Origin of the sequence: Carboxylicivirga taeanensis, assembly GCF_051851475.1 — a bacterium.
Lineage (GTDB): Bacteria > Bacteroidota > Bacteroidia > Bacteroidales > Marinilabiliaceae > Carboxylicivirga > Carboxylicivirga taeanensis.
This window is the reverse complement of the sequence record NZ_JBPUSJ010000003.1, coordinates 1-57,671: the sequence shown is the minus strand read 5'-3', so window position 1 is coordinate 57,671 and position 57,671 is coordinate 1. Positions and strand designations below refer to the sequence as shown.

Annotated in this window: 39 protein-coding genes and 2 tRNA genes (1 of these 41 running past the window's edge); 22 read left to right on the top strand and 19 right to left on the bottom strand. The window is 41.1% G+C overall.

Annotated elements, in window-relative coordinates; all coding sequences use genetic code 11:
- A protein-coding gene (locus tag ACSX1H_RS05600; RefSeq protein WP_439182807.1) for a PAS domain-containing hybrid sensor histidine kinase/response regulator crosses the window boundary here: on the top strand, positions 1 to 1,877 show its 3' portion. It extends 1,228 nt beyond the left edge of the window; the window shows 1,877 of its 3,105 coding nt (coding positions 1,229-3,105); the start codon falls outside the window, past its left edge; its stop codon occupies positions 1,875 to 1,877.
- Here the strand turns inward: ACSX1H_RS05600 and ACSX1H_RS05595 are convergent.
- The 5 genes from ACSX1H_RS05595 to ACSX1H_RS05575 all read right to left on the bottom strand — a co-directional run bounded on the left by ACSX1H_RS05595 (position 1,872) and on the right by ACSX1H_RS05575 (position 9,574).
- Positions 1,872 to 3,521: a carbamoyltransferase C-terminal domain-containing protein gene (locus tag ACSX1H_RS05595; protein ID WP_439182806.1), complete on the bottom strand. Its 1,650-nt coding sequence runs from the start codon at positions 3,519 to 3,521 to the stop codon at positions 1,872 to 1,874. The two genes, ACSX1H_RS05600 and ACSX1H_RS05595, sit on opposite strands and share 6 nt — an antisense overlap.
- Positions 3,522 to 3,527: 6 nt before the next feature.
- The gene (locus ACSX1H_RS05590; RefSeq protein ID WP_439182805.1) at positions 3,528 to 4,508 is read right to left on the bottom strand and encodes a hypothetical protein; all 981 of its coding nucleotides are present in this window, start codon (positions 4,506 to 4,508) and stop codon (positions 3,528 to 3,530) included.
- 5 nt (positions 4,509 to 4,513) lie between these two features.
- Positions 4,514 to 5,782: a phosphoribosylamine--glycine ligase gene (purD, locus tag ACSX1H_RS05585; RefSeq protein WP_439182804.1), complete on the bottom strand. Its 1,269-nt coding sequence runs from the start codon at positions 5,780 to 5,782 to the stop codon at positions 4,514 to 4,516.
- A 93-nt stretch (positions 5,783 to 5,875) separates the two neighbouring features.
- Positions 5,876 to 6,496: a polysaccharide deacetylase family protein gene (locus tag ACSX1H_RS05580; RefSeq protein WP_439182803.1), complete on the bottom strand. Its 621-nt coding sequence runs from the start codon at positions 6,494 to 6,496 to the stop codon at positions 5,876 to 5,878.
- A gap of 3 nt (positions 6,497 to 6,499) precedes the next feature.
- Positions 6,500 to 9,574 carry a protein O-mannosyl-transferase family gene (locus tag ACSX1H_RS05575; RefSeq protein ID WP_439182802.1) on the bottom strand — a complete coding sequence of 1,025 codons (3,075 nt, stop codon included), beginning with the start codon at positions 9,572 to 9,574 and terminating at the stop codon, positions 6,500 to 6,502.
- 172 nt (positions 9,575 to 9,746) lie between these two features.
- On the opposite strand from ACSX1H_RS05575, the gene ACSX1H_RS05570 reads away from it, so the two are divergent.
- Complete coding sequence (locus ACSX1H_RS05570) at positions 9,747 to 10,262, top strand: C40 family peptidase (RefSeq protein WP_439182801.1); 516 nt, start codon at positions 9,747 to 9,749, stop codon at positions 10,260 to 10,262.
- 31 nt (positions 10,263 to 10,293) lie between these two features.
- Here ACSX1H_RS05570 and ACSX1H_RS05565 read toward each other — a convergent pair whose 3' ends face one another.
- Together ACSX1H_RS05565 and ACSX1H_RS05560 are read right to left on the bottom strand one after the other, a co-directional pair.
- Positions 10,294 to 10,737 carry a nuclear transport factor 2 family protein gene (locus tag ACSX1H_RS05565; RefSeq protein WP_439182800.1) on the bottom strand — a complete coding sequence of 148 codons (444 nt, stop codon included), beginning with the start codon at positions 10,735 to 10,737 and terminating at the stop codon, positions 10,294 to 10,296.
- Between the two features lie 248 nt (positions 10,738 to 10,985).
- Positions 10,986 to 13,928 (bottom strand): protein O-mannosyl-transferase family, encoded by a 2,943-nt coding sequence (locus tag ACSX1H_RS05560; protein WP_439182799.1) that lies wholly within the window; start codon positions 13,926 to 13,928, stop codon positions 10,986 to 10,988.
- A gap of 248 nt (positions 13,929 to 14,176) precedes the next feature.
- Here ACSX1H_RS05560 and ACSX1H_RS05555 point away from each other — a divergent pair.
- The 3 genes from ACSX1H_RS05555 to ACSX1H_RS05545 all read left to right on the top strand — a co-directional run bounded on the left by ACSX1H_RS05555 (position 14,177) and on the right by ACSX1H_RS05545 (position 15,684).
- Positions 14,177 to 14,247 (top strand) — tRNA-Gln (locus ACSX1H_RS05555).
- Between the two features lie 42 nt (positions 14,248 to 14,289).
- Positions 14,290 to 14,360: transfer RNA gene (locus tag ACSX1H_RS05550), tRNA-Gln, on the top strand.
- A gap of 202 nt (positions 14,361 to 14,562) precedes the next feature.
- Positions 14,563 to 15,684 (top strand): methyl-accepting chemotaxis protein, encoded by a 1,122-nt coding sequence (locus ACSX1H_RS05545; protein ID WP_439182798.1) that lies wholly within the window; start codon positions 14,563 to 14,565, stop codon positions 15,682 to 15,684.
- Between the two features lie 183 nt (positions 15,685 to 15,867).
- Here the strand turns inward: ACSX1H_RS05545 and tsf are convergent, their stop codons facing one another.
- The 4 genes from tsf to rplM all read right to left on the bottom strand — a co-directional run bounded on the left by tsf (position 15,868) and on the right by rplM (position 18,515).
- Complete coding sequence (tsf, locus tag ACSX1H_RS05540; RefSeq protein ID WP_439182797.1) at positions 15,868 to 16,695, bottom strand: translation elongation factor Ts; 828 nt, start codon at positions 16,693 to 16,695, stop codon at positions 15,868 to 15,870.
- A gap of 39 nt (positions 16,696 to 16,734) precedes the next feature.
- The gene (rpsB, locus tag ACSX1H_RS05535) at positions 16,735 to 17,556 is read right to left on the bottom strand and encodes a 30S ribosomal protein S2 (RefSeq protein WP_439182796.1); all 822 of its coding nucleotides are present in this window, start codon (positions 17,554 to 17,556) and stop codon (positions 16,735 to 16,737) included.
- Positions 17,557 to 17,667: 111 nt separating this feature from the next.
- On the bottom strand, positions 17,668 to 18,054 hold the full coding sequence (gene rpsI / locus ACSX1H_RS05530) for a 30S ribosomal protein S9 (RefSeq protein WP_439182795.1): 387 nt from the start codon (positions 18,052 to 18,054) through the stop codon (positions 17,668 to 17,670).
- Positions 18,055 to 18,059: 5 nt separating this feature from the next.
- Positions 18,060 to 18,515 (bottom strand): 50S ribosomal protein L13, encoded by a 456-nt coding sequence (rplM, locus tag ACSX1H_RS05525; RefSeq protein WP_439182794.1) that lies wholly within the window; start codon positions 18,513 to 18,515, stop codon positions 18,060 to 18,062.
- Positions 18,516 to 18,799: 284 nt separating this feature from the next.
- Here rplM and ACSX1H_RS05520 point away from each other — a divergent pair, with 284 nt between their 5' ends.
- Positions 18,800 to 19,312: a DNA-3-methyladenine glycosylase gene (locus tag ACSX1H_RS05520; RefSeq protein WP_439182793.1), complete on the top strand. Its 513-nt coding sequence runs from the start codon at positions 18,800 to 18,802 to the stop codon at positions 19,310 to 19,312.
- A gap of 4 nt (positions 19,313 to 19,316) precedes the next feature.
- Here the strand turns inward: ACSX1H_RS05520 and ACSX1H_RS05515 are convergent, their stop codons facing one another.
- The 3 genes from ACSX1H_RS05515 to ACSX1H_RS05505 form a co-directional block, all read right to left on the bottom strand.
- The gene (locus tag ACSX1H_RS05515) at positions 19,317 to 20,447 is read right to left on the bottom strand and encodes a lipid A deacylase (protein WP_439182792.1); all 1,131 of its coding nucleotides are present in this window, start codon (positions 20,445 to 20,447) and stop codon (positions 19,317 to 19,319) included.
- A 119-nt stretch (positions 20,448 to 20,566) separates the two neighbouring features.
- Positions 20,567 to 21,322, bottom strand: coding sequence for a LytR/AlgR family response regulator transcription factor (locus tag ACSX1H_RS05510; protein ID WP_439182791.1), 756 nt, complete (start codon positions 21,320 to 21,322; stop codon positions 20,567 to 20,569).
- Positions 21,309 to 23,273, bottom strand: a complete 1,965-nt coding sequence (locus tag ACSX1H_RS05505) for a histidine kinase (protein ID WP_439182789.1) — start codon at positions 23,271 to 23,273, stop codon at positions 21,309 to 21,311. Before ACSX1H_RS05505 ends, ACSX1H_RS05510 begins: the two co-directional genes overlap by 14 nt.
- A gap of 168 nt (positions 23,274 to 23,441) precedes the next feature.
- Here ACSX1H_RS05505 and dusB point away from each other — a divergent pair, with 168 nt between their 5' ends.
- A complete protein-coding gene (dusB, locus tag ACSX1H_RS05500) occupies positions 23,442 to 24,440 on the top strand; it encodes a tRNA dihydrouridine synthase DusB (protein WP_439182787.1) in 999 nt (332 codons plus the stop codon).
- Here dusB and ACSX1H_RS05495 read toward each other — a convergent pair.
- The 3 genes from ACSX1H_RS05495 to rbfA are packed head-to-tail and all read right to left on the bottom strand — an operon-like array spanning position 24,416 to position 26,833.
- A complete protein-coding gene (locus tag ACSX1H_RS05495; RefSeq protein WP_439182786.1) occupies positions 24,416 to 25,657 on the bottom strand; it encodes an FtsX-like permease family protein in 1,242 nt (413 codons plus the stop codon). The two genes, dusB and ACSX1H_RS05495, sit on opposite strands and share 25 nt — an antisense overlap.
- A 7-nt stretch (positions 25,658 to 25,664) precedes the next feature.
- Positions 25,665 to 26,492 (bottom strand): class I SAM-dependent methyltransferase, encoded by an 828-nt coding sequence (locus ACSX1H_RS05490; protein ID WP_439182784.1) that lies wholly within the window; start codon positions 26,490 to 26,492, stop codon positions 25,665 to 25,667.
- 2 nt (positions 26,493 to 26,494) lie between these two features.
- Entirely contained in the window at positions 26,495 to 26,833 is a 339-nt protein-coding gene (rbfA, locus tag ACSX1H_RS05485) for a 30S ribosome-binding factor RbfA (RefSeq protein WP_439182783.1), read from the bottom strand.
- 778 nt (positions 26,834 to 27,611) lie between these two features.
- Here rbfA and ACSX1H_RS05480 point away from each other — a divergent pair.
- Entirely contained in the window at positions 27,612 to 29,531 is a 1,920-nt protein-coding gene (locus tag ACSX1H_RS05480; RefSeq protein WP_439182781.1) for a tetratricopeptide repeat protein, read from the top strand.
- Between the two features lie 904 nt (positions 29,532 to 30,435).
- On the opposite strand, the gene ACSX1H_RS05475 is transcribed toward ACSX1H_RS05480, so the two are convergent.
- A complete protein-coding gene (locus tag ACSX1H_RS05475; RefSeq protein WP_439182779.1) occupies positions 30,436 to 30,624 on the bottom strand; it encodes a hypothetical protein in 189 nt (62 codons plus the stop codon).
- Between the two features lie 489 nt (positions 30,625 to 31,113).
- Here ACSX1H_RS05475 and ACSX1H_RS05470 point away from each other — a divergent pair, with 489 nt between their 5' ends.
- The 14 genes from ACSX1H_RS05470 (at position 31,114) to ACSX1H_RS05405 (ending at position 57,353) form a co-directional block, all read left to right on the top strand.
- Positions 31,114 to 32,127: a glycoside hydrolase family 130 protein gene (locus tag ACSX1H_RS05470; RefSeq protein ID WP_439182777.1), complete on the top strand. Its 1,014-nt coding sequence runs from the start codon at positions 31,114 to 31,116 to the stop codon at positions 32,125 to 32,127.
- Between the two features lie 40 nt (positions 32,128 to 32,167).
- Positions 32,168 to 33,802 (top strand): sodium:solute symporter, encoded by a 1,635-nt coding sequence (locus ACSX1H_RS05465; RefSeq protein WP_439182776.1) that lies wholly within the window; start codon positions 32,168 to 32,170, stop codon positions 33,800 to 33,802.
- Positions 33,803 to 33,816: 14 nt separating this feature from the next.
- Positions 33,817 to 35,295: a sulfatase family protein gene (locus ACSX1H_RS05460; RefSeq protein ID WP_439182774.1), complete on the top strand. Its 1,479-nt coding sequence runs from the start codon at positions 33,817 to 33,819 to the stop codon at positions 35,293 to 35,295.
- A 62-nt stretch (positions 35,296 to 35,357) separates the two neighbouring features.
- Positions 35,358 to 36,347: an alpha/beta hydrolase fold domain-containing protein gene (locus ACSX1H_RS05455; RefSeq protein WP_439182772.1), complete on the top strand. Its 990-nt coding sequence runs from the start codon at positions 35,358 to 35,360 to the stop codon at positions 36,345 to 36,347.
- Between the two features lie 584 nt (positions 36,348 to 36,931).
- Positions 36,932 to 40,765, top strand: a complete 3,834-nt coding sequence (locus ACSX1H_RS05450) for an ATP-binding protein (protein WP_439182770.1) — start codon at positions 36,932 to 36,934, stop codon at positions 40,763 to 40,765.
- 334 nt (positions 40,766 to 41,099) lie between these two features.
- Complete coding sequence (locus ACSX1H_RS05445; protein ID WP_439182768.1) at positions 41,100 to 42,353, top strand: hypothetical protein; 1,254 nt, start codon at positions 41,100 to 41,102, stop codon at positions 42,351 to 42,353.
- 6 nt (positions 42,354 to 42,359) lie between these two features.
- Entirely contained in the window at positions 42,360 to 43,568 is a 1,209-nt protein-coding gene (locus tag ACSX1H_RS05440; protein WP_439182767.1) for a hypothetical protein, read from the top strand.
- A 13-nt stretch (positions 43,569 to 43,581) separates the two neighbouring features.
- Positions 43,582 to 45,993 (top strand): T9SS type A sorting domain-containing protein, encoded by a 2,412-nt coding sequence (locus ACSX1H_RS05435; protein WP_439182765.1) that lies wholly within the window; start codon positions 43,582 to 43,584, stop codon positions 45,991 to 45,993.
- Positions 45,994 to 46,008: 15 nt separating this feature from the next.
- Entirely contained in the window at positions 46,009 to 49,254 is a 3,246-nt protein-coding gene (locus ACSX1H_RS05430; protein WP_439182763.1) for a SusC/RagA family TonB-linked outer membrane protein, read from the top strand.
- A gap of 18 nt (positions 49,255 to 49,272) precedes the next feature.
- Entirely contained in the window at positions 49,273 to 50,862 is a 1,590-nt protein-coding gene (locus ACSX1H_RS05425; protein WP_439182761.1) for a RagB/SusD family nutrient uptake outer membrane protein, read from the top strand.
- Position 50,863: 1 nt separating this feature from the next.
- The gene (locus tag ACSX1H_RS05420; protein ID WP_439182760.1) at positions 50,864 to 52,717 is read left to right on the top strand and encodes a sulfatase family protein; all 1,854 of its coding nucleotides are present in this window, start codon (positions 50,864 to 50,866) and stop codon (positions 52,715 to 52,717) included.
- A gap of 58 nt (positions 52,718 to 52,775) precedes the next feature.
- Entirely contained in the window at positions 52,776 to 54,092 is a 1,317-nt protein-coding gene (locus tag ACSX1H_RS05415; RefSeq protein ID WP_439182758.1) for a sulfatase family protein, read from the top strand.
- A gap of 127 nt (positions 54,093 to 54,219) precedes the next feature.
- The gene (locus ACSX1H_RS05410) at positions 54,220 to 55,722 is read left to right on the top strand and encodes a T9SS type A sorting domain-containing protein (protein WP_439182757.1); all 1,503 of its coding nucleotides are present in this window, start codon (positions 54,220 to 54,222) and stop codon (positions 55,720 to 55,722) included.
- 65 nt (positions 55,723 to 55,787) lie between these two features.
- Positions 55,788 to 57,353: a sulfatase family protein gene (locus ACSX1H_RS05405; protein ID WP_439182755.1), complete on the top strand. Its 1,566-nt coding sequence runs from the start codon at positions 55,788 to 55,790 to the stop codon at positions 57,351 to 57,353.
- A gap of 101 nt (positions 57,354 to 57,454) precedes the next feature.
- On the opposite strand, the gene ACSX1H_RS05400 is transcribed toward ACSX1H_RS05405, so the two are convergent.
- On the bottom strand, positions 57,455 to 57,671 hold a 217-nt coding region (locus tag ACSX1H_RS05400; protein WP_439182754.1), incomplete at its 5' end, for a hypothetical protein.

Here is a 57,671-nt window from a genome sequence, read left to right as displayed (position 1 = left end):
GTGTAATGATTGTGGATAAGGATAAGCAGATTATCCAAATTAATAAAACGGCCTCTAAAATTATGGGCTTTGCTAATAGCGATGAAGCATTAAACCACCTGACCAATACATCTTACGATCAGCTGTTTTTTACCAGTAAGAGAGAAGAGTATAAGGATGAGCAAACGGGCGTGATAGTGGCCTCACTGGAAGAGCGTCTGGAGTTAAAAGAGAATAACATTTCCCGCGAGATTCTGAAGAATATTATCCCGATATCTCTGGATCAAAAAGAGGTATTTCTCGAAGCCTTTATGGATATTAGTGCTCAAAAAGAGATTCAAAAGAAAGAGGCCGAATCCAATAAAGCGAAATCTGAATTTCTGGCCAATATGAGTCATGAGATCAGGACTCCAATGAATGGCATTATTGGAGCGACAGAGCTATTGGGAAAAACCCGGATGAGTAAAGAGCAAAAGAATGTGGTATCAATAATTGGCCGCTCTTGCGATAACCTGCTCAATATCATCAATGATATTCTTGATTTCTCAAAGATTGAAGCCGGGAAGATGAAGATTGAGTCTTACGCTTTTAATCTGCGTTCAACGGTAGATTACCTGATGGATCAGATGTCGTTTCGCTCCTTAGAGAAAGGGATAGAAATATTGCACGATGTGGAAGATACGATTCCACCGGTATTGATTGGCGATGAAAGTCGTCTCATACAGGTGTTGGTAAACCTGATGGGGAATGCTGTTAAGTTTACAGCAGAGGGAGAAGTGGTGCTGAAGGTTGAAATAGAACAGCAAAAAGGTACCAACCTGATGCTGCATTTTTCGGTGGAAGACTCCGGCATTGGGATTCCGAAAAACAAGCTCGAAAAAATATTCGAGTCCTTTACGCAGGCTGATGGCTCCACAACCCGCAAGTTTGGAGGAACAGGGCTGGGGACCAGCATCTCAAAAATGTTGGTTGAACTAATGGGTGGAAAAATATGGGTAGAGAGCCCCAACCCAAATTTTATGTGGTCGAAAGAAAATCCGGGTTCGGTGTTTCACTTTACGCTGCCTTTTGTTATCGATAAGAACCACAAAAGCATGGATATTAACACGGATCAGTTTGACCATATCAATACGCTGATTGTTGATAACCATAAGACGAACCTGCTGTTGCTGAAGAAAACCCTTAATAACTGGCAAATAAAATCCGATACAGTTAACGACGAAAAATCGGCCTTGAGCATGCTGGAAGAGCATTCGGAGTTTAACTTGATGATCATTGACAGCCACGTATTCAGTAAGGCGGATGACAATTTTCTGAAGCTGGTAAAAAAGAAGCAAAAAGGCATTAAAATCATCCTCTTCTCATCCGAAAACAGGTGGAAAACTTCAGATGGCTTTAAAGGGGTTGATACGGTGCTGCAGAAACCGGTTAAGCATGCCGATTTGTTTAGTGCTATTGAAAAACTGTTGGTAGAAGGTAAGAATGAGATAAGTTCAGCCGAAGCCCAGGTTGCTGAGTTAAAAGAGCGCATCAAGAATAAGCAGATTTTGTTGGTAGAGGATAATATTATCAATCAAAAAATCGCTCAAAAGATGCTGTCGCGATTAGGCTTGCTGACCAGTATAGCCAACAACGGGCAGGAGGCAGTGGATATCCTAACCGGCCAGGAGAAGGGAAAAATTGACCTTGTATTTATGGATGTGCAAATGCCGGTGTTAAATGGTTTGGATGCTACGCGTAAGTTACGTGAAGAAAAGGTGGATTTGCCTATCATAGCCATGACGGCCAACGCTCTTAAAGGAGACCGCGAAGTATGCATTGAGGCAGGTATGAACGACTATATTGGAAAACCTGTAAAAATGGATGACCTGGAGAATATCATCGTCAAATGGTTATAACTCTACCAATTTTCCGTTTAGTACAACAGCGTCTAAATGCATGTTTTTAGCCGAGCGCATGGCACCTTTCGTTGTATGCACAATGGGTTCGCCTCGTACGTTAAATGACGTATTTATAAGGGCCTTTATGCCATATTTATCGTCCAGATGGCTGAGTAAGGCATGCATGTAGGCGTTGTCTTTTTCGCTGATGGTTTGAATTCTGGAAGTGCCATCCACATGAACAACGCCTTCGATCTCTTTTTGCTTATCGGGAGCAATTTTAAAGTCGAGCAGCATGTATTTGGCCAGATGATGCACGGATGAACGTTCCGTAAAATAGCTGGCATTTTTTTCGAGCATAACTGGCGCTACCGGGCGGTACCACTCTCTTTTTTTGTGGGTTATACTCACTTTGTCAGCCAGTTTTTTTGAGTTAGCCAATGCCAATATTGAACGGTTGCCTAAGGCTCTTGGGCCAATCTCAGCCGCATTGTTACATACGGCCACTACCTTGTTTTGCACAAGGGCCTGGGCACAAGCCTCAATATCTGCACGATTAAAATTGCATGCATTGCTTTCCAGCTGCCAGTTATTGAGGTAAGGCGAGTGGAAATTGATTTGCTTATGCTTATTCCACTCACAAAGAGCGGCGGCTCCCAGTGCGAGTCCACTGTCCTCGGTGCAGGGAGGAATAAACACGTCTTCAAATAATCCGCTATCGACGATTTGTGTGTTAGCTACAATGTTAAGGGCCGAACCTCCCGAATAATAGAGGTGCTTGTAGGCGCCTTGCTGCTGTAGCTGCTGAAGTTTGGTGAACAGTTCCCGCTGGAAAATGCCTTGCATGGTGGCTACAATGTCTTGTAAAAAGGAGTTGTGCTCACTCAGGTGTTGCAGGGAGATGTTGAAATCTGCTTTGGCGGCTTCGAAAAACCGTTTCTTCGAGTGCCAGATATCAGCAAAGTAATCATTGGTAACCAGCCAGCTTTCGAGATCTTTTTGATAGGTGCCGAATGCAGCCAGCCCCATCATTTTGCCGGGCACGCTGTTTTGCTCCTTAAATTTTGCACCAATAATGCCAAATACCAAAGCATTGGCGTTAAAAAGGCCCGATAGGTATCTGAAATTCCAATGGTGCTCAATTGGCTGCAGCTGATGGTTATGGTAAGAAAATGCAGAGAAATTACTCAGACTGCCACCACCATCAAAATGTACAAGTAGGCTATCGTTTTTATAGGCTCCATAAAAGGGCAGGCAGGCGCCCACGTGAGCCAGCTCGTGATTTATAGCATAGGCTTCCTTTTCTTTATCGAGCCACCAGCAGCGACCTTTTTCTGGATGAACGGCTAAGCCCTCGTTCAATGGCGCTTCGAATCGAAAGCGTCCACAACTGGATATAAAGCTTCGGCCCACCACATTGTCAACAAAAACCAAATCGTAGTCGGTGCTTTTTAATAAGCCGGCCTCTTTTAGCAGCTGGTAAAGTTGTTCGTGCAGCCTGTTATCGTGTTTCCGTCGTGTTAAACGCTCCAGTGTCAGGTGTTTCAGTACACGGCCCTCGCTCATTAGTGTTACAGCATGATCGTGCACATAAAATGGGGTGTCACTGTTAATGCGGTCTTGTATCCCGTATATGGCTAAAGTAGGCTTTGAGGCATTCATTAGTTGCTAAATAAGAAATTGACCGGCAATGGTAATGGCCACCAGTATAAAAAGAAATAACTCCTGTATAAAGCGTCTTTTTATCAGCGACAGAAAGCGCCCTACAACAATGGATGTACCAATGGCCCAAACAGGCATCACCTCCAAAGAGTAATAAGGAGTGATGGCGGCTACAACACACAGAACAATTAGCCAGATAAAAATTCGGAAGTGCTTGCGTGTGATGATTTTTATGGCAGGCAGGATGCGCACAACTGATAAAATAGATATAAACACCAGAAATATGACAAAGCCATTATAGATCTGAGAGTATATGGAGTGATCAAAAAAGGCAATGGGTGAAATGAAGTTTTCAAAAATTGTCTCCATAAACCAACCGGCCTTATTAAACCAAAAGTAATAGGCAAACGAAAACAGGTAAGGCAAGGCTACACCTAATAGCGACGCTATTAAACAGCGCATCGTCATTAAGCGAAGTATGAACATGATCATCCACAGAAAGGGCACAAAATAAATTCCCTTGGCATAGAATAAAGTCCCCAAGGATAAAAAGAAGGAGGCCTCAAAACACCAGGTCATGGCTTTTCGCTGTCCGGCAGCACTAAATAAACGCTCAATGGCCAGCATGAATAATGGTGTGAAAAACCATACGGGATGCAGCTTTTGAGCCATCAGGTAGCCACTTACCATCAGCATGTAGATAAACCCCGGCAGATTCGTTTGTCCGTTAAATAAACTATAGCGGTTAACAACCCGGTTGACACTAAAAATCATTATCAGTGCAATCAGCAGGCTGATAACCGATGCAAGCAAATGTTTGCTTTTTAGAACACTAATCACCAAATCCCATAGCGGCATTGGGTTATGGTCGTATGGAAAACTGGGTGACTGGTCAAACAAAAGGGAATTGACCCAAAAGCCAATGAGCAATAAAGGCATCAGGGCCAGGGCAACAATGTCGTTTCTGTTAAGCGTTCTAAAAAGCATAATAATTAAAGGTCAAATCCAATATCCGAACGGAAATATTTTCCTTCGTAATTGATGGTTTGTGCGTTTTTGAAAGATTGTTTTAAGGCTTCATCTTTGTTAGTTCCGTAGGCGGTAAGGGCAATCACCCGGCCTCCTGCTGTAACTACTTCGCCATCTTTTTGAGCTGTTCCGGCATGAAAAACCAGTCCTTCAGTAATGGCATCAAGGCCGCTGATTACTTTGCCTTTTTCATAAGAACCCGGGTAGCCACCAGACACACACATAACTGTTGTAGCACTGCGCTCATCCACCTCAATGGTTTTCTTGCGGAGCTCACCTGCTGCAACTGCTTCAAATAATTCGACTAAATCTGATTTGATACGTGGTACTACCACTTCGGTTTCAGGATCGCCCATGCGCACGTTGTATTCGATCACAAATGGTTCTCCTTCCACACTCATTAAGCCAATAAAAACAAAGCCTTTATACGGGATATTGTCTTTTTTCAGGCCTTCCACAGTTGGCAGCACAATGCGTTCATGAACCTTTTTCATAAATGTTTCATCGGCAAACGGAACTGGAGATACAGCTCCCATACCACCAGTATTAAGGCCTGTATCGCCTTCACCAATGCGCTTATAGTCTTTTGCCTCGGGCAATACTACATATCCATGGCCATCGGTCAATACAAATACCGACAGTTCTATACCACTTAAAAACTCTTCGATTACAACCGTGCTGGATGCATCACCAAATTTACCGCTTAGCATTTCTTTCAGTTCAGCTTCTGCTTCAGCCAAATCATCCAGAATTAACACCCCTTTACCAGCTGCCAGTCCGTCGGCTTTAAGTACATAAGGTGCTTTAAGTGTTTTGAGGAACGCGATGCCTTCATCAAGATTTGATTGCGTTACTGATAAATAGGCTGCTGTAGGGATGTTGTGACGCATCATAAACGCCTTGGCAAATTCTTTGCTGCCCTCCAATTGAGCACCTTCTTTACCCGGACCAATTACCGGCACATGTGCTATTTGTTGGTCGTTTAATACGAAATCTTTAATGCCCCTTACCAATGGTTCTTCGGGCCCTACCACAATCAAGTTAATGTTTTTGTCCATCACAAATGTTTTGATTGCCTCAAAATCATTTGGGTTGATGTTAACATTTGTTCCCACCAGGGCAGTGCCGGCGTTTCCTGGTGCAATAAAGAGTTGTGTTAATCTCTCACTTTGAGCCATTTTCCAAGCCAGCGCATGCTCACGTCCTCCAGAGCCTAAAAGTAAAATGTTCATGTTGCATTAATTAGTGTCAGAATATAGAAAACGGTTGTCCATACCCTGGTTATTGTGTTAATGTTTCTGTTAATCAAACAAGTTTCAAGCCTTCTACATTTCCAGCTTTTTAAAGCAATACCCTTCCTTTAACAGATGGTCCAAAGCAGCGGGTAACGCGTAATGGAGCCGTTTCCAGGCTTTTTTCGAATCGTGAAAAACCAGGATAGAGCCATTGCGAGTGTATTGTAGCACATTGTTGAGCACCTCTTGCGGTGACAGGCGGTTATCATAGTCCATCGATAAGACATCCCACATCACAATGTGCTTAAATTGCTGCTTCAGTTCTTTCATATACCAGGGATAGAGCTGTCCGTGTGGCGGACGAAATAGTTCCCCTGGAATATGTGGCCGAGCCTTCGCAATATTGTTAAAGTACGCCTCCCGTGAACATTTCCACGCCGGCAAATGGTTATAAGCATGGTTGCCCACGCTATGTCCTTTTTGGATGAGTTCCTGAAGCAACCCACTGTTTTTGTGTGCATTTTCACCCACACAAAAGAAGGTGGCTTCAATATTGTATTGCTCCAGCAGCTCCATCACCCAGTTGGTTTCTTTCTCTACCGGCCCATCGTCGAAGGTAAGGTAGAGCGTTTTATCCGTTCTTTGGCCCCGCCACAAGGTGTGGGGAAATAAGGCTCTGACAGCTGCTGGTGGCTGAACTTTCCAATTCATGGTCTATTCATTGAAGAAGCCCATACGTGTCAGGTTCTTCTCATAATCTTTTTCAAGGAGCTTCATCAAGTCCTCACGGTTATATTTCTGTGCCATTTTGACTAGCTCCATGTAGATGGCCATTGCTGTTTCCGGATCACGCCCTGCTGATGCGCGTTTATAGGCTGGCAGGGAATTAAAATATTCCATCTCTTTCAGGCGGTCGCTGGCCAGTTCTTTTAAAATGTCATCTCCTTTTGCATCTTCGCCAATACGGAAATAGCCTTCGGCCAGAAAAATACTGAAGTAGTTGTGTGGTACTCGTTCACCACTCAATACTTCCATGCTCTTATCAAGTACGTTGAGGGCCTTATCTTTCTTGCCTTCATCGATTAACGATGTGGCCAGGCGCGACAGGTTATTACGGATATTGGTAGCCATGCGCTGGTGGTTTTCATCCAGGTAAACATTAGGGTTATCAAAGCCTCCCCATTTAAAATCCTCCATTACGTGCTGGTACATTCGCTCGGTATCCACACGACCGTATTGTCCGTCGTTGGTTACCGTTTTTATAGGCACCACCTGGTAGGCAAACCCTTCCAGCTGGAAGTAATCTTCCAGACTCACGTAGTTATCTGCGCCTACAGTTACAGCAAAGTAAATAGGGCGTTCCCAATCGTTATTTGAAAGCAGATCCAGAATCATTAATTCATTTTTAAGGATCATGTCTTTTTGCAGATTGATATCCACTTTTTTCGTAATCAGGTGAGCGGCATCTTCCGATACAATGCCACGCTGAAGCACCTTTAAACTGTCAGCAGGCAGGCTAAACTGCTTAGAAGGCAGGTATTCGATGTACCCGGCATATTCAGGCACCTGCTTGGTTTTGGGATTATCACTGGCTACAAATTTGATGGCTTCTTTCAGGTCAACAGCTCCTTTTATTCTATCCAAAAGGTAGACCACATCGCGACTGCCTGTAACGTACTGGTCGTGATTCAAAGAGAAAGGCATTGGATCGGACTTGTAAGCTTTACGTTTCATCTGGTCGATGTACCAGTCTGTTTGCAGGTAGCTAAGGTTACATACCCGCACATCGGTGCGAATGCCTTCCACTTCCTGAGCGTACCACAGCGGGAATGTATCATTGTCGCCGTTGGTAAACAAAATGGCATTGGGCGCACAGCTGTTGAGGTAGTTGTGTGCCAAATCGCGCGCAATGTATCTCTCAGAGCGATCATGATCATCCCAGTTTTCGTTTGCCATGATGCCCGGCACCAATACTAAGGATAATCCGGTGGCTAAACTGGCTGCTACCGAGCCAGGCACAAAACGTTTAATCCCATCCACAATGGCCAGCACTCCTAAACCAATCCATATGGCGAAGGCGTAGAATGAGCCGGCATATGCATAGTCGCGCTCACGCGGTTGCAGAGGGGTTTGGTTCAGGTAAAGCACAATGGCTAATCCGGTTAAAAAGAACAGCAGTGATACAATCCAAAAACCTTGCTTGCCGTTTTTGCCGGCATTGAACTGAAAAAAGAGTCCGGCCAGTCCCAAAATGAGGGGCAGCATGTAGTATTTATTGCGGGCCGGGTTGTTTTTGTAGAGGTCGGGTAATAATTCTTCTTTACCCAAACGCGCTTCGTCCAAAACTTTGATGCCCGATATCCAGTTGCCTTTATGTATTTCTCCATTGCCCTGAATATCGTTCTGACGGCCTGCAAAGTTCCACATAAAGTAACGGACATACATATGGTTAACCTGGTAGTTCCAGAAAAACTTAAAATTCTCCCACATGGTAGGTACCATTAGAGTGCCTGGGCGTCCGGTTTCATCTTCTACGGTCACTCTTTTACCCTTCAGGTTTGTCCATTTCTTGTATTCGTTGACATGTCGTCCTTCGCGGCTATACATGCGTGGAAACATGGTAGTGGTGCGTGTATCAAACACATACTCCGGACGGTGATCAACGGTTTTGTATTCTCCGTCTTTTTTAATGCGCACAGGGGCACCTTCCTGATTGCGCATGGCTTCGCGGTCCAACGGTGAGTTGTAGTTCTGTCCGAAAAAGAGTGGGCGGTCACCATATTGCTCGCGGTTGAGGTAGGACATGAGTGAGAACACATCTTCCGGTGAGTTCTGGTCCATTGGCGGATTGGCAAACGAGCGGATTACAATCATTGCAAACGAAGAGTAACCAATCATTATAACTGTTACTGCCAGTATGATTGTATTGGCAATCACCATTCGCTTTTTATAGGTGATGAGAATGCCGGCAACCAGCACAACTACCAAGAGTATCATGTAGAAAATGGCTCCTGAGTTAAAGGGCAGCCCAAAACCATTCACAAATGCCAGTTCAAACCAGCTGGCTACTTTTACTACGCCAGGAATAATTCCGTAAAGAATGCCACCAAGAATTACCGCGGAAATCGCCAAGGCTTTGATGGTGTTTTTTCGGTTTACTTCAAACATATTGAAGTAGTATACCATTACTATAGCCGGGATGGCCAGTAGGTTTAGCAGGTGAACTCCAATTGATAAGCCCATCAGGTAGGCGATCAGTATTAACCAACGGTTGGAGTAGGCTTGTCCCGCTACATTTTCCCATTTAAGAATGGCCCAAAAAACTACCGCTGTAAATAGCGATGACATGGCATACACTTCGCCTTCGACTGCTGAAAACCAGAAGGTATCAGAGAAGGTGTAGGCCAAGGCGCCCACTAAACCGGCGCCCATTACCGACCAGGTGCGCCAGATTGGAGGTTCTTCTTCAGTAATAAATATCTTTTTAGCCAGATGGGTTATGGTCCAGAACAGGAACATAATAGTCAATGCACTGGCCAGTGCTGACATCATGTTTATCATAAAAGCAACCGACGAGGGATCAGGAGCAAACAGGGAGAAAAAGCGACCCATGATCATGAAAAAGGGAGCACCGGGAGGGTGACCTACCAGCAGTTTATAGGAGGTAGAAATGAATTCACCGCAGTCCCAGAATGAGGCTGTCGGCTCAATAGTCATTGTATAAACGGTGGCCGAGATAAAAAAAGTGAGCCAGCCGAGTATTAGGTTTAATCGCGTATATTGCTTCATAATTACTTAATTTCAGTAAGATAGAGTCTTTTGTTAGATCGCAAAATATGTCAGTTGCTCAGACAAGTTCCAAAAATACAATTTTTTGTTTGTTTGGCCTTTACAATATTGCAATAATGGTAATTGACAACACCTTAATAAATTATTATACCTTTAAGAAAAAACGCGAGTGATGAAGATTTCAATCAGTAAGCCCATTCTAACGCTCATATTTCTGTTTTTAAGTGTTTTAGGTGCGGAGTCACAAACGATTAAACAACAACTGAAAGCCTATCGCGAAGAAGGGGTGAAAAAGGAATTGGATATAAAAGGCGTGAACCCCGAAGCGGTTATTACCTCTGCTCGTTACTTTCTTGGGGTGAAGCACCGGTTGGGTGGATTGGATCACGAAGGGCTCGATTGTTCAGGGCTTGTTTATATCAGCTTTCAGAAACATGGTATTTCCATGCCTCGTTCTTCGTCAGAGCAAGGCCGGTATGGCAAGCAGATTCATGCGAGAAATAGTTTAGAGCGGGGCGATTTGGTGTTTTTTCATATGAGCTGGAGTAAAAAACTGGTTAATCACGTGGGGATTTATTTAGGTGATGATGAGTTCATTCATGTATCAAGTTCGAATGGCTGTATTATATCAAAGCTGTCGGATAAGGATTGGAAAAAGGGATTCTTGTTTGGCACCAGGGTTTGGTAAATAGCTGGCTCTCCAATTCTTTGATGCCAGGTCAAAAATGGCTTGTGTGTCCATGTAGAATCACCCATCCTCCCTTTTTATTTTCCATTACCAGAGTAGAAATCCAATTTGACTCAATGGGTGATTGATTTTTCATGGTAACTTTTTCGCGACCATTCCAGATGCAAATGGCTTTGTACTTGCCTATTTCCCGAACTTTCACATGGCTTTCGCTTATTTCACTGCTTTCAACACTGGCGAGAAATTCCTGGTACATTTCCTTAAATTGTGCATAAGTGAAGTGCTCGCCATCGGCAATGTAACTGAATGATGCAGAGTTATCCCAGTATGACAATGTTTTTTCCAGGTCCTTTGACAGAGAAGCCTGTATCATGTCGTTAATCGTTGCGTTGATTTCTTTTTCGGCGCTCTGCCCATATGTAACAGGGAGGTTCCAGCTCAGAAAAATGATGGCCAATAATACTGCTGTTTTCATGGCGGTAAATTTTAGGTGTGAAAGTGCAAAGGTATTTATGAACGGATAGTGATGTCAATACTTGCTTTTCCCAGCTCTATAACTGATTGCTGATGCAGTGTAAATTTGGCAGTTTGATGCTGTTTGGGGAGTTTGTAACAAACCACATGCATTCCCAAAGAGAGCACTGGGAATGCATGTGGTTTGTTGATATATGTTTTTGTCGTTGAACGGCCTGCAAAAGCATGCACACTGCCTATGGCAGGTGTTTAAAGTTCAATGCCTAATGTGTTATAAACATTTTTTAGTTGTTCGTCAAGAGCGGGGTCTTTAATGGTGTTCAAAACCATCTTTAAAACCTGGCCTTTCTCCATTTCCTGTTGAAAAGCGCTTTGTGCAAAGCGCTGCTTTTGGCGCGGCAAAGCAGCATACCACAGCAGGTTATTCAGGTGGCGCTGAAGCAGTAAATCCGTATATTCAATAGCTTCAGACTGCAGACCGCATTCATGTAATAGATGAAGCAGGGGCAGGTTGCCACTGGCATCTGGAGCAACACCAATTGGGAGTTCCTTGAGGCTCTTCAATACCACAGCTTTTGCTTCCTCTGGTCGCTGCTGTTCCAGCAGGTCAGCCGCCAAAAGGTTCCCTATTTGTCGGTATTTAATCACATCAAAAGTGCGTCGGCAGTAATGATCGTAATAGGCAGTGTTACCATCGCCTAATTTGATTTTGTTTAAATAGGTATCCAATAAATGCTCCCTGTTATAAAAGATGGGTGCATTTGGGGCCTTGCGTTGTGGTACGAGTTTATAAACCAGGCCATCGTACCTGAGGTGATCTTCGAGCCCGTTAAATATATCAGGATTGGCCCCAATGGTAAAATATATTGGTCGTTGCCAGTTGTTGCTGGCCAAAATATCGAAGAATGCGATGTCGTTCTTATAAAGCACACGCTTCGGACAATGCCATTTAAGCGTATCATTTTGGTCATAGGGGAGCAAAAAGCGGTTAACAGGCGAAAAGTCTATCTTTTCCCCATTTTGCATGGGCAGTTTAGAGGTCTCTTTGTTACTGCCAATAAACTGTACCACACTCTGCAGGGGCGCGTACTCTTTGCTTTGTTCCAGAAGCAGCGCATAGTCTAACTCCCCGGTTTTATATCGTTGCTGAGAGATAGAAAGAGGGATGGGATCCGTTAGGTTAACAGCTTGTGCCAATTGTTGGATACACCAGTCTGCACCCATCAGTCCATAATTAATTACACGTATATCGGTTCGATAGCCTTCTACTTCCTGCACGTACCATAACGGATAGGTATCGTTATCGCCATAGGTAAAAAGGATGGCATTGGGTTCGCACGAGTTGAGATAGCTGCGTGCTTGTTCAAGGGCAAATGTCCGGTTTGAGCGATCGTGGTCAGCATAGTTTTGCGAAAGCATAAGAATAGGTGCGCCCACCGTTAACAACACTAAACCCATAGCAGCTGTAAGGTAGCTTTGGGTGTTCTTATAAATGAGGTGGGTGAGGGCAAATGCCCCAAATGCAATAAAAATAGCAAAGGCATAAAATGACCCCACAAAAGCATAATCGCGTTCTCTTGGCTCAAAAGGAGTTTGATTCAGGTAGAGAACAATTACGGGGCCGGTCATTAGAAGTAGCAGTCCGGTTACGGCCAGATACTTTTTGCTGTTTTTGCCGGCATTGATGAGGAAAATGATGCCGATAAGCCCAATCAATAATGGGAGCATAAAATACACATTACGCGCAGGATTACTGAGCGATAAGCTGTGTTGGTGACTGCCTTCAATGTTTTTATCGATAAATGGAATGCCGGTGATCCAATTGCCTTTGTGTATTTCGCCGTAGCTCTGTTCATCATTCTGACGCCCTGAAAAATTCCACATAAAGTAACGAATGTACATGTGGTTGATCTGGTAGTTGAAAAAGAATCTCAGATTGGTGATGAAAGATGGTTTTTTAGTGCTGTTGGGGTCGGCACCGGCCCACTGTTGGTAGCCATACTTATGGGTTGCGTTGTTACTGTGCATACGTGGAAAAACCCCACATCCCTTGTCATCATAGGCGTACTTGTTTGTTTTTTCGTATAATTCGTAGTTTTTACCGTTTTTCCGATAGGTATCAGTTGTTAATAGCTCACCAGTTGGAGTGTTATAATAGTGGCCATAAAGTAAAGGGTTTTGAGCGTATTGCTCCCTGTTCAAAAAGCTGTCTAAGGAAAAAACGGTTGATGGATTGTTGAGGTTAATTGGGGTGTTGGCATCAGCTCTGATGATGATCATGGCATAAGAAGAATAGCCAATCATAAACACTAACACTCCTGCAGCCAGTAAATGCTGCCAGTTATTGAGGTGGCGGGTTTTGAAAACGACAAAAAACAGGCCTCCAAAAAGTAGAGTGACAAACAAAAGTAACCCGGAGTTAATGGGCATTCCCCAGCTGTTGACCATCAAAATCTCGATCTTTTGTGCCAGCCACAGTCCATTTTGAATCAGGCCGAACAGCAGCAGTGCCAGAATGCCACCTCCAATAAGGAGCGCTTTAACAAGTAGTACCCAGGAGAATGGCTTTTGTCTCAATAGAATCAGGAGTACCAATACCGGAATAATTAGAAGGTTGAGCAAGTGAACACCAACAGATAAGCCCATTAAAAAGGTTATCAAAAGCAACCATCGGTTACTCAAGTGATTTTGTTCATGTGCTTCTTCCCATTTGAGGAATAGCCAAAAGCACAAGGCTGTAAAAAAAATGGACAAAGCATAGACTTCAGCCTCAACAGCCGAAAACCAGAAGGTGTCCGATACAGCGAAGGCCATGGCGCCAATTGCACATGAGGCAGCTAACAATACGTATTTGCCTACTGTTTGTGTGTATTGACTGAAAATGCGTCGCAGCATGTGCTCAGCAGAAAAATACAGCAGCATTATGGTGGCAGCTGATGCGAAAACAGATACCAGATTGGCTGTGTAGGCAATTTGCTCAGGGGAAAAGGCAAACAGGTTGAATAGGCGGCCTAAGAGCAAATAAAAAGGGGCGCCAGGTGGGTGTCCAACTTCCATTTTTGCCATACAGGCGATAAACTCACCACAGTCCCATAGGCTTACTGTTGGAGCCATCGTGCTCCAGTACAAAACTGTTGAGAGGATAAATAGGCTCCAGCCCAAAATCAGGTTTATTTTTTTGGTTGTGCTCATGATTCATTCGTCTAATTGGTTCTAAAGATAGCTTTTCTGAGGAATTCATGCAGACCTCTTCGTGTCATTATTGTTGGCTTAAAGGCGGTGTTGGGCCGCTGTCAGTTTTGCTGAAGAAAAATACGTGCAATAAAACTCTCTGTGCTTTACGGAGTAACATATTTCGAGTGATTTTTTTAATATTTTTTCTTGCATTGAAAAAAAAACTCTCTATCTTTGCATCGCTTTTGAAATAAAAGCCTCGGAATTGTCTCATGGTGTAATGGTAGCACAACTGGTTTTGGTCCAGTTAGTCAGGGTTCGAATCCTTGTGAGACAACGACATAACCTCCTGAAGAAGGAGGTTTATTTTTGTCTTGCTTGTCTCATGGTGTAATGGTAGCACAACTGGTTTTGGTCCAGTTAGTCAGGGTTCGAATCCTTGTGAGACAACTTAAAAACGCTTTTCAGCTAGTTTGGAAAGCGTTTTTTTATCGCCACAATATTTAACATCACAGACTTACTTTATAGTTCAATATTGCAATAACTGGCCAATCCTCAATGGGTCAGGTTTTGTTTTATGCCTTTTAATTAGGGCAATGTGAGAGTGAGGTTCGATGTTTCCATTAATGATTCTTAAAAAACTAATTTAACTATGAATGAAGTGTTGTTGTTTCTGTTGATTTTTGCTGGTATAATTGGTCCAATTGCCATTGGTTTAACTTATGTGCAGTATAAACATTCTATTTTGTTTAAGGTAATGGTTGGTGTAATTCCTTTAGCATTGATTTATGCCATGGCAGGTTTTTATATAGCACACACGAGCATGAGCAATTTGTACTGGGTTTTACCAATTTGTTTTGCCTTGGGTGCTAGCTTTAATTTTACCTATCTGCATGTGCTTAAAAAGCCATTGGACAGGGCAATTGATAAATTAGATCAGTTGGCTGATAAAGATTTGACGATTGTTCTTAGTCCCGCTATGCTTCGTCAAAAAGATGAAATTGGTCGCTTGGGGAATTCGATAGCAACATTAGTAGAGGCCATGCAGGCAATAATAAAGGGTATAGAGCTAAATGCTGGCAGCATGGCTGCTTCGAGTCGCGAGTTGAGTGCCAGTTCACACCAGTTATCTCAAGGCGCAAGTGAGCAAGCCTCATCAGTGGAAGAGGTGTCATCAACCATGGAGGAAATTGCTGCCAATGTGCATCAAAATGCTGCCAACGCGCAGGAGGCAAAAGAAATTTCTGCTTTGGCCCAGCAAGGCATCCGGCAAGTGGGCAGTTTGGCCAGGGAAGCGCATGTGGCCCAACAAGACATTTCAAGCCACATACAGGCAATAACCAGTATCGCTTTTCAAACAAATATTCTGGCTTTAAATGCGTCGGTTGAAGCGGCCAGAGCTGGTGAGCATGGGCGTGGGTTCGCCGTTGTGGCAGCTGAAGTGCGAAAACTAGCTGAACATAGCCGGATAGCAGCTGATACGATTGTAAAACTGACGAACAATGGACTGGTAACTTCTGAACAGAGTGAAAATCAGATAAAGGATACGCTGCCAGAGGTGGAAAAAGCCTCCGTATATGTGGATGAGATATCGGCAGCCAGTTTAGAACAAAGTAATGGCATCAATCAGGTAAACGCTGCCATGGTGCAGTTAAATTCGATTACGCAGCAAACAGCCTCCGCAGCCGAGGAACTATCTGGTAGTGCTGAAGAGCTGTCGCGGCAGGCTGAGCACATGCAGGAGCTTATTAGTGCGTTTAAGCTTGCCAAATAAGCTATATTTTTATTAACAGATTGTTTTGCATTAAGGCATGCAGCTCTGTTTTGAAGGAAAGACAGAAAGCATAAGTGGCCAGAAGCTGGTTAAATAGGGTTGTAGTTAAGCGGTAGATAGCGCATGGCATAGATCAAAAAAAGGGAGCAATTGCTCCCTTTTCTATATTAAGTAGAGGTACTACTAGTTGTTAAGTGTGTAACGTTTGAAGTCAACAGCCTTTAAGCCTTTGCTTGAGCTATCAAGGTATTGCTTAATGGTCATTTTGTTGTCTTTAACAAACGCTTGCTCCATTAAAGTGTTTTCTTTGAAGAATTTGTTCAAACGGCCCATTGCAATCTTTTCCAACATTGCTTCTGGTTTACCCTCGTTACGAGCCATGTCTTTACCAATCTCCAATTCTTTTTCTTTAACGTCAGCAGGTACACTGTCAGCGTCAACAGCAACAGGAGCCATAGCAGCTGCCTGCATTGCAACGTCTTTACCTACTTGCTCGTCAACGTCAGCCTGGTTGAAGGCAACCAAAGTCGCCAATTTGTTACCAGCGTGGATGTAAGCAGCAACTGATTCAGCTGAAATAGTTTCGTAAGCAGCTAAATCAAGTTTTTCGCCAATTACACCTGTTTGCTCAGCGATTAACTCAGCAACCGGACGGCCGTTAATTTCTAACGCTTTTAAAGCCTCTAAGTCAGCTGGATTTTCAGCAATAGCTGCATCAAGAATAGACATTGCGAAATCAACATAGCTTTCGTTTTTAGCAACGAAGTCAGTTTCGCAGTTCAATACGATTAACGCACCTCTTTTCTTGTCAGCAGTAACTTTTGCTAAAACAACACCTTCAGTAGTCTCGCGGTCAGCACGCTTGTTAGCGATAGCCTGTCCTTTTTTGCGGATGATTTCAACTGCTTTGTCAAAATCACCTTCAGCTTCTGTTAGTGCCTTTTTACAATCCATCATACCGGCACCGGTACTTTTTCTTAGTTTGCTTACGTCAGCAGCAGTTATAGCCATGATATAATTTTTTAAAGTTGTTAGACAAAAATAATCGAATTACTCGCCTGCAGCTTCTTCAGATGAAGATTCTTTAGCAGGAGCTTCTTCTTTTTTAGCTGCTTCCTTTGCAGGTTCAGCTTTTTTAGCACGAGCTTTCTTTTCTTTCGATCCTTCGTTGTCTTTCTCTACTTTGCGCTCGCTTAATCCTTCCTGGATAGCTTTAGTCATCACCTCAGTAATCAGCTCGATAGACTTAGTGGCGTCATCGTTAGCAGGGATTACGAAATCGATTGGTGATGGATCTGAGTTAGTATCAACGATACCAAATACAGGAATATTCAAACGGATAGCTTCTTTAACAGCAATGTGTTCTTTCATTACGTCAACAACAAACATTGCAGCAGGAAGACGTGTTAAATCAGCAATACTACCTAAAGTTTTATCAAGCTTGGCACGCTGACGGGTGATTTGAAGTCTTTCTCTTTTTGACAAGTTTTTCCACTGACTTGGGTCAGCCATCATTTTGTCAATTGACGTCATTTTCTTCACCGCCTTACGAATAGTGGGGAAGTTGGTTAACATACCACCTGGCCAACGCTCAGTTACATAAGGCATGTTTACGCTACCAACTTTATCAGCAATGATTTCTTTAGCTTGCTTTTTAGTGGCTACAAATAACACTTTCCGACCCGATTTTGCAATCTGTTTAAGTGCATCCGCAGCTTCGTCAATCTTCACAGCTGTTTTGTGAAGGTCCAAAATGTGGATTCCATTGCGCTCCATGAAAATGTATGGCGCCATGGCTGGGTTCCACTTTCTTTTCAGGTGACCAAAGTGTACACCTGCTTCCAATAATTCCTCGAAATTAACTCTTGGCATTGTAATTTTTTTAAAGTTGTTTACTTTCTGTTTAAATCAATCTTCAAGTAGTTCCCCAATAATACGTTGAGAAGTCTTAAAGATTTAGATACTAAACACACCTGATAAATATTAACGTTTAGAGAACTGGAATCTCTTACGTGCTTTCGGACGACCTGGCTTCTTACGTTCAACAACACGTGAGTCACGCGTCATGAATCCTTCAGCCTTAAGAGCCGGCTTGTTTTCAGCATCAATTTTCACAAGTGCACGGGCAATAGCTAAGCGAACTGCTTCAGCCTGTCCTTTGAAACCACCACCGTAAAGGTTAACTTTAATGTCGTAGTTTTCGGCAACACCAACGGTGTTTAATGGTTGTTTTACAATATATTGTAAGGTTGCAGCAGGGAAATATTTATCTAACTCACGCTTGTTGATAGTGATGTTACCATTTCCTTCGCTCACATAAATACGAGCTACAGCCGCTTTTCTTCTACCAATCGCATTAATTACTTCCATAGTACTTATTTAATGGCGTTAATATCAATTACTTTAGGTTGTTGAGCTTCGTGCTTATGCTCAGTGCCGGTATAAACATACAGGTTTCTGAAAAGCTGACGTCCAAGACGGTTTTTCGGTAGCATACCTTTGATAGCTTTTTCAACCAATCTTTCCGGCTTCTTAGCGAATATCTCTGCTGGAGTTACTTCGCGTTGTCCTCCTGGGTAACCACTATGGTAGAAAAATAAACGCTGGTCCCACTTGTTACCGGTCATTTTGATTTTGTCTGCGTTCAAGATAATTACATTATCTCCGCAATCCACGTGAGGTGTATAATTAGGCTTATACTTGCCTCTAAGTAGTTTAGCAACTTTTGTCGCTAAACGACCTAATACCATATCAGCTGCGTCTACCACAACCCACTCTTTGCAGGCAGTCGCTTTGTTGGCTGAAATCGTTTTGTAACTTAACGTATCCACAGTCTTCCTTTTTAAAATTCGACTTATTAATAAACAGTTTGCAAAGGTAGCGCGTTTGTTTCTCCGCAATTAGGTCCCACCCCAATCGCCTTGAAACAGAAGGCCATACCTTTCGGCTCGGATAATAATCGGCCGCAAAATTACTTCTTTTATTTTTATTGTGCTAATTATTTGATTAAAAAAGCAGTAAACTTTGTATGAATCAACGATATCGCTCTTTTGTTATGTGTAATTTTTATATTTTATAAGAGGTAGCCGGAGTTGATAAATTAAATACAAACGGTATGCGCTTGAGAGAGTCTTTTTTTCAAAGGGATGTGTTATCTGTAGCCCCTGAATTGCTCGGGAAACAGTTGGTGCGCCAGTATGAGGATGGCCGGGTTCATTATTACACAATAACAGAAACGGAAGCCTACAGGGGTGAAGAGGACGCCGCTTGTCATGCCCGCAAAGGGCGCACCAGGCGCACGGAGGTGATGTATCAGAGTGGAGGTGTGGTTTATACCTACCTGATCTACGGCCTATATTGGTTGCTTAATTTCGTTACCGGACCGGAAAACCACCCTCAGGCAGTTTTAATCAGAGGTGTTCATGAGGTTTCGGGGCCCGGGCGCTTAGGGCAACTGTTGCAGCTTGATGGTAGTTTTTACGGCGAATCGTTGGTGACATCCCAGCGTTTGTGGGTGGAGAGTGGAAAACCAATAGGTAATGCACCAATTGAACTCAGTGAGCGCATCGGAATTGATTACGCCGATAAGATTTGGCGCGCCAAAAAGTGGCGGTTTCTCCTGAAATAGAAATTTAATCGAATTTAACCTTAGAAATTAAAAAGTTAGGCGTAAACACCAGATTGATGCCATATGAATAATCAAATTGTTTGGCCGGAATGTCGAAATAGGTTTGAATCATGGCACTGAACTTAATTTGTTTCATAAACGTTTTTGTGAAGCTCAGTTTGTTGGTAACGATCTCACGACTTTTGGTATAATAGCCCGGCTGGTAGTTGGAGGTTGACTGAAAGATAGAGCTGCCCTTTGGGGCAAGGAAGTTGTGGGCGTTCCAATAGCCAGCCATCAGAGAGCCAAATTTATATTTAACTTCGGCAACAGGATAGATGGCACTTCCTTTGGTAAAATCCCAGCCCGAATGACCGGTTAAATCCTCGTAGGCGGCCACGTAGGTTGCCAAGCTGATATCGCGAATGAAACCTTCTCCGACAGAATAGTTTAACTTTAAGCCAGTTGCCAGGTTGGCTAAAGATTGCATCCGTTCAGAGTAATTACTGATCTGTCCGCCCAGGTGGGTAACAATCATTTGCGCGGGTATCGCCACTTGAATATCATTGTCTTTCTTGGATAACAGCCATTCTCCGCTAATCCCTGCTGTAAATTTCTCAGGTTTAGTGTCTCCCAAAACGATAAATTGCTCCCAGTCCACCCATGCATCTACCCACAGCCTATCGGCGTTAAATATAAACTGGAAACCATTTTCAATGGGGCGGGTGTATTGATTCTCAGGGTCAAACAGCGGTTCTAGGAGTCGGTGGTGTACATCACCTTTTAATCCACCCATTATTAAGCCCAGCCTATCGGTCAATTGCATATGAATGGAAAAAGTTGGAAGTACCTGTGTGAATTCGGTCATTCCACTGAACTGGATTGCATGGATGCCTGCCTTAATTCTCAACCGCGATCCAGCATAGTAGATCAACGAAGGTTGAGCAGTGTAGCCCATTAACGTGTATCCTTCAATGTAATTGCCAAAATACTCGTTATTTTTTACGAAGTTGTTGTTTTCGAGCCTGAAATACAGGTTGTTCTCGGCCTTATTATTGAACTCAGGGTAGTAGTATCGCCAGGTTTGATCGACTTGTGACCAGGCTAAGTTGCACGACATTACAATACAGAAAAATACACCAATCCAACGAAGCATTAATTATTACAGTTTATTGATTTCCCAAATTTTCAAACACTCACTTGCTAATACTTTGATTGGCAAAAAAAGTTATAAAAATTGAAATATTTTTTCTGTCTGTAATTTATTTAGAATTATTATGCATACACCCTGCTTAATTCCAGCAAATCAATGAGCTGGTTGTATCGGCGGTGTTCGTATATCACTTCATCGCCCGTTTTCATTTTGATACGTTGTAGTTCCGGCGTAACTTCCTTTACCTGATTGAGGTTGATTAAGTAGTGAGGATGGCACCTGAAGAAGGAGTGGTCGGTAAGCATCGCCTCATACCGGCGCAGTGGTTTGGAGGCAAAAAAGTAGCTGTTGTCGGCCATGTAAAAGTTTGCGCCTCCTTGGATGGCTTTTCCCCACACAATTTCATTCACATTAAATACTTTCAGAGATTCTTTTCCGTGCAAAATAATCTGAGGTTGGTTGTGTTCAATGTTATTAAAAAGGGTGTTTATTTTCAGCTGGTAATGTTGATCGTTCAGTTCGTCAATGGCTTTGTCAATAGCTGTGATGAGCTCATTGAAATCAAAAGGTTTAAAAACAAAGTCGACGGCCGCATGTTGGATGGCTTTTACGGCATATTCATGGTAGGCCGACATGAATACGATTTTAAAATTCAAGGGTTCAACTTGTCTGATGATATCAAAAGATGTTCCGTCGGTTAGGTGGATGTCCAGCAGCAATAAATCGGGTTGGTAGTGGTTTATTTTGTGTATGGCATCCTGCACGCTATCGCAGATGGCTGCAATCTTAATTTCCGGAAAGTGCTTTTCGATGACCTTGGAGACTGCCATCGCATTGAATCGATCATCTTCAACAATAATCGTTTTAATGTTTTTCATCTTTATTGGTTTGGATTGTTTTCTGCATGATTAAGGGCAATTTGATGCGGGCAATTGTTCCGCGCTCAAAAGGATCTTTCTTTTTCTTATCGAATATTTCGAGTTCTGTTTTTTGGTGGGTGTCCTTTTCCAACACTTTCAGGCGTTCCTGTGTAATTTTTATTGCCATCGATTCGTGCTGCTCCTCTCTCTTGCTCAGGCGGTAGTTGAAGTCAAAACCCAAGCCGTTATCATCTACTTCCAGAATCATTTGTTGGTTGTTCTTCAATATGCGGATGACCAGTTTACCCGTTTCACCTAATGGCTTTAGTCCATGCTCAATGGCGTTTTCCACAAAGGGCTGAATCAGCATTGGCGGAATCACCACTTTATTGTGTTTAATTTCTTCGCTGATAATTATTTCGAATGAAAACGGAGGCGTAAACCGGAGCTGCTGTATTTTCAAATAGTATTGCAGCATTTCTACCTCTTCGTGGATGGGAATAAATTCATAGTTACTGCTGCGTAATACGTGGCGCATTAATTTAGAAAAATCTGATAGGAAGCGACTTGATTTTTCCATGTCGTTTTCTAAAATAAATACCTGAATAGCACTTAAGGCGTTAAAAATGAAATGTGGATTCATTTGGGAACGCAGCAGGCGCTGTTGAAAGCGCAGGTTTTTATAACGACTGCGTAAGCGACCTTGGATAATAATCAGGATCACAACCACCGCTAATACAATTACTACAATTGCCGTAGCCACAAGAATGGATCGTTGTTTTGACAGGCGGGTTTTCTGCAGCAGGGCTTCCTTATTCAGCTCATCGATTTGCAGCCGTTGCAAAGTATTGTTGTATTTGGCCTCGATGGATGCCATGTGAAACAGGTTTTTTTCGTTAAGGATGCTGTCCTTAAGGCTGGTGGCCAATTTGTAATAATCGAGTGAGCGCTTGTAGAGCTGATTTTGCTCATATGCTTTGGATAGCAATGCTGCCGCTTCTTCAGCGGTATACTTAGAGCCTATCTCCATGGCCGTATTCAGGCCAAGCTCTAAATAAGAGATGGCCCGGTCAGGCAGGTTATCGTTCAGGTAGGTTTTCCCAATTTGGGTGTAGCTCACAGAGGTGAGCATTCTGTCTTCCAGCTCCTGATTGATTTCCAGTGCTTTCATTAAATAGTCGAGCGCCAGTCTGTTCTGTTGCTTGGCAATGTAGGCACTGCCAATGCTGTTGTAGCAGATGGATTGGCCCACGCGGCTGTTGATTTTTGTATTGTATTCCAGTGATTTAAAATAGTAATGCATGGCCGAGTCTAACTCGTTCAGTTTCATATAGGCTTCCCCAATGTTGTTTGTATTGATGGCTTTGCCCAGGGAGTTATTTTGTAGATGAGAGAGATGGAGGCCGCGACGGAAATATTCGATGGCCGAATGGTAGCGTTCCATGGCGATACTCACATTGCCCATGCCATTAATGGCTTTGCTAAGGCTCAACGAATCGTTACATTCCTCAGCCAGTTGAAGCGCTTTCATATGCATGTCTAAGGCCTGAGAGTTTTCGTCTATTCGCCTGTAAATAACACCAATCTGGTTATAGGCTCTGGTCTGAAAATGCAGGTTCTGGGAAGCTTCTGCAATATTCAGTGCTTTTTGCAGCATTTGCATGGCTTCTGAGTAATAGGATTTATTTCGGAGGCGTTGCCCCACCATTGTATAAATACTAAACAGGTGGTAGGAGTTGTTACTCTTCAGTGCCATATCCTCTGCTTCCTTAAGGTAATTATCAAAGGCAGGCGTATTCGCCGAGTTGGTGGCGTAGATTTCGGTTGATTGTGCAATGAGTTGCTCAATCATTAAAGAATCTTCACTGACTGTAGGCGAATCGGGCGCTCCTTCTGTTTCGTTGGTCGGCTGCTGCTTACAGCCAGCAAACAGTTGGGTAATTACTAAGATGATGAGTAAGTTTTTCAAATGCAAGATGATAAAGCTTTAGTTCTTTCCAGGGTTTTATTGCTTCTACAAATTATGAAAATTATAGATGAGACGATATGCTTTCAAAAGAAAGTTATTAACCAAGTTATAAACAGTGCTTGTGAACTTTATAAAAATATATCTTTGCCCAAAAATTAAAAGAAGGCAGTGAAGATAGGAACACTTGATTTAGGGGATAAGCCGCTATTTTTAGCGCCTATGGAGGATGTAACCGATCCATCTTTCAGGGTGTTTTGTAAAGAGCAGGGGGCAGATATGATGTACACCGAGTTTGTATCGGCCGATGCTTTGGTGCGTAATGTGAACCGTTCGTTGAGAAAGCTCGAGTTAATGGATGCGGAGCGTCCGGTGGGGATTCAGATCTATGGCAGTGATATCGATAAGATGGTGGTGGCCGCGCAAATGGCAGAAGCTGCCAATCCCGAGGTGATCGATCTTAATTTTGGCTGTCCTGTTAAAAAAATTGCCGGTAAAGGGAGTGGTTCCGGTCTGTTATTGGATGTGCCGAAAATGATTGCTATTACCGAAGCGGTAGTGAAAGCCGTTAAGGTGCCTGTGACTGCCAAAACCCGCCTAGGCTGGGATAGCGGTTCACTCGTTATTGAGCAGGTGGCCGAACAGCTGCAGGATGCAGGTGTACAAGCCTTATGTATCCATGGCCGAACAAGGGAGCAGATGTATAATGGGCAGGCCGATTGGAGCCTGATTGGGAAAGTAAAAGCTAACCCGCGTATGTTAATCCCGATTATTGGTAACGGCGATGTGAACAGTCCGCTTAGTGCGAAATATTTTTTCGATACTTACCATGTTGATGGAATCATGATTGGTCGGGCCGCCATTGGCAGGCCTTGGATATTTAACGAGATTAAGCACTATTTAACAACCGGAGAGTTGCTGCCTCCTTTAACCATTTCACGGCAAGCTCAGCTGATGGATGACATTGTTCGTAAGTCATGCGACATGATCGGCGAGCGCCGCGGTATTCTCCATGCCCGTCGTCATTTGGCTATCCCGTTTAAGCACTTGCCAAACATCCGGCCCCTGCGCATACAGTTGCTCCGAGAAAAAACGGTTGAAGGCATTTCAAAGGTGCTCAGGCAGATAGGCGAAACGTATGCAGATTACTCTGAGGCTGGTTCGGAGTAATATCTGCCAACAATAACTCTTACGGGGTACCAGGCTGCCAGGGCGCTGATGGTGGAAACGGTAATAATGACGATGAGCACGTCCGACCATTGCAGGGCTACCGGGTAGGCATCTGTGATGTAACTGCCATTGCCGATGAATTTGATGATGCCAAAGTGCTGCTGTATCAATACAAAAACAATTCCTAACATGGAACCAATGACGATACCAACTACTGAAATTAACCAGCCTTCGGTCATGAAAATGCGCGTTATTAAGCGCTTATCGGCCCCCATGCTTTTAAGGGTAAAAATGCTTTCTTTTTTTTCGTAGATAAGCATTGCCAGATTCGCAACGATGTTAAAGGCAGCAATGGCAATGATAAAGCTCAGAATGATGTAGGCCATTAGCTTTTCAACCTTCATCACCTTATAAAAAGCCGCATGTTGCTCTTGCTGGTTCAGCACATCCATCTGTGAGCCAACCAGCGTTTGGATAGCCTTCTCAACCTGTTCGATGGACGCTTCTTCCTGATTGACTTTTATGGCTAAAGATGAGATGGTGGTATTATCGTATTGCAACAGTCTGCGGGCTTGTTCAATATCCACCAGCAGGTATTGGCCATCGTATTCTTCCTGGTTGACGGCAAAAAAGCCTGAAGGACTCAAATATTCCTGTCTGAACGCATTTTGTGGAGTCATCAGGTTAACACTTCCTTTGCGTTTGGGCACGTACATCGAAAGGGGTGTGACAAAGTTAAGGCGGATGGCAAGCTGATCAGCCAGACGCTTGCCAATAACTCCTCTAAATTCAGATTTATATTTCAGCTCATATTTGCCATCAATCATGATGGAGTCAATATTGGTCACCTTATTAAAAAGGGAGTCCACCCCCATAATGATGCCCGGTACTTTGCGTTTTCTGAATCGCAGAAGAGCTTGGTGCTCTAATGTTTCCGACAGCTGCAACACGCCTTTGGTTTGTTTTATCTGCTCATAGGCAATTGAGTCGGTCGAAATCACCTTTCCGGAAACTGGAACAACCTTTAAATCGGGGTCAAAAGCCGTGTAGAGTTCGCCCATCAACCCATGAACACCGTTGAAAACAGACAGTACGATGACCAGTGCCATACTGCCCGTTAATACCCCAAAAACGGATATCATCGATATCACATTGATAATGTTTTGTGATTTTTTCGCATACAAGTAGCGGCGTGCTATGTCAAAGGCCAGTTTCATTTACAAATTATTTCTGTGCAACAACCATTAAGCCGGTGCCTGTGTGGTGCTCTTTGCTAAGGTCAATACAGTTGAGTACAAAGGCCAGAGGATAAGTCAGCAGATAGTAAAATGGCAGCACAATAAAAAAGAGTTTGGTGCTGTTAAGCGCTTGAATTGGCCATTTCATTGAAAGGCGCCAGGACAAGCTTCCTGCTTTTCCATAGGTGTATGATGTGCGAATGTGATTAATATCGAAGCCGGCATTAACCAGCTTTGCTCTGATGTCTTCAGCGTTGTAGCCATCTCGCACGTGCTCGTCAATAAAGCCATGTACGCCTTCTTCCTCGTGGTGGTGATGGGCATCTGAGCCTCCCTTATCCGATGGTGTTGAAATGATGAGGGTTGCCCCTTTTTTCATGGATTGGTAGAAATTGGTAAAAACCAGTTCATCTTCCAAAATGTGCTCCATTACATCCACCGAAAGAATGAGGTCGTAGGCTTCCTTATCGACGTATTTGGTCAGATCGGCATATTCAAACCTTACCCGGTCACCTCTGTTGATTTGTTCAAAAAAATTGTTGCAGTCTTCGATTTGCTCTTCCTTAACATCTACGCCCTTGATGGTCCACTGCTTCCCTAACGACGACATGTAATAGTCGTACTGACCAAAGCCACTTCCTGCATCCAGCACCTGAATTTTATGCCTGTTTTGACGAGCTAATTTTCTTAATTCACGGCGGATGTACCACGATCTTAGCAGCAGTAAATCGAGCAGGCGATAAAACAGTATGCGCAGGGCAGGGGTTTGATTAAATACTTTTCCTAGGGAGCGTTTTATAGGATCGTATTGCATGCTTAGTCTTTTAAAAGGCGATCAATGTTGTCGAGGTAGTCCAGGCTGTCGTCTACAAAAAAGCGCAGTTCAGGAATGATACGCATTTGTTTCCCAACCCTTTTTCCCAAAGCGAAACGTATTTGAGAGGCCTGCTCATTAATTTCTTTCATCACATTATTAACATTTGTGGTAGGAAATATGCTGAGGTAGGCCTTGGCTTGTCCGAGATCGGGAGATATCCTTACGACCGTAACAGTTACCATCGTTCCCAGGCAAACAGCCCTCATTTCTCTTTGAAATATTTCACTGATTTCCTTTTGTAAAAGGCGCGATATCTTTTTTTGTCGTGTTGAATCCATATTACTCTTTTCCTCAATCTAAATGATAATCTTTACAGCAAATTAAACAATCTGCTTTGAAAGCACGAAATTAAGCTTTTTCGGCGGATTATGAGTGGTGACTGCCTGAGTGATTGATTGAATTAGTTTTTTTTTATAGAAAAAAACCTGCAACTCCTTTGAATTGCAGGTCTCTCAAACCAAAACTTTTACCAATTATGAAAAAACACGGGCGATCCCTCTCTACTACTTCTTTTTCGGCCCACTTTTCATTTCTTCAGCTCTTTTGGGAGCGTTATATCTTTTATGAACGGCTTTTGGTAATTAAGCAACTCGTTATCAAAAAAATCCATTCTCAATATACACATTTTTTTATGATGATAGCTACTGTATTTTGTAGTTTAACTTTTAAAGGTATGGAAGCTAATTTTATTTGATTAAAATTTATTTTAACTGGTTAAGTACCTGTTAACTACTATTTAATAGGCGAAATACCCTGTTGATAACTCCGGAACCTATGCCTTATTAACTGCATAATAACTATTTTATTGTGTACTTAGGTCCAATTTTGCTTTTGCTTGTTTTCGACAAAAACTAACAGCTTTAATTATAAATTGTATCCGAATTTTTGTCTTTAATTGCTTAACAGCATTTCGTTGACTTTGTTTAGTCGATTAATTGACTTAAACAAAGAACTATTCTTTCTTGTTTGATTGTGAGTAGATTACTTTGGATAATATACTCTTTTGAGAATTGAGATAATTATATGGTTAGTTGGAGAAGCAAATTAATTCTTTGTTTGGTTGTTTCGTTTTTGGGCTGCCATTTACAAGCACAACAAAAAAGGAATATTCGCCAAGAGCAAAAAGCCTTTTCCAGAGCATTGAGTTATGCAGATGCCGATGATTATGAAAGCGCCATTGAAGTATTAAATGCTGTGCTTCAGTCATCACCCGACTTTTTAGAGGCCTATCTTCAACTTGGGTTATGTTACTTAAATACGAATACAGGTGCAGACGCGGCCATCCGTGTTTTAAATAAGGGATTGATGCGTTTGAGTGATAGAAATGCCTTTAATACCCTGCATGATGATATGCTTTTGGCACTTGGAGAGGCTTATCAGGTTTCTTTGCAGCCTGATTCGGCGCTAGCCGTGTATCGTATTTTATTGGCAAAAACTGATGTGAATGATACACTTCAGATAGAACAAATCAAACAGCAAATCAGTCGCTGTGAGAATGCCAAGGTGTTTTTGACGCATCCGGTTCCGCTTGCCATCTCAAATTTGGGAGAAAAGGTCAATAGTAAATACGATGACCATAGCCCTTTGATGAATGATTTAGACCAGATGTTGCTTTTTACTTCGCGACGTGCAGATAAACGACTTCCAGTTTTAAACGATGGACAGAGTCCCGAAAAGATTTATTGCTCAACTCGCGTTGATGGGGATTGGGAGCCTGCTCATCTTTTTAATGTTTTCTTTAAAAATCAGCTGCATGAGTCTGGTTTGTCGCTCTCCCCAGATGGAACCAATTTGTTTATTTACCGAAGTGACGATGAGGGGAAAAGTATTTATGTTAGTTCCCTCGAAAGTGGGATTTGGACTCCGCCTGTGAGGCTGCCTTATCCGATTAATACACCAGGCAATGAAACTCATGCCTCCTTGTCAGCCGATGGGAGTACGTTGTTTTTTACCAGTGACCGTGAAGGCGGTTTCGGAGGGCTTGATATATACATGTGTAAAAAGGATGTTTACGGCAGCTGGGGCAAAGTACGTAATTTAGGTCCTTCGATCAATACAGAGTTTGACGAGGAAACATCGATGATTCATCCTGATGGATATACCTTGTATTTTTCTTCTGAAGGGCATAACTCAATGGGGCGGCTTGATGTGTTTTATTCACAGATGAATGCCGATAGTACCTGGTTGTTGCCAGTTAACCTTGGTTATCCGATAAACACACCTGATGATGATTTTTTCTTTCTGCCAAACCTTGACAAGAGCCATGCTTACTATGCATCCTCCCATTTGGATGATAACTTTGGGGGGTCCGATATTTACAAGGTTGAATTTGATGCGGCAAGTGATAGCCAACTGGCGGTAATTGAGGGGTGGCTGAGTCCTGAAGAGTTAGCTAAGGGGCCACTTCGAATAATGGTTACACGTTTAGCTGACCGGCGATTGGTTGGCGACTACCGACCGAATGAGCAAACAGGCCAGTTCACCATGTTTTTGCAAGTAGGTTACGATTATGCGATCGAAAAAAACGCTGACCTTGCAACAGTGGAGCAATCACTTATTTCTATAGAGCCACATATGGCCTATAGAAATAGTGCACTTGTGTATTCCTTCGATCAATTGGAGATGACGCCGCCATTGGAAAGGGTACTTTCTTCTAAAACATTGGTTGAGCAAAATTCAAATGCTGTAATAGCTCTTGAGCAGGATATTAAGCAAATTCAGGCTGCTCCATACTATACTGTTCAGGTGCTGGCATTAAAGCGAACGCCATTATTTGCATCGTTTTATTTGCGCGGGCTCAATTTGGAGGATATTCAGGTGGTTAAATGTAAAGATGGATTTACACGATACCTGTATGGCGTCTACCATGGCTCTGCTTCGGCAAAGGAAAGTAAAAATCAGCTTAAACGCCTTGGACGCTTTGAGGATGCATTTGTGAGGCCGCTGAGCGAGATTACTGAGCTAGAAGAAGATTAACGATGGGGCAGTTACAAAAGTTAGATCCGAATTAAAAAGGCGCCATCTTTGTGGGGTTTTATAGAACGACATCAATACTGCTTTATTAGAGCTCATCCTACCAACCGGTATATTGGATTATTTTGCGATTGCAGATTTTACAGCAAGGCGATAGTGGCCAGTAGGTTTATGACCGAACCCTGACAATCTTTTTGGAAGAAAAAGATATCATCCTTGAAGAATATATAGGCTATCGGTTTGAATCCAGTGGCTTTATGGAGCCTCAAATCATCAATGATTGCTCCCTTCGCAGTAGTCTGGTTAAGCTTAGTGGCAAGTGCCGACCTTGGGATGTGGAGATAGGTGGACGGATTTGCAATGAAATAAACAGTTAACTGTCCATACCTGTGACAAACCAACGACCTATTAAACTCAAAGTAAAGTCATATTAAACTCATACTAAACTCAAATTAAATTCGATTTTTATTGAATTTAATATGACTGAAATATGTAATAATTCTGACTTAATATTGAATTATATAAAAATAATTAACATTTCCAGTTTACCTTTGGTCACCATCATACCCTCCGATATCTTACTCTCCTTTATCCTCACATAAATCTGAGTGGCTTGTAATGATTTGTGACTCAGTGCTTTTAGGAAATCAAGTTCAAATAAAATCAATATGAGTCAAAATAAATCGTGGTAACCAGTTGGTTAGGTGGGCACGTATTTGTCACTTCAAATACCTGTTTTGACCACTATTTTTGAAGTTTTCTGAAAATACAAAAAAATCGCTTAAAACGTTAGTTTTAAGCGATTTTGGTTCTAGATGAATCCAGTTTGGTACCCGAGGCGCGACTTATGCAGTGTCCGCAACCTTTATCTTTTCAGTAAGTTATGGTTGACAAAAATAAATGGTGGTCAATGGGTTCCTTTTCGACTTAATTGACTACAAGCAAAAGTAATGTATATTGCCAGGTAGAAAAGTTTCGCATCCATAATTGCTTCCCAAGCAAATTGTTTATTACCGACCAAGGTGAGGTTGTGGTTTGATACAAAAGCGTTCGGCATAAACGCGCCAAAATCAATCAAAGACATTTTCTTTCCCATCGCACAGACCCTTTGCTCTGTCCGCTCAAAACCTCTTTGAATTTATTTCTCTTCCCAACGCACAAGGCTTTTTATTCCGCTTTCTTTTACCAAACCATGACCTTTCCAATTCCGGATTTTCGCATGCAAAAAGGCTTCAGTGTATTTACCAATTGTAGGAAGAAACAGGTTGGAGGAAAATTTTTGCGAAAAGGATGCAAGTAGTAAGTTAAACCAGTGGTCTTATTAATAAACATAAAGAGTTATGCAAGATATCAACATGTCTTTTGTGAGATTCCAGATGTTAGTATGGATAAATGGTTAGGCGATTTTAAATTTTTGCGTATTGTTCTAGTGCTGATATTCAGTCTATTATATTGGTGAACAACATTTGAAATTCCTTGACCAGTAATAAAACCACAATTTCTTCAATGACAAATAAATTTGGCTTATCAGTTTGGCTTAATGTCGCCAAACGTTAGGAGCAAATAACAATTAAAGATGATAACGATGAAGCTGAAGAAATTTGAAGGAAATCCAATTTTGTCACCAAATCCAGAAAATGAGTGGGAAAGTCTAGTAGCAACCAATCCTGCTGCCTGGTATGAAGACGGTACATTTTATTTACTATATAGGGCTGCTGGTGATGATAAGGAACATCATATACATATCGGTTTAGCAACAAGTCAAGATGGCTTTAATTTTGAGCGTGTTCAGGATAAGCCTGTTTTGACACCGGATGCTAATGGTTTCGATGCAGGTTCAGTTGAGGATCCGAGAGTTGTTAAGTTTGGAGATGAGTATTACATGACGTATGCTTTTCGTCCATATCCTCCCGGACAGTATTGGAAGAACGAATATGACCAGATTGAAGCCCCAAAGTTAAGTGAGTTTGCCCCAAAGTGTTTACGCGAGAATGTGGGAAATACAGCTTTAGCCATCTCAAAAGATCTGGTTAACTTTAAAAAAGTGGGCCGTTTGACAGAGCCAAGTCTAGATGACCGTGATGTGATTTTATTCCCAGAGAAGATTAATGGTAAATTTTACATGCTCCATCGCCCTAAGAATTATGTTGGTGAAGAATATGGAACAGATGCACCGGCCATCTGGATCAAATCTTCGGACGATATGATGTCGTGGAATGTGGAAAGCACATTATTACTGAAAGGAGAAGAATGGTGGGAGCCAAAAGTGGGCGGCAATACACCACCTTTAAAAACAGACGAAGGCTGGTTAATGCTATATCACGGGGTAGATGAAAACTTTACATACCGCTTGGGAGCTTGTTTATTAGACCTTAATGATCCAACTAAAATTCTTTACCGCACTCAGGATTTTATCCTGGAACCTGAAACGGATATTGAGAAGAACGGCTTGTACAAATGGGGCGTTGTTTTCCCAACAGGTAATGTGATTGTGGATGATACCTTGTACGTATACTATGGTGCTTCTGATCAATGGTGCTGTGTTGCTACGGCCAATATTCATGAGTTGGTTCAGTTTATCAAAGAGAATACCAAATAGAACGTTGTTCCCCTTTGGTTAATTATTAAAAACTAGACATATGAATATAAGCGCAATAGATATAACCATTCTGGTTATTTTTTTGGTAGGTATCATCTGGTGGGCCTTGAAGAATGGCAAGAGTCAGGATTCAGATTCCTATTTCTTGGCAGGTCGAAGCATGACCTGGCCGGTAATAGGGCTTTCCTTATTTGCTGCCAGTGTTTCCAGCTCAACACTTATGGGACACTCGGGCGAGGGCTTCATTAGTGGCATAGCTGTCTTTAACTACAACTGGATTTCGGTACTGGTCATGGTGTTTTTTGCCTTGTTCTTTTTGCCGTTTTACATCAAGTCGGGCATTTTTACCATGCCCGAATTTCTGGAAAGACGATTTGATAAAAAATCAAGATACTATTTTTCCTTTATCACCATTTTTGGAAATGTATTTTTAGATGCCGCTGCAACTTTGTATACAGGAGCACTGATTATTAAGTTGATTTTTCCTGATTTAGAGCTTTTTACCATCATCATCATAATGGCGGCGGTGGCTGGTAGCTATACAATTATTGGAGGACTGTCTTCGGCGATTAATGCCGATATGATACAGGCAGCTGTGTTGATTATTGGTTCTGCTATTTTATACTTCTTCGCCCTTGATTCAATTGGCGGTTGGGAGGAGTTATATACACGCTTTAACGAAGGGGTTTGGTTAAAGTTGACACGTCCAATGAGCGACCCGACTGTCCCATGGTTAGGCATGTGGATAGGTATTCCTATTTTAGGTTTCTACTTTTGGGCTAATAATCAGGTAATGGTTCAACGGGTACTATCAGCCAAAACTATCGACCATGGACGCAAAGGTGTTTTGTTTGTAGGGTTCCTGTACCTTTTTACACTGTTTATTTTTATTCTGCCGGGCTTAATTGCAAGGGGTATCAATTTGTTTGGAGTTGAAAACCTACCTTACGATATGATTGATGGCAGCACTTTAAAATCCACTTTCGGAATCAATACAGATCAGGTATATCCTCGTATGATTGTGAAATTACTACCGGTTGGTTTGATAGGTATCATTTTGGCCGCCATGATCTCGGCGCTGACCTCTACATTAAGTGCGACCTTAAGTTCCGTTTCTACCTTATTTACCATGGATTTTTACAAGCGTTTTCATCCGGGTGCTGACGGAAAGAAGTTGGTTTGGGTAGGACGAATTACCTCATTTCTGGTATTGGTTTTTGCTGTTTTTTGGGCACCCATCATCCAGCAGTTTGATTCTTTGGTGGCCTATTATCAGGAAGTAACCTCGTACCTGGCGCCGCCGATTGTTGGTACATTCTTTATGGGACTGTTTTGGAAGCGTTCGAATGAAAAAGGGGCCTTCGCCGGATTGATGTCGGGTTTGTTATTAGCGGGCATCATTATGGTATGTAAATATGTATTAGGTATGGAGATACACCTTCACTTTTTATTACTAGCACCTATTATCTTGGTACTGAGTGTTATTGTTAATGTGGCCGTTAGTCTGGCAACCCACCTGCCTGATGAAGATAAGGTCAAGCAAAACACCTGGACAATGGAAATTTGGAAGCAGGAAACAAAAGAGCTTAATAATGTTATCTGGTTCAAAAATTATAGAGTGTTGTCAATGCTATTAGTCATTGCTTGTTTTACCATGTACTTGATTTTCTTTTAATTTTGAAACTAAAGATGAAGAGATTTTTCGTTATATCGATCACTGTTTTTTTGATAACAGCTTGTCAGTTGAAGTCTGATACCATCAAAAAGCAACCCAATTTTCTATTTGTATTAGTAGATGACCAGCCCTACGACGCAATAGGTGTTAATGGGCGTTATCCATTTCTGCAAACACCCAATATGGACCGTTTGGCCAAAGAAGGGGTGTTGTTTGAAAACTACTTTTGTACCCAATCCATCTGTTCGCCATCGCGAGCCAGTTTTTTAACAGGTACGTATGCCCATATCCATGGTGTGAATCAGAATAATCGTCATGTGGATCCTGATTGGAATAAGTTTAGACCATATACGCAATTATTGCAGGAAGCCGGTTACCAGACTGCTCATGTTGGTAAAATTCACATGGCACACAAAAAAGGAGCAGAGCATATTCGCCCTGGCTTTGATTATTGGTATAGCTTTAACGGTCAAGGGGACTATTTCGATCCAATGGTGAATGACAATGGTCGCGAGTACCAGGAGAAAGGTTACATGACAGATATCTTAACGGATAAAGCTATTACCTGGTTAAAAGAAAAACGTAACAAGAATAAACCGTTTAGCCTTAATCTGTGGCACAAAGCAGTGCATGAAGATCATTCTCCGGCTCCACGTCACAATAACCTGTATGATGGAGAAGTATTACCCGAGCCACCCCATGGCATGCTTAATGAAACTTTTGCCGGCAAGCCTGAATGGCAACGTATCAAGGCTTCTGATGCTAAATGGAAAGAATACGTGCCAGTGGATTCGCTACCTATTAAAGAATGGCCAGTGAAGGGCGATAAATTTATGCGTCTTTTAAAAACATTAAAGGCCGTGGATGAATCGCTAGGTAAAGTATTAGCTACGCTTGAGGAATTAGGTGAGTTGGATAACACGGTTATCATCTACAGTAGTGACAATGGCTATTTTATGGGAGAGCATGGTTATTGGGATAAACGGATTGCCTATGAAGCATCAATGCGTATTCCAATGCTTATCCGCTATCCAAAGTTGATTCAACCAGAGTCGCATATTAATGAAATGTGCTTGAATGTGGATATGGCACCAACCATTTTGGAACTGGCAGGTATTAATCAGCCGCAATACATGCAAGGTGAGTCGATGGTCAACCTATTAAAACACCAAAAGGATGATGAATGGCGTCCGTCCATGCTATTCCAGTATTATGTAGATGATGAATATCCGTATGCCGGGCCTGATATGCTAGCCGTGCGTACAGATAAGTACAAGCTGGTGGATTGTTTCCTGGAAAATGATATTGACGAGTTGTATGATTTAGAAAGCGACCCGGGTGAAATGAAGAATTTGATTGGCTTACCAGAGTATGCTGAAGTGGAAGCCCAATTGCGACAGGAGATTGAGCGCTTAAAAGAGGAATACAGCTATAATTCTGATCGCGATTGGTGGTTGCGTCAGGTTGTACCTCGAAAGAGCAATAAGCAATAAATTGTAGAGTACGAAAAGCGGTGGTTAATTTTTGTCAAGATTTTGAATATAGATATATGATTATGAATGGTATCGTAGATAAATTTAAAAATAATCTTAAATTAAAGCACCTGCTTGTAGTAGTATTTATTGAAAGTATGAATTTACTTTCAATTCCACTGTTTTCGCAGGATATTGGGGTATACCATCCTTCAGTTCCAACTCCAACACTTTCATCTGTATCTTATGGAATGCACGAGCGACAAATACTGGATTTTTGGAAAGCAAAATCTAACATTCCAACTCCTTTAGTTTTTGTAATTCATGGTGGCGGATGGAAAGTAGGCAGTAAAGAGCGGGTGCATAAGTTTGTTAATGTACAAAAATTGCTTGATGCAGGTATTTCTGTGGTGGCAATTAACTACAGACTTATTAGCCAAGTTAAAGACTCTGGTATTATGCCCCCTGTTAAAATTCCGATGTATGATGCAGCCCAAGCCTTGCAATATGTTAGAAGTAAGGCTTGGGAGTGGAATATTGATAAAGATCGTATTGGTGCAGCAGGTGGTTCAGCTGGTGCTTGTACAAGTTTGTGGTTAGCTTTTCACGATGATCTTGCTGATCCTGATGCAGAGAATCCAATTTTACATGAATCTACTCGATTAGTTTGTGCTGCTGTTATGCAGCCGCAAACTTCTCTAGATCCTAAACAGATGAAAGCATGGATTCCAAATATATCTTATGGAAGTCATGCTTTTGATAAAGCTAACTTTGAAGAGTTTATAGCAGAACGGGAAAGTATATTACCATGGATTGCCGAATACTCTCCATACGGACATGTTAGTAAAGATGATCCTCCAACTTATTTATCTTATTATGCTCCTCCTGCCATAGGAGAGGCGCAGGCAGACCCTGTACATAGTGCCAATTTTGGTGCAAAACTAAAAGAACGATGCGAAGGCGCAGGGATTAGCTGTGAAGTTTATTTCCCAGGAGCACTAGGAGTTAAATATAATACCACAACCGACTTTCTGATTGAAAACCTCAGATTGTTAGAATCCAATACAAAGTAAGAGTAGTCTTTTAATATCTGATTATCAGATTCCTTATCTCTACTTTCATTTTCAGAGGTTTCAATAAGTAACCTTTCTTTTTTAATCACCTCGTTTGAATCCTTCATTACAAGCATTAAGAGCAAATATTAAGTATAGCCTCCAGGCAGGTTAAATAGGTAAGTGTGTCATGATAGATTGTTTTTTTCTAAAGTGAGTTGATGGATAAAAAGCAATGAAGCAAAAAATGATTATGGTTTGTATGCCTGTTAATACAAATATTATAGGTTCTTAGATGTTGAAATGACCAGTATTTATACCTTTCTGAATAGTTTATAAACAAAGCTTAACGAACTAAAGGGTAGCTTTATTTGCAAATATGAAAGATATAACGAATCTATCTGTTTTTGGTCTATGAATGGTTTAAAATCAAACCAATGATTGATTCATTACTTTGGGGAAAGTCATTACCGACTGGCAATAGTTTTTTATACAGGTATTGAAATAGGAAGGTAATAATCCAAGGCCTTGTGCCAGATAACTTAGCACAAAGGAAAACAGATATTATTATATTTTTGTCATTGATTTAACTAAGAAAGTTAATAATGGGAGCAGCAGTTGGGAAGTGTTATGCCGTTTTGCTTTTTATAGGATTCTTTTTTAGCCATACGGTAGGGGCTTATGAAATTAAACACCTTGGTATTGAAGATGGATTAAGCAACGGTTATGTCAATGATTTTGAAGTCGACTCCTTGGGATATTTATGGATAGCTACATCCAATGGTCTGAACAGACACTCTGGTTATGAAATTCGTAACTATTCCTTTAATCAAAAAAACAATAAGGGGGGAAATAGAATTATTGAGCTCATTAATCATGAAGGTGACCTTTTTGTGATTAATACAGGAGGAAGTATCCATAGATATCGATACGAATATGATGACTTTGTTGTACTTGGCGAAGCTTATGAGCATGAATTTATATCTGCATGTTTGGTTGAAAATAACTACATGATTATAGGCTTGCTAAACGGTATAATGGTATTTGATTTATCGACCAACCAGTTTAGTAAAGTACTCTTCTCAGAGCTGTCATATAATCGTCACCTAAAAGCCCTGGATGAGAAGGTGTACTTAGCAACGTCTAAAGGTATTCATACCTTCCAATTTCAAAATGGGGAACTATTACAGCGTGAAGTGTATCTGGAGAAAATGGACATCATCCATTTTGACTTTGATGAGAGTAAAAGGCTCTGGGTAGGTACTGAAAATAATGGATTGATAATTATAGGCGGTCAGGAACAGTTGCATCACTCAACCCTGTTTAAATCAGTCAACAGTTATAATACTGTTCGAAGTATTGCCTTCAATAAGCAAGGCGAAGCGGTTGTTGCCGTTGATAGACTAGGTTTATTTGTTATGGATAAATCTCTAAAGGTCATACAACAATTCAGTCATAACCCGGATAATGCAAATAGCATCAGGCAGAATAGTATTCACGATATTTTTATTGATGATTTTAATACTTATTGGCTTGCATCAGGAGAAACTGGTATTGATATCTTGTACAATACCAAACAGTCTTTTATGAATATCTCGCACATATTGAATAAGACGAATAGCCTGCACAATAATAGTGTTCGTTCGATATGTGAAGACGCCCTTGGTAATATCTGGTTTGGTACCGAAGACGGTTTAAGTCGGTTGGCTACTAATGGACAATGGTTGGCTTTTAATCAGGCAAATCAGCTTTCTGGTATTCCCGTTTTATCTCTCTCAAAGTGTAACGAGCATTTAGTACTTGGAACATATGGCGAGGGAGTTATTGAGTTAAACCTGACTAATGGAGTTGCGAGTTCAAAAAAGCTGTTGGAAAAACCACCTCATAAACTGGTTTTCACAACTTTTGTGGATGCTGAAGAATTATGGATTGGCGGTACAGATGGGCCAGTTATGTGCTACATAAATGGAGGTTTAAATCGAACCTATCCGATTGGAAGTGCCAAATGTTTCGTTAAAGGACGAGATGAAACCATATATGTTGGGGGTATGAATGGGGTTTTTGAGCTGAACAAACGCAATGGGAGTTATCGAAAACTGATATATGCATCTGAAACGGCCAATAATGTTTTAACTAACGTATATGGTTTGTACTATGACCATCATGGCAAATTATGGATTGGAAATGACAAAGGCTTATTTGTCTACGATCTGGATACAAACATGGCCGAACAATTCAGTCCTGAAAGAGACAAGCATCTTGGTACTGTATATTCTTTGTTGGATGATAGTGCACACAATCTTTGGTTGGCGGCCAGTACTGGACTTTGGAAGCTCGATATTGATAAAAAACACTTCAGGCATTACGATAATAAAGATGGTATTGAGGCTAATGAATTTGGTTTTGGGGCCGCTGCAAAGTTAAATAGCGGCGAATTGGCTTTTGGAGGTCCCGATGGTGCGGTTATTTTTCATCCCGATAGCGTTAAGGAGTACAAAAATATTGGAAGGTTACGTGTATCAGAGTTTCTAATTAATGGGTTAACACCAGACTCGTCAATTGTGACAAAAGATATTAACTTCATTGATGAACTGGAGCTTACCTATAATCAAAACTCGCTTTCTTTTACATTTGAAATAGTTGAGTTGCATGGGCCACGAAAGAGTAATTTTGAATGGCAACTTATTGGGTACGATGATCAAGTTATTCAAGCATCAAATAACCGTATTGCCAGTTATAGTAAAATTCATCCCGGCAAGTATCAGTTGCTTGTTAAAGCTATTTCACCTGAAGGGAAATATCTGGATTCAGAGTATCGCCTAAATATTAACATATTAAACCCACTATGGTTAAGGTGGTGGGCTTTTGTTATTTATGCATTAGTATTGTTGGGTTTAATTGTCCTTTTAATTACGATTAATCAGACCAAGCAGAAACAACGTTTTAGTGATGAAAAAATACAGTTTTTTGTCAACGTTGCACACGATATCCGGACGCCAATATCCCTTATTCAATTACTGGTTGAGCAGCTTCCCAAAAATGAAAAGAGTCAGCATTCGCTGGAGCTCATAATGCGAAATGCCGGTCACCTTAATGAATATGTTTCGCAGTTATTGGAATTTCAAAAGGCAGAACGTCAAAAACTTAAGCTTAAGGTGCAGCAAGTAGATTTGAAAAAGCTGCTCAAATCTATATCAAATGATTTTCAACCTTTGCTGGAGAAGAAGTCGATGGACTTGCAAGTATCATCGCACGATGTTAATTTATGGGTCGATAAGGTAAAAATAACTCGCGTGTTTAATAACTTAATTTCCAACGCTATAAAATATGGCGAAGAGGGGGGATGTATTAAAATTGAAACTAAGTTATTTGACGAGAAGCTCAGAATTGATATTATTGATAACGGTCTGGGGGTGCCGGAAAAGCAGCAAAAACAAATATTCACAAGATTTACGCGAGGTGATAATGTACGCTTAAGTGGCATATCTGGCACTGGCATTGGACTAATGCTAGCTAAACACATTGTTGAATTGCATCATGGTAATATATTCTTCGAAAGTAAAGAGAACATTGGCTCTACATTTACTGTGGAATTACTACTAGGCTCCAGTCATTTTAAGGGAGATGAACTAATTATTACAGAAAGTCAGGGTGAAGAAAATCAACGTGTATCTGATATTATTGGGGAAAACAAGTTAGTATTACTGGTTGAGGATAACGATGATTTGAGGGCCACTATTAAATCAGAGCTTGCCAAAAACTATCGAATTATAGAAGCATCTAATGGTAAAGAAGGGTTGGTGCTGGCGGTTGAGAAGAATCCAGACCTGATTATTACTGATGTAATGATGCCTCAAATGAATGGGAAAGAACTCTGTCAGGTTATTAAAAGTAATTTTAAAACCAGTCATATCCCGGTTGTGATGATTACTGCCTTAAGTGGTATCGACGATAAAGTAGAGGGGCTTGAGGTTGGAGCTGATGCCTACGTTGAGAAACCATTCAGTATTGATGTCTTAAAAGCTACGATAAACAATCTATTGCGCACACGTCAGGCATTAGGGCAGACAATCAAATTAGAAAAGGATAAGAAACAGAATGCTGCATCACCAGATGAGCAGTTCCTGTCAAATGCCGTTCAACTTATTAAAGAGAACTTGACAGACAGAGATTTTACTATCGATGTGCTTTGCGAGCGATTAGGCTTAAGTCGCTCCAATTTATTCAGAAAACTGAAAGGGCTTACAGGTATGACACCGTCTGACCTTATGATTAAAATAAAACTTAACCATGCTGTGGAGTTGTTCAAATCGGGTAAACATATGCGAATTGCTGATATAGCATATGAATCTGGATTTCACGACCCAAAATATTTCAGTACGGTATTCAAAAAATTCCATGGTAAAACACCAAAGGAGTTTATGGATAGTCAGAGCTAAATTTTTACAATATCGAAACAAACAAATGCGGGAGGACATCTGTCTTTGCGCATTTTTTTTGAGGTTAATTCAAATACATGGCTATTAAGTGATCTTACTTTTGAATTTATTACAATGGAGTGTAGCTTTTTGTAGTTCGTGATAGGCTGTTCATCAATGCTTTGTGTTTTCAGATTTAATATTCAACCTATCTGCACAGTAATCAAACTCTTCTTTTGTTCTTGTTTTTCATCTTGCCAACGTAAAAGTGCATGGTGTTGTAATCAAAGGATTCAAACCAGACGATGTACTTCTTAAAAAAGATTGTCAATAAAAGTTTAGTAAAGTAAGACATATGAAGATTATCTATTTTGTAATCACTGTGGTAGTTGTCGCCGGAGCATTGGCACTGGTCGGGCAAAAGAAAGGAGACATTCCTAAGAAACTGGTTAAGGATTATAATTACGTTATTGGAACACAAACAGTTGGTTCAAAATACCAATTTACGGATGAATCAATGCTAGTGGAAACGGCGCGACAAATAAAAGACATGGGCTCCAATTTATTGAAATTCTCCATGCATCCGCGTTATTGTACCGAGAATTATGGTTTGCCTGAAAATAAAGAGATTACCTCCTTAACAAAACTGGCGCAACTCGAACCTTCTGTCAAAGAAGTGCTTAACATGGATTTTAAATATTATCACATTTGGGTATATGGTTTTTCGCAGTACTTGCCTGAACCTCCGGGGCAGAAAAACGATACCACTCAGATTAAGTTTATTGGTGGGTATTCTGACTACTATGCCAATGCACTTTACGAGGAGTTGTACGAACTGACAACCTATATGCTTAAAGAGTTTAATAACTCAGGCAAAGTGTTTTACCTTGGTAATTGGGAAGGGGATTGGCATCTTCGATGGGATTACGACCGCACAAAGCCGGCCGATGAAGAAACTCTTGCAGGTATTTCGAAGTGGTTCAAAATTCGTCAGAAAGCTATAGATGATGCAAAGCGCGACACCAAATATGAAAATGTCGAAATCTACCATTATATAGAAGTGAATCTGGTGCAGCGTGCAATAGAGTTAGGCGATAAAGTCTTAACCAATTCGGTACTGAAGGATGTGAATCCTGACTATGTGTCCTATTCAACTTATGATGTTACTAATCCACCAAAGACAGAAATTGAGCTGAATAAAAAGCTGAAAAATGCATTGGATTACATTCAATCATATTTACCTCCCAAAGATGGCTTACCCGAAGGTAAACGTGTGTGGATTGGAGAATATGGTAACCCATTTATTAGTCATGGAGAAGAATTACAAAATGAACGGGCCAAATGGGTTATTAAGGCTGGCCTTGAATGGGAAGCACCTTTTATCCTCTTTTGGGAAATGTACAATAACGAAATAAAGAAAGAAACTGGCGAACAAGTGGGGTATTGGATGATTGACGATGAGGGGAAGAAGCAGAAGATTTGGTACACGCATAATCAATTTTACAAAGAAAGTCAGCGATTTTTAGAGGGGTATTACAAGGAGCATAACGAGGTTCCATCTAATAGCACCTTTGGGAAAGCGGCATTAAAATTTAAAGCACTTAAATAAATAGCTATGCGTATACCTTTAGTTCTATTATTTTCTGTTGTGAGTTTTGTAATGAGCAGGGCTCAGGCAGTAGAAGGTGCCACGTTTGATAAAGCTCCAAAGTTAGAGAATTACAATTTTGTATTAGGTACACAAGCCATTGGAGCTAACTATAAGTTTACCAAAGAATCTTATTTAGTGGAGCAGGCAAAGCATATTCGCAGCATGGGCTCCAATATCCTTAAAATATCTATGGGTAAAAACTATACCAAATCCTATGGTATGAAGCCGGCTCACGGTATTAAATCAACTCTTGATCTTCTTAAGAAAAAGAAAGATTACCAGCAGGTGATGGATATGGATTTTAAATATATTTTTGGATGGGTGCATACCTTTACATCAGCCAAGTGGCAGGATGGTTTAACTTCGCAGGAGAAGCTGATGCTTTATCGGGAAATGTATGAATTAACGGAGTATGTGCTAAAGGAATACAGCGGCACTGGTAAAACGTTTCTTTGGGGAAACTGGGAAGGAGATTGGTTATTGCATGGTCTTGGAAAACGAAATGCGATACCATCAGATAAGAAAATCCAGGGCATGATTGACTGGTTCAATATCCGCCAGATAGCGGTGGATGATGCAAAAAGGAACACACCACATAATGATGTTGAGGTCTGGCACTACGTAGAGCTTAATTTAGTCTTAAAAGGTATTGAAGGGAAAAAGTGCATCGTTAATAGTGTGTTACCATATACCAACCCCGATCTGGTGTCCTACTCGAGTTATGAAATTATTAAAAATAAGGAAAGCTACGAAGAGTTAAAAGGGGCTGTTGGTGAAGTAATGGATTACATTGAGAGTAAAATGCAGGATAAAGAAGGTATTCCTTTCACCCGCCGCGTATACATTGGAGAGTATGGCTATCAGACTAATGCAAAACAGGATGATAACGATCAGTATTTCTTGACTAAACGCATGATGAAACTTAGTCTTGATCTCAGATTACCGTTTTCATTGCATTGGGAAATGTATAACAACGAATACACCAATAAAGGGGTATCTAAGGGTATGTCAATGATTAGTGAAGAAGGACAAAAAAAGCCAGTCTATTATTTGCATCAGAAATATTACGCAGAGATGAATGCATACTTGCAATTATATAAAAAGGAGCATAAGGCATATCCTGAATTCGATGATTTCAAGCATAAGGCCATAGGAGTACTTGATACGCTATAGAAAGGGATTGTTTATGAAGAAAATCACATTCATATTGATTTGTTTATTCTGTGCCTTTGGTGTCAATGGACAAATTGACTTTTCAGAAGCAATTAGAACAATTAAAAGCGGAAACTGGTCTGATCCGTCCATTTGGTCAGGGGGATTTATGCCAGGTGCTCAGGATGACGTAGTAATAATGGATACCCATTCTGTTTACATCGATTTACAGGGAAGTGTATCTGGCGAAAGAATATCGCTTTGCCATCATCTCAAAATAAACCAATCAGCCCGGCTTAGCATGGGACACAATACTGATAATTTTGCCAAGGAATTAGTCATTTATGGAAGCATCGAATGCCATGGAACTTTCTCAGCAGGCCGTCTTCAGCCCGGTAGTTCAGGAGATGGTTCATTGTATAAGTATAACAGTCGCATCTATCTGAACCTCCAGAGTGGCACAACTTACTTAACAGGTAAGGGATATTTTCACCCACAAACATTAAACCTGTTTAGCGAAAGTGGCGAAAAGCAGGTGGTTGTCGATTTATATAATCTGGTTACTGATGAGAATTTGGTTGTCAAGTCCAATAATCGTGTGACTGTAACAACGGACCGTTATTCATACATCAATGTAAAAGGGACTTTGGGCTTGTGTGGAAGTACCTATCAATGGAGCTCATCCACAGCAAAAGCTGATTTGCAGGTAAATGGTATCATTGTTTGTAATGATCTTAGTTTGTTTACCAAAAATGCAACAGAAGGAGAAGGCTCATCCATTACAATAAATGATGGCGGTAGCATTTATACTCAAGCTATTAATAAGGGCATTCCGAATATAAAATCAGACGCAGCTGGTTATTTGCTTTCAATTTCACAGAATGGGCTCCTTCGTTTGGGTGAAGGAGTCAACTTCGCTAATTTGACTGAGGATAATCCAAACTTCATCCTACTTAATAATGGGGAGGTACGCAGGCATTATAGTGAAACATTAACCACATCAAGTCAGATTCTTGATTTAATAAATCAGTATAAACCATCAGTGAATAACAAGACGGAAAAGCTGCGTGATATTTTTGGCGCTTCTCACATTGCTGGCTGGTATCATTTTACTGATAAGCCCTTTATGACAGAGGGATTAGACTTTTATGAGGAATTTGGTTCAACAGCCATTAAAACAACATTGAGTGCGACTAATGGTAAAATGGCAGCTGCCTACCCTTTTAACCATAGCTGGAGTAATGTCAGTCGCGTGGTTGAGCTATTGGACGTGCCTGAGATACAAGATTTATACAGTCGATCAACTATTAATACGCACACCTTTTGGGTAACCACCAAGAATAAAGGGAATTATAAAGATGGACCCGATTTTCAGCACGCTTCATTTCAGGATGAAGAACAGCAGTATTATGAACTAACTGCTAAGTTGCTAATGGATTATGGCCATTTAAATAAAACCTTTGTCTATCAAAATTGGGAAGGTGACTGGATGTTGCGCGGACAAGGAATTCTTTGGGAAAAAGACCCATCGTTAATTCCGGATGATGCAGAGTGGCAAATGGCAGGTATGGCTCGCATGTTTAGAGCTCGGCAGCGAGGGACGGAACGGGCTCGAGCGGCATTCCCTGATGCCAAGGCAAGAGTCATGCACGGGATTGAGTTAAATAAGCTATGGATGCAGAAAGATGGGCAGCGCCTAACCATGATGGACAACGGCACGCCTTGTCTGGCAGCTAATGTAATTCCACATTGCCGGATTGATTTGGCATCTTGGTCTGCTTATGATGGTGGTTGGGAAAATGCACAGTACCCTTTCCCCTCAGCCATGTGGACAGGTTTGGAAATCATTAATTACTACACTACTGCTACGGGTAAATACGGTGAGATGTCCGTTCAGATTGGTGAATTCGCAATAAACGAAAATGGACCCTATTCAAATCATAGTCGTTCACAGATTCGAACTAAGTACGACAAATTGTGCGGCCTGGCATTGGCCATGGACTTGCCTTATTTCTACTTGTGGAACTTATACTGCTCTGGACAGCAAGGAGCCCCAGAAGGATTTACATGGGAGAAAGGAGTCGAATATGAAACTAATTTTTTGTATGAATGGATGGATGGGAAGTGGTTAATTGAACCTGATGGGACCTGGGGGCACGCCGCTGAATTTTTAATGGAGCAATTTGATACAACAACTAATACGATTGACCTCGAATGCCAGGATCTTACTTATCGCATTAGCCCTAATCCTGTAAAAGTATTTGCAAAAATAGCGGGTCTGTCAAATGCAACCTTGAGCCTATATGGTATGAGGGGCGAACTTATAAAAAAAATTACAAATTATAATAGTGAGTTAATTGATGTCAATTATTTACCTGCTGGCACATACTTATTAAATGTTGATGATGGGCAGCAATTGACTCATATAAAATTCATAAAACAGTAGCTAAAATAGATTCAAATGAAAAAATTACTAATCTTATTGTGGTTCTTGGTGCCCATAAGCCTTATGGCACAGGAGCTAAGTATTTCAGGTAAGGTCTTAGACAAAGAATTGAATGAACCACTTCCTGGAGTGACAGTGTATATTAAAGGAACCACCACGGGGACAATAAGTGGCAATTCGGGTGAATTTACTATTAAAGCCAACAAACAGGATGTACTAGTTTTCTCCTTTATTGGAATGAAAACAAAGGAAGTGTTAGTTGGTGAAGAAACTAAGCTAACAGTCTTTATTGAACCAGAAATATCTGAGTTAGATGAGGTGGTGGTCAGTGTTGGTTATTTCAATGTCAAAAAAAGTGACTTAACAGGTTCTGTGGCACAAGTGACATCACAGCAAATGGAGAAAGTACGAACTAACTCGGTTGAGCGCATGCTGCAAGGACAGGTAGCTGGTGTGGTTGTGAACGAAAATTCAGAACCAGGTGGTGGTGTGAGTATCTCCATTCGAGGCACCAACTCAATGTTGGGGGGTACGCAGCCCTTATATGTTGTAGATGGAATTCCTATCGATCCGATTCAGGATGCACAAGGGAACAATAACTCAGGTCAGGCACAAAGTTCATTAAGTTTCCTAAATCCGAACGATATTGAAAAGATGGAAGTGCTTAAGGATGCCGCAGCAACCGCGATTTATGGTGCTAGGGGAGCTAATGGTGTTGTAGTAATTACTACTAAGCAGGCAGATGGCAAATCTGGGAAAGATCAGTTTTCGGTAAATGTAGATTTCGCATTGGCTGAACTAAGCCAGCAAATAGATGTACTAAACGGCCCTCAGTTTGAAGGGTACATGAATCAGCGCGCTATCAATCAACTTTATGTTGATATCACTAACCCTGGTCGTGACGGAATGGTGTTTGACGGCACCCAAGCTTTAACGCCGGAGAATTTTGAAGAATTAAATGGATATACATTGCCTTATCCGACCACAACTGGTATAAATACCAACTGGCAGGATGAGGTTTATCGTAAGGCATATTCTAAATCATTTAATGTGGCATACCGAGGAGGTGACCCAAATGGAAATTTATCAATTAGTCTGGGGCTATCTGATAATCAAGGGGTAATTATCGATACGGATTATAAGCGCGCTACATTTAACATGAATGGTATGCGTAAGGCGCTTGATAATAAAATAGAAATTTATTCCAAGACCAATACCTCTTATGGAAAAGGAAGAGCTTCTTCAGTCGGCAACGGTCAAATGTATGCAGATAGGAGCGTGGTGTCCAGTGCCCTGACTTTTCAACCTATTTTTGGTTTGTTAGAGGCAGGTGAAGATGATGAGATCTATGCTGAGCTAAATGAAGGACAAATAATGTCTAATCCTTATACATTGGCAAAGTATGTTGAAGATCAAAAAACAGCTATCACATTTAATCAGGCACTATCGGTTGTTGGAAAAATTTCACCTCATTTAAGTGCAACTGCCAAGGGGGCCTTCAACTACCAAAAAAGTTTACGTGATAGCTATTATCCTACTTTTACAACACGTGGTTGCCGTAATAATGGGGAAGCAACTCAGTCATACAATCAAAATATAAAGACTTATGCGGAAGCAAATTTGCATTATGTGCGAAAGTTTGGACAGCATAAGTTAGATGCCATTGCTGTTGGAACCTATGAGGTTAACAACATTAGAGCCATGTTCAATAAAGCTTACGGGTTTGGAAGCGATATGACAACGTACTATACTTTTGAATCGGCCACTGATATTATGGTGCCTGTAAGTAGGTTTACCAGAGTAGGCTTACTATCAGGCCTATTTAGGGTTGGTTATAATTATAAAGGGAAGTACTATGTTGATGTAAACGCACGGATGGATAGTTCTTCAAAGTTTGCAGAAAACAATAAGAGCGCTTTCTTTCCTTCTTTAGCATTAGCCTGGAGAGCATCTGAAGAACCTTTTTTAAAGGATTCAGAATCCATTTCGAATCTTAAGCTAAGAGCATCATATGGTAAAACCGGAAGTAATCCAATTGCACCGTTTCAATCGTTAGGGACAATGTCGCCTATTCGTTATAACTTCAATAATCAAGTGGAAGTTGGTTATTTTGAAGCGAATCTTGCCAATCCAGATCTTACGTGGGAAACTACTGATCAGTATAACGCAGGGGTTGATTTCAGTATGTTTAATTCAAGACTAAACTTTACTCTCGATGGCTATTATAAATTGACTCATGATTTATTACAATTAGTTAATTTGCCTGCCTCAAATGGTTATGCCACAAAAGTTGATAATTTTGGAGAGGTTGCAAACAAAGGGTTGGAACTGACTCTTGGTGTAGATATTATTCGTCAGGCTGAACTGCAATGGAATGTTCTGGGGACTTTTAGTATTAACAGAAATGAGTTAGTGAAATTGAACTCAAACCTGGAATATCAGTTAGGGCCTGCAGTTGGGTATGATAAAACTTATCCATCCATGTTTATGGAGGGGCAGCCATTGGGAATCTTTTGGGGAGCCGAAACTGAAGGTATTTATGCCAATTGGGATGAAGCTAAAGCAAGTGGCATTAATGATGCAGCAGCTGGTGAGATAAAGTATGTTAATCACTCGGTTGATTACGATGAAGCTGGTAATCCATTGGATGTTCAAACAATTAACTTCGATGACTATGTGCAAATTGGAGATCCAAACCCGGATTTTACAGCCTCTTTAAATAGTAGCTTGAGCTATAAAAATTGGGATTTAAGCATTCTTTTCACTGGTCAGAAAGGGGGTGATATCTTGTGGGTAGATTCATGGCCTTTAAATGCTCTAAAGAAAAGCATCAATGTATCTACAGAGGCCTATGCTGATTCCTGGAAAGCACCTTTATCTGTAACACCAGTTTACGATGAGGCAACAGAAGGTTATACTTACGAAGTTGTTTACAATCCTGCTGCTGGTCAAACAACAGGAGTGCTCAATCCTGGAGCTGCCACCGATGGAGGTCAGCGAGCCATCGTTTCTGATCGTCAGATTTATGACGGTTCCTTTATCAAATTAAAAAACATCAATATTGGTTATACTTTTAGGTTTCAGAGTAAGAAAAGCTTGCGACTGTATGCCTCCGGGCAAAACCTTTTAACCTGGACAGACTATCCTGGCTATGATCCCGAAGTACAGGCCTTTAATAAAGACCCCCAGCGACGTGGGATTGATTTCGGTGCCTTCCCCGGCACGAGAAGTTATGTATTTGGTGTTAAACTTGATTTTTAATCAGCAAAACTGTTAGCAATGAATAATTTTAAATATATCGCAATCATTCTTGTTGGGCTAATGATGTTTACATCCTGCGAAAGTTGGTTGGAAGAAGAGCCTAAAACACAAATCGCAACGGATAATTTCTATCAGGATAAAGATCAGGCACTGATGGCTTTAACAGCGGCTTATGCGCAGTTAAAAAGTGGCCCTGGCTATTATAATCAGCAATTTTTGTCAAATGTTTACGCATCTTCAGACCAAGGAACATCCAGTTGGAAGCACGGCGATTTTACCAAAGGCATTTTGGAATCAACAAATGGTGCCTTGCCAATTACCTGGAACGAAATTTATGTAGCTATTCGTGATGCCAATAACGTTATTCATAAGGTTGCTGATGTTGATATGGATGAGGTAATAAAATCCCGTATCATTGGAGAAGCTAAATTTTTGCGTGCATTACATTATTTTAATCTGGTACGTTGCTGGGGAGAAGTGCCTTTGCGCACAGAGCCTGTTCGTCCGGGTGAGGAAGGTGGATTGCCTGTATCTTCGCGCACCGATATTTACAATGTAATAATTAGTGATCTCAAACAGGCCTCAGAAAATTGCTGGGGTCGAGGGGAAGTACGTCTGGGAGAAACGAATGATTTAGGTCGTGCAACCGCTGCGTCAGCACAAGCATTATTGGCTCGAGTGTATCTGCACATCGCCTCTTCAGTGCGTTGTGCCACCGAAGGTAGCGCTGGTTGTGCTCCGTATGCTGAGTTTGGCACTAACTACAAAGCGTATTATGACTCATGTCGGGTAATGTGTGATTCTGCATTAATGCAACCCGGTTATGCTTTAGCATCTTCTTATCAAGAGTGGGAAAAGATTTTCGATGCGGATAAAGGCAATAACCCAGAAATGTTGTTTGAGATACAGGGCTCATCAGCAACGGGACAAGGTACCTCTGTTTCCAACCTATTTAGTCCTCGTAATGCAGGGTTAAGTGGTGGAGGTTGGGGAGGTACCAACAAAATGATTGCCGGTTTTGTACAAAGCAATGTTGATTATACAGATGTGCGCTTTGATAATGCTATTATCCATGCCTATGAAGATAACACATTTAGTTATGAGTTGCTTCCAGCATACAATGGCTATGCCCGTTACTTATTAGACACAGGCGAACGAAAAGGTGCTGTATATAATGTGTTTACTTCCAAGTTTATCGATAGTGATGCGACTACTGAGTATACCAGTCAGCAAAATTGGCATGTCATTCGTTTAGCCGACGTTTATATGATGCGAGCTGAAGCCTTGGCTGAAATAAATGAGGAGCCTGCACTTGCCAATGCAGACGTCAATATCTTAAGAAGTCGAGTAGGAATGACTGGCTTAGATTTTTCAGGCTTATCAATGGCTGAATTCAGAGAAGCTTTATTGCGCGAAAGAGCAGCTGAGTTTTTTATGGAAGGCCAGCGTTGGTTTGACCTAACACGCATGGGGGTTTACGAAGAAAAGTGCAAAATAGCTTTTGATCCTAAAAACCAAGGTAAGATACAAGGAGTGCGTGGTCCTGAAGATTATACTTGGCCAATTCCTATCACAGAGGTTTCTGCAAATGATAATATTGACGAATAAGATGATCAGAATAGTTTGTGTAGCAGTATTAAGTCTGGTGATTTTACCAGGCTTGGTACAAGCTAAAAAAAAGAATGAGAATGGCCGCCCTAATGTGGTGTTCATCATCTCCGATCAGCATAAGAAAGATGCCTTAGGTTGTTATGGTGATGATTTGGTGATTACACCAAATATTGATGCATTGGCCAAAGAAGGGGTGCGCTTATCCAATTGTTATGTAGCAGCGCCTGTATGTGCTCCTAGCCGGGCTGCACTAATAACAGGGATGTATCCATTTGCCAATGGGGCTCCCTACCACAAGGCACCGGTTAAATTGGCTAATGGAAAAGAAAAACACATTGGTTCAGGCTTTCTGCGTGAGACAGGATACCATCAAGGCATCATTACTTTAGCCGAAGCTTTTAACGCCAATGGTTATATAACTGCTTCACCGGGTAAGATGCATGTGCATGGAGAGCTGCAAAAGAATGTAGATGAAGATCATCCCAATGGCAATAATATGGGGTGGGATGAAATTAACACCCGCTATTACACGCATTTTCCAGGGGGGCACTATCAGGATGAGGTGGGCGAAGACACTTACCAACGTTACCGTCAGTTTAAAAAATATTCTAAAGTTTACAAAGGTGGGCCAGGCCATTTAAATGAAGGATATGAAACAGCATTGGTGAAAAAAGATGAGGATAATTTCGATATGGTGGTGACTCGCAAATCAGTGGAGTTTATTAAGAAGCGAGGAAAAGATGGTGAAAACTTCTTTCTGCACGTTGGCTTAGAAAAACCTCACCCTCCTTTTACTACTACCCAAAAGTATTTGGATATGTACAATCCTGCTGATTTTACTTTACCTGAAACGGCCACAGAATGGCACAGTAATGGAAAATATCCGTGGGTTCCTGATTGGATTCACTCTGGCTGGCCAAAAAAAGATCCTGCTGCCACTAAAAACATCATGGCGTCGTACTATGCATGTATTACGCAGGTTGATGATATGGTCGGCCGTATTGTGGAGGCTTTAAAAGCTGAAGGTTTATATGATAATACCATCATTATCTATACAACGGATCATGGAGAACACCTTTTTGAACACGGCTTAAGAGGGAAACATTGTATGTACGAAGATGCTGTTAATGTGCCTTTTATTATATCATATCCTGCAATGTTGCCTAAAGATCAGGTGAATGATATGCTGGTGAGTTTTGTCGACATCATGCCTACTTTATGCGATTTAACTGGAACTGAAGTGCCCGGGACAGCGCAGGGAGTTTCCATTGTCAGCAATTTAAAAAATGGTACGCGCTTGTTAAATCGTCCAGTACTTTCAGAGTATCGCAGTGGCAATTACAATGGGTTCAAGAATATTAAAAACCTTCCTTCCCGAATGTTTCGTGTTGGAGACTATAAGTTTATCTATACCCATGGTATTATTAGCCAACTATATAATATAGAAAATGATCCTGATGAACTAAATAACTTGGTATTAGACCCCGCTTATCAGGATATGGCACGTGATTTCTGTTTTCATACTTTGGTCGATAAACCTTTTTTAGAGTACCAAAATATGGCTATCTCCATTAGCGATCGTACCATTAAATGGGAAGCATTTGAGCAGGCTCACAACTATGCCATTTATTATGCCTTAGAAAATGATCCAGGAGCTGCAAAAATGCTTGTGGAAGGGTTGACTGAACGCACATATAAAGTATCCAAAAAGGGATTTTATTGGGTCATGGCAAACCCCAAATACACTCGGTTATCGCCGCGTTTAGGTGAAGTGCCGGTTTACCTTGAACAATACACCTACCAATTGCCCATTACAGATGGAGTTGAGTTTGTTCCTAAGAACCAGAATTGATTTGTATTAGTTTGTAACAGGCATCTATTTTATAGGTGCCTTTTTTTATAATAAAAAGATGTTAAAGCGAATCCTTGTAATCTGTACATTTTTAATTCATTCGTTGTTATCTTATACCCAACAACCTAATATCGTTTTCATACTTGCTGATGACCTTGGCTATGGAGATTTATCCTGCTATGGGGCAACAGATATTTATACACCAAACATAGATAAGCTTTGTGAAGGTGGGATTAAATTTACACGGGCTTATGCTAACAGTACAGTGTGCTCGCCCAGCAGGGCAGCTATATTAACCGGTAATTATCCAGATAGAGTTGGAGTACCTGGTGTTATTAGAGATATGCCAGATAACACCTGGGGAAACCTTTCAAATGGAGTGCCATTTCTTCCAGCACAATTGAAAGAAATAGGTTATCACACGGCATTAATTGGCAAATGGCATTTGGGTTATGAATCACCTGATTTACCTAACGATAGAGGCTTTAATTATTTTAAAGGCTTTGTTGGAGATATGATGGATGATTATTATACCCATGAACGAGCTGGTACCAACTGGATGCGGGAGGGGATGGAAGAGATAACACCCAATGGACATGCCACCGATCTGTTTACTGATTGGGCATACGAGTATATTACAAAACAGACCAAGGCTGACAAACCCTACTTTTTGTTTTTAACTTATAACGCTCCTCATGATCCGATTCAGCCACCAGTTAATTGGTTAGATAAAGTACAGACACGGGAGTATAAGGCTAGTTTAAAGCGCCAAAAGATAATTGCGTTGATAGAGCACTTGGATGCGGGTATTGGAAGCGTGATGGACGCCATAGCTAAAAGCGGACAAGCTGATAGTACTATAATTATTTTCACTTCAGATAACGGTGGAGCCTTGAATTACGGGGCCAGTAACGGTTCATTAAAAGGAGGTAAAGGTGACTTGTACGAGGGAGGGATTCGTATCCCCTGTTTGGTTTATTGGCCGGGTAGAATAAGGCCAGCAACTATTTCACAACCAATTATTCTCATGGATTTTTTTCCAACCTTAATCGAATTGGCAGGAGGCATTCCTCAACAAACACTGCCCTCACAAAGTATAGTCAGCTTATTAATGGGGGAACAACTTAAGGGTGTAAACAGAGAAATGGTTTTTATGCGACGCGAAGGTCATCGTTATGGAGGGCGGGCGTATTATGCTATTTCCAATGATGAATATAAGTTAATGCAGAATTCCCCTTTTGAACCGTATCAGCTGATTCACTTAAGTGATACCAGTTCATTAGAAATACCTGTTGAAAACGCAATTATTAAGAAAGAATTAGGGAAACAATTAATGAAGCATATTCAGAATTCAGGGGCAACACCATGGCACTAAAAGGCAGTTGTTGAGGTTCTTAATAGTATTTCAACTCATCTGACCTGTATGTAAACCTTATTTTCTATTTCAAGAAATAGCTTTGATTTTGAAGAATAGATTTAAATCAAAAGCTAAAAAAATTAATATGAAAAGAACAATTACCCTTTTATTTTTGGCAATCGCCTTCACGAGTACTTTTGCACAAACTGTGAAAATAGGGAGTACGTCTTATTCAACTATTAACGAGGCCATTATTGCTGCCAGCAATAATGATGTCATCGACATTTCAGGATTGCATACAGAATCAATAACGATTGATAAGAATATCACATTGCGAGGCTCTAATCCATCTGCTGACATTATTCAGGCAGCCGCTGATCAGATTTCGGCAACTTCTCGTGTAATTTATATTGATGGACAAAATGGAGCTTCAACGGTGACCATTCAAAATTTAACGGTTAGAAATGGCAACGCGACAGATCACGGAGGCGGAATTTATGCAGATAAAGTTACTGGACTATTATCGCTTGATAATGTAACGATACACAATAATACGACTACAAAAAATGGAGGTGGTATTAGTACTGGTGGATCAAACGTCAATTTTAACCATTGCACGATAAGTAATAATTCTGCAACAGGCTCTGGTTCTGTTGGAACTGGTGGCGGATTGCATATTGTACCAAATAATGCAGCAGCCATTGATGCTGTTGTAAATGTAAAGAACTCATTAATTACTAATAATGTGAGTGCTTTAAAGACAGGTGGTGGTTTTATTGTAAATGGAAATCATCAATATGGAGATAAGTTCTTTATTGAAGTCAATTTTGAGAATGTATCTGTTGTTAACAATACAGCTGAGCAAGATGGTGGAGCAGGTCATATATTTGGTGTAGACTATACTGGAACAAATGGAACTGTTGGTGAGACAAATGTAATAGTTAAGATTGTACATTGTACGATGGCTTACAATACAAGTAATCAAAAGGCTTATAAAAACGGCTTGTCTTTTGCAAATGGAAACGCGACTACTGGACCTAAATTTGGTGTTTATAATTCTGTTATTGTAAGCGCCGATGAATTAGGTGCAAAAGCCCTTGATTTTGCAGGTTCAGAAACTATTGGTGCTGTAAATAACATTATTGGTGGTTCAAACGCTGTTCCTTCTTTAGTGACAGACGCTGCCAATAATAATATGACCGCAAAAACAGCCACTTTTGCGGGAATTGCTTCGAGCCTAACTGAAGCGGGAGGAAAGGTGAAAGTTTTGGCTTTAACAGATGCGGCTAATTCCATTGATTATTGCACAGCAGTCACTGGTATTACTTTACCAACAACAGACGCAAGAAACTATTCAAGAGATGCCTCTCCGGACGCGGGTGCTTACGAGTATAATGGTGTTTCAACCGACATAGATAATGTTAAAGAATTATCAGTTAATATTTTTCCCAATCCTGCTAATGATTACTTTGTTGTAACAGGAGGTAGCCAAATTAATCTTATTAATATTCACTCATTAGGTGGAGTGCTTGTTAAAACGGTTTCAAACTCTAATCAGGTGGACGTGTCAGGATTAACTAATGGGGTTTACCTGGTACAGGTTTCTGGTAAAAATGGTGAAACTATTAAGAAATTAGTTGTAAAATAGTTTGATTTATAAATAATATTGAAGCACTTTGACTTTGGTTAGAGTGCTTTTTTTAATCAATTAGTATGCAAAGGTATTTGTTTCTGTTTAGCATGGCGCTGGCTATCATCCTTCTGTATGGATGTAATAAAAAAGTAGAGAAGCCCAATATTCTGTTTATTATGACTGATGACCATGCGAGTCATGCAATTTCTGCTTATGGCGGTATTTATAGTGAGCATGCTCCAACTCCTAATATTGACCGTTTGGCTAATGAAGGGGCGCTAATGAATAATGTTTTTTGCACGAATGCCATCTGTGGGCCCAGTCGGGCAGCGATACTAACTGGGAAGTATAGCCATGTGAATGGGTACATGAAGAATTATAAAGGAGGAAAATTTGATAATCAACAGTGGACTTTTCCTAAAGAGCTTCAAGCCAATGGTTATGAAACTGCCATGATTGGAAAGTGGCATCTGGCATCGGAGCCCACAGGTTTTGATTATTATAAATACCATGTGGCTAGGGGCGAACAGGGGTATTATTGGAATCCGGTGTACAGCGATAATGGAGATACGGTTCTGGTAAATGGATATGCCACCAACTTAACAACTGAGTTTGCTTTGAATTGGCTGGATGAAAGAGATGAGGATAACCCTTTTTGTCTGATGTTGCAGTTTAAAGCACCGCATCGCCCATGGAAACCTGATTCTATCTACCAAAACATGTTAGAAAATGTTGAGTTGCCTTATCCAGCAACTTTTAACGATGCGTACGCTGGGAGAGAATTAACAGCTGGTAATACTGAAATGACCATGAGTGATTTCAGCCGTGAAGATATGAAGCTAACACCACCTGATTCACTAAGCGGCAAGCGGCTTCGTAAATGGATTGATTATGGTATCAATCGCAGTGAGAATGTGATTCCGGTTAAAGGTATGGGAGAGGAAGAGGCTCGTAAATGGAAGTATCAGCGTTACATGAAAGATTATTTAGCTACAATCCGTTCAGTGGATGATAATATTGGGAAAGTATTAGCTTATCTCGATGAGAATGGATTAACTGATAACACCATTGTTATTTATACTTCTGATCAAGGATTTTTCTTAGGAGATCATGGTTGGTTTGATAAGCGATTCATGTATGAGCAGGCACTTCGTATGCCTTTCCTGATTCGTTATCCAGATGTTTTAAAAGCGGGTTCCACGTGTAATGATATTGTATCAAACATCGATTTCGCTCCAACTATTTTAGAGATGGCAGGTGTGAAAGCACCAAATGAAGTACAAGGAAAAAGTTTCTTTGCCAACCTAAACGGAGAAACCCCGGATAATTGGAGACAATCAATGTATTACCATTATTACGAGTATCCTTTTTGGCACCATGTTCAACCTCATTATGGGATCAGAAATCAACGATTTAAATTAATTCATTTCTATTACGATGTGGATGTATGGGAATTTTTTGATCTTCAGAATGATCCCAACGAGATGAATAATTTGATTAATTCGCAGGAACATCAAGAACTTATTCAACAACTAAAAGAGGAACTAAGGTTATTAAAGGCAGAGTATTCGAATACGAAATCGCTTGATGAATTAAGACGTATTTCGGATACTGATTTTGGGGGATTGGAATCGTCTAAGCATTAGAAAAACATAATCGTTGTGGCTACCAGGGGCTACGACCGAAACTGTCGAAAATAAATCCGATGGTAGCCCATTACAGGCAGGTATTTTGTTGTGATAGGTTCTTAAAGTTGTTTCTTTTTTATCGAAAATCGCTTAAAACTGTGTGTTGCGAGTGCAAGGCAGGCAACACACAGTTTAGGTATTAGTATAAAAATAATTAACATTTCCAGCTTACCTTTGGTCACCATCATATCTTCTGATATTTTATTTTCCAATACTCTCGCATAAATCTGAGTGATTTTTAAAGATTTATGACCAAGAACTTTTGAGACTGTTTCA

Bases quoted from the DNA above. Each gene is read 5' to 3' on its own strand.
- ACSX1H_RS05595 (WP_439182806.1), bottom strand. From the start codon at position 3,521: ATGAATGCCTCAAAGCCTACTTTAGCCATATACGGGATACAAGACCGC.
- ACSX1H_RS05590 (WP_439182805.1), bottom strand. From the start codon at position 4,508: ATGCTTTTTAGAACGCTTAACAGAAACGACATTGTTGCCCTGGCCCTG.
- purD (WP_439182804.1), bottom strand. From the start codon at position 5,782: ATGAACATTTTACTTTTAGGCTCTGGAGGACGTGAGCATGCGCTGGCT.
- ACSX1H_RS05580 (WP_439182803.1), bottom strand. From the start codon at position 6,496: ATGAATTGGAAAGTTCAGCCACCAGCAGCTGTCAGAGCCTTATTTCCC.
- ACSX1H_RS05575 (WP_439182802.1), bottom strand. From the start codon at position 9,574: ATGAAGCAATATACGCGATTAAACCTAATACTCGGCTGGCTCACTTTT.
- ACSX1H_RS05570 (WP_439182801.1), top strand. From the start codon at position 9,747: ATGAAGATTTCAATCAGTAAGCCCATTCTAACGCTCATATTTCTGTTT.
- ACSX1H_RS05565 (WP_439182800.1), bottom strand. From the start codon at position 10,737: ATGAAAACAGCAGTATTATTGGCCATCATTTTTCTGAGCTGGAACCTC.
- ACSX1H_RS05560 (WP_439182799.1), bottom strand. From the start codon at position 13,928: ATGAGCACAACCAAAAAAATAAACCTGATTTTGGGCTGGAGCCTATTT.
- ACSX1H_RS05545 (WP_439182798.1), top strand. From the start codon at position 14,563: ATGAATGAAGTGTTGTTGTTTCTGTTGATTTTTGCTGGTATAATTGGT.
- tsf (WP_439182797.1), bottom strand. From the start codon at position 16,695: ATGGCTATAACTGCTGCTGACGTAAGCAAACTAAGAAAAAGTACCGGT.
- rpsB (WP_439182796.1), bottom strand. From the start codon at position 17,556: ATGCCAAGAGTTAATTTCGAGGAATTATTGGAAGCAGGTGTACACTTT.
- rpsI (WP_439182795.1), bottom strand. From the start codon at position 18,054: ATGGAAGTAATTAATGCGATTGGTAGAAGAAAAGCGGCTGTAGCTCGT.
- ACSX1H_RS05520 (WP_439182793.1), top strand. From the start codon at position 18,800: ATGCGCTTGAGAGAGTCTTTTTTTCAAAGGGATGTGTTATCTGTAGCC.
- ACSX1H_RS05515 (WP_439182792.1), bottom strand. From the start codon at position 20,447: ATGCTTCGTTGGATTGGTGTATTTTTCTGTATTGTAATGTCGTGCAAC.
- ACSX1H_RS05510 (WP_439182791.1), bottom strand. From the start codon at position 21,322: ATGAAAAACATTAAAACGATTATTGTTGAAGATGATCGATTCAATGCG.
- ACSX1H_RS05495 (WP_439182786.1), bottom strand. From the start codon at position 25,657: ATGAAACTGGCCTTTGACATAGCACGCCGCTACTTGTATGCGAAAAAA.
- ACSX1H_RS05490 (WP_439182784.1), bottom strand. From the start codon at position 26,492: ATGCAATACGATCCTATAAAACGCTCCCTAGGAAAAGTATTTAATCAA.
- rbfA (WP_439182783.1), bottom strand. From the start codon at position 26,833: ATGGATTCAACACGACAAAAAAAGATATCGCGCCTTTTACAAAAGGAA.
- ACSX1H_RS05475 (WP_439182779.1), bottom strand. From the start codon at position 30,624: ATGGGAAAGAAAATGTCTTTGATTGATTTTGGCGCGTTTATGCCGAAC.
- ACSX1H_RS05470 (WP_439182777.1), top strand. From the start codon at position 31,114: ATGAAGCTGAAGAAATTTGAAGGAAATCCAATTTTGTCACCAAATCCA.
- ACSX1H_RS05465 (WP_439182776.1), top strand. From the start codon at position 32,168: ATGAATATAAGCGCAATAGATATAACCATTCTGGTTATTTTTTTGGTA.
- ACSX1H_RS05460 (WP_439182774.1), top strand. From the start codon at position 33,817: ATGAAGAGATTTTTCGTTATATCGATCACTGTTTTTTTGATAACAGCT.
- ACSX1H_RS05455 (WP_439182772.1), top strand. From the start codon at position 35,358: ATGAATGGTATCGTAGATAAATTTAAAAATAATCTTAAATTAAAGCAC.
- ACSX1H_RS05450 (WP_439182770.1), top strand. From the start codon at position 36,932: ATGGGAGCAGCAGTTGGGAAGTGTTATGCCGTTTTGCTTTTTATAGGA.
- ACSX1H_RS05445 (WP_439182768.1), top strand. From the start codon at position 41,100: ATGAAGATTATCTATTTTGTAATCACTGTGGTAGTTGTCGCCGGAGCA.
- ACSX1H_RS05440 (WP_439182767.1), top strand. From the start codon at position 42,360: ATGCGTATACCTTTAGTTCTATTATTTTCTGTTGTGAGTTTTGTAATG.
- ACSX1H_RS05435 (WP_439182765.1), top strand. From the start codon at position 43,582: ATGAAGAAAATCACATTCATATTGATTTGTTTATTCTGTGCCTTTGGT.
- ACSX1H_RS05430 (WP_439182763.1), top strand. From the start codon at position 46,009: ATGAAAAAATTACTAATCTTATTGTGGTTCTTGGTGCCCATAAGCCTT.
- ACSX1H_RS05425 (WP_439182761.1), top strand. From the start codon at position 49,273: ATGAATAATTTTAAATATATCGCAATCATTCTTGTTGGGCTAATGATG.
- ACSX1H_RS05420 (WP_439182760.1), top strand. From the start codon at position 50,864: ATGATCAGAATAGTTTGTGTAGCAGTATTAAGTCTGGTGATTTTACCA.
- ACSX1H_RS05415 (WP_439182758.1), top strand. From the start codon at position 52,776: ATGTTAAAGCGAATCCTTGTAATCTGTACATTTTTAATTCATTCGTTG.
- ACSX1H_RS05410 (WP_439182757.1), top strand. From the start codon at position 54,220: ATGAAAAGAACAATTACCCTTTTATTTTTGGCAATCGCCTTCACGAGT.
- ACSX1H_RS05405 (WP_439182755.1), top strand. From the start codon at position 55,788: ATGCAAAGGTATTTGTTTCTGTTTAGCATGGCGCTGGCTATCATCCTT.